The 57,671-nt window shown below is 49.5% G+C and carries 39 protein-coding genes, 3 tRNA genes and 1 other annotated feature (1 of these 43 running past the window's edge); of the genes, 36 read left to right on the top strand and 6 right to left on the bottom strand.

Annotated elements, in window-relative coordinates; all coding sequences use genetic code 11:
* From IEV46_RS13570 to rplT, 14 genes are all read left to right on the top strand, one after another.
* Positions 1-169 carry the 3' end of a glyceraldehyde-3-phosphate dehydrogenase gene (locus tag IEV46_RS13570; RefSeq protein WP_188433089.1) on the top strand. The gene continues 887 nt to the left of window position 1, outside the view, so 169 of the gene's 1,056 nt are visible here — the last part of the coding sequence; the start codon falls outside the window, past its left edge; its stop codon occupies positions 167-169.
* Positions 170-322: 153 nt separating this feature from the next.
* Positions 323-820 carry a transcriptional regulator NrdR gene (gene nrdR, locus IEV46_RS13565; protein WP_188433088.1) on the top strand — a complete coding sequence of 166 codons (498 nt, stop codon included), beginning with the start codon at positions 323-325 and terminating at the stop codon, positions 818-820.
* A 93-nt stretch (positions 821-913) separates the two neighbouring features.
* Positions 914-2,416 (top strand): replication initiation and membrane attachment family protein, encoded by a 1,503-nt coding sequence (locus tag IEV46_RS13560; RefSeq protein WP_188433087.1) that lies wholly within the window; start codon positions 914-916, stop codon positions 2,414-2,416.
* The gene (gene dnaI / locus IEV46_RS13555; protein WP_188433086.1) at positions 2,416-3,357 is read left to right on the top strand and encodes a primosomal protein DnaI; all 942 of its coding nucleotides are present in this window, start codon (positions 2,416-2,418) and stop codon (positions 3,355-3,357) included. Before IEV46_RS13560 ends, dnaI begins: the two co-directional genes overlap by 1 nt.
* Before the next feature lie 64 nt (positions 3,358-3,421).
* Positions 3,422-3,497 (top strand) — tRNA-Phe (locus IEV46_RS13550).
* Between the two features lie 7 nt (positions 3,498-3,504).
* Positions 3,505-3,579 (top strand) — tRNA-Gly (locus IEV46_RS13545).
* Between the two features lie 11 nt (positions 3,580-3,590).
* Positions 3,591-3,679, top strand: a tRNA-Leu gene (locus IEV46_RS13540).
* A gap of 240 nt (positions 3,680-3,919) precedes the next feature.
* Positions 3,920-4,588, top strand: a complete 669-nt coding sequence (locus IEV46_RS13535) for a metal-dependent hydrolase (protein WP_188433085.1) — start codon at positions 3,920-3,922, stop codon at positions 4,586-4,588.
* Positions 4,589-4,607: 19 nt separating this feature from the next.
* Entirely contained in the window at positions 4,608-5,327 is a 720-nt protein-coding gene (locus tag IEV46_RS13530; RefSeq protein ID WP_188433084.1) for a thermonuclease family protein, read from the top strand.
* Between the two features lie 84 nt (positions 5,328-5,411).
* Positions 5,412-6,317, top strand: a complete 906-nt coding sequence (gene ytxC, locus IEV46_RS13525) for a putative sporulation protein YtxC (protein WP_188433083.1) — start codon at positions 5,412-5,414, stop codon at positions 6,315-6,317.
* A gap of 347 nt (positions 6,318-6,664) precedes the next feature.
* Positions 6,665-8,596 (top strand): threonine--tRNA ligase, encoded by a 1,932-nt coding sequence (thrS, locus tag IEV46_RS13520; RefSeq protein WP_188433082.1) that lies wholly within the window; start codon positions 6,665-6,667, stop codon positions 8,594-8,596.
* Between the two features lie 66 nt (positions 8,597-8,662).
* Positions 8,663-8,779, top strand: a sequence feature (ribosomal protein L20 leader region).
* A 56-nt stretch (positions 8,780-8,835) separates the two neighbouring features.
* A complete protein-coding gene (gene infC / locus IEV46_RS13515) occupies positions 8,836-9,336 on the top strand; it encodes a translation initiation factor IF-3 (RefSeq protein WP_229736121.1) in 501 nt (166 codons plus the stop codon).
* Positions 9,337-9,357: 21 nt separating this feature from the next.
* The gene (gene rpmI, locus IEV46_RS13510; protein WP_009712049.1) at positions 9,358-9,555 is read left to right on the top strand and encodes a 50S ribosomal protein L35; all 198 of its coding nucleotides are present in this window, start codon (positions 9,358-9,360) and stop codon (positions 9,553-9,555) included.
* A 49-nt stretch (positions 9,556-9,604) separates the two neighbouring features.
* Positions 9,605-9,964 carry a 50S ribosomal protein L20 gene (gene rplT, locus IEV46_RS13505; RefSeq protein WP_188433081.1) on the top strand — a complete coding sequence of 120 codons (360 nt, stop codon included), beginning with the start codon at positions 9,605-9,607 and terminating at the stop codon, positions 9,962-9,964.
* A 154-nt stretch (positions 9,965-10,118) separates the two neighbouring features.
* Here the strand turns inward: rplT and IEV46_RS13500 are convergent, their stop codons facing one another.
* Positions 10,119-10,733 carry a GbsR/MarR family transcriptional regulator gene (locus IEV46_RS13500; RefSeq protein WP_373284620.1) on the bottom strand — a complete coding sequence of 205 codons (615 nt, stop codon included), beginning with the start codon at positions 10,731-10,733 and terminating at the stop codon, positions 10,119-10,121.
* A 446-nt stretch (positions 10,734-11,179) separates the two neighbouring features.
* Between IEV46_RS13500 and IEV46_RS13495 the strand changes: the two genes are divergently transcribed.
* The 4 genes from IEV46_RS13495 to IEV46_RS13480 all read left to right on the top strand — a co-directional run bounded on the left by IEV46_RS13495 (position 11,180) and on the right by IEV46_RS13480 (position 14,630).
* Entirely contained in the window at positions 11,180-12,325 is a 1,146-nt protein-coding gene (locus IEV46_RS13495) for a betaine/proline/choline family ABC transporter ATP-binding protein (protein ID WP_188433080.1), read from the top strand.
* A gap of 17 nt (positions 12,326-12,342) precedes the next feature.
* Positions 12,343-12,999, top strand: a complete 657-nt coding sequence (locus IEV46_RS13490; RefSeq protein ID WP_188433079.1) for an ABC transporter permease — start codon at positions 12,343-12,345, stop codon at positions 12,997-12,999.
* 63 nt (positions 13,000-13,062) lie between these two features.
* Complete coding sequence (locus IEV46_RS13485; RefSeq protein WP_188433102.1) at positions 13,063-13,950, top strand: osmoprotectant ABC transporter substrate-binding protein; 888 nt, start codon at positions 13,063-13,065, stop codon at positions 13,948-13,950.
* Between the two features lie 5 nt (positions 13,951-13,955).
* Positions 13,956-14,630: an ABC transporter permease gene (locus IEV46_RS13480; protein WP_188433078.1), complete on the top strand. Its 675-nt coding sequence runs from the start codon at positions 13,956-13,958 to the stop codon at positions 14,628-14,630.
* Positions 14,631-15,426: 796 nt separating this feature from the next.
* Here IEV46_RS13480 and IEV46_RS13470 read toward each other — a convergent pair.
* A complete protein-coding gene (locus tag IEV46_RS13470; RefSeq protein WP_188433077.1) occupies positions 15,427-15,999 on the bottom strand; it encodes a hypothetical protein in 573 nt (190 codons plus the stop codon).
* A 433-nt stretch (positions 16,000-16,432) separates the two neighbouring features.
* On the opposite strand from IEV46_RS13470, the gene IEV46_RS13465 reads away from it, so the two are divergent.
* Both IEV46_RS13465 and IEV46_RS13460 read left to right on the top strand, forming a co-directional pair.
* Positions 16,433-17,281, top strand: coding sequence for a M55 family metallopeptidase (locus tag IEV46_RS13465; protein ID WP_188433076.1), 849 nt, complete (start codon positions 16,433-16,435; stop codon positions 17,279-17,281).
* A gap of 966 nt (positions 17,282-18,247) precedes the next feature.
* On the top strand, positions 18,248-18,700 hold the full coding sequence (locus IEV46_RS13460) for an Hsp20/alpha crystallin family protein (protein WP_076524680.1): 453 nt from the start codon (positions 18,248-18,250) through the stop codon (positions 18,698-18,700).
* A 271-nt stretch (positions 18,701-18,971) separates the two neighbouring features.
* Here the strand turns inward: IEV46_RS13460 and trhO are convergent, their stop codons facing one another.
* The 4 genes from trhO to IEV46_RS13440 form a co-directional block, all read right to left on the bottom strand.
* A complete protein-coding gene (gene trhO, locus IEV46_RS13455) occupies positions 18,972-19,877 on the bottom strand; it encodes an oxygen-dependent tRNA uridine(34) hydroxylase TrhO (protein ID WP_188433075.1) in 906 nt (301 codons plus the stop codon).
* A 153-nt stretch (positions 19,878-20,030) separates the two neighbouring features.
* Positions 20,031-21,644 carry an MDR family MFS transporter gene (locus IEV46_RS13450; RefSeq protein ID WP_188433074.1) on the bottom strand — a complete coding sequence of 538 codons (1,614 nt, stop codon included), beginning with the start codon at positions 21,642-21,644 and terminating at the stop codon, positions 20,031-20,033.
* Between the two features lie 41 nt (positions 21,645-21,685).
* On the bottom strand, positions 21,686-22,105 hold the full coding sequence (locus tag IEV46_RS13445; protein ID WP_188433073.1) for a MarR family winged helix-turn-helix transcriptional regulator: 420 nt from the start codon (positions 22,103-22,105) through the stop codon (positions 21,686-21,688).
* Between the two features lie 554 nt (positions 22,106-22,659).
* Positions 22,660-23,622 carry a bile acid:sodium symporter family protein gene (locus tag IEV46_RS13440; RefSeq protein WP_229736120.1) on the bottom strand — a complete coding sequence of 321 codons (963 nt, stop codon included), beginning with the start codon at positions 23,620-23,622 and terminating at the stop codon, positions 22,660-22,662.
* Between the two features lie 123 nt (positions 23,623-23,745).
* Between IEV46_RS13440 and ilvD the strand changes: the two genes are divergently transcribed.
* The 16 genes from ilvD to IEV46_RS13360 form a co-directional block, all read left to right on the top strand.
* A complete protein-coding gene (gene ilvD, locus IEV46_RS13435; protein WP_188433071.1) occupies positions 23,746-25,443 on the top strand; it encodes a dihydroxy-acid dehydratase in 1,698 nt (565 codons plus the stop codon).
* A 683-nt stretch (positions 25,444-26,126) separates the two neighbouring features.
* Positions 26,127-27,848 carry a biosynthetic-type acetolactate synthase large subunit gene (ilvB, locus tag IEV46_RS13430; RefSeq protein ID WP_373284619.1) on the top strand — a complete coding sequence of 574 codons (1,722 nt, stop codon included), beginning with the start codon at positions 26,127-26,129 and terminating at the stop codon, positions 27,846-27,848.
* Complete coding sequence (gene ilvN, locus IEV46_RS13425) at positions 27,845-28,354, top strand: acetolactate synthase small subunit (protein ID WP_188433069.1); 510 nt, start codon at positions 27,845-27,847, stop codon at positions 28,352-28,354. Before ilvB ends, ilvN begins: the two co-directional genes overlap by 4 nt.
* Positions 28,355-28,487: 133 nt before the next feature.
* A complete protein-coding gene (gene ilvC, locus IEV46_RS13420) occupies positions 28,488-29,495 on the top strand; it encodes a ketol-acid reductoisomerase (RefSeq protein ID WP_188433068.1) in 1,008 nt (335 codons plus the stop codon).
* Between the two features lie 31 nt (positions 29,496-29,526).
* Entirely contained in the window at positions 29,527-31,080 is a 1,554-nt protein-coding gene (locus IEV46_RS13415) for a 2-isopropylmalate synthase (protein WP_188433067.1), read from the top strand.
* Between the two features lie 32 nt (positions 31,081-31,112).
* A complete protein-coding gene (gene leuB, locus IEV46_RS13410) occupies positions 31,113-32,231 on the top strand; it encodes a 3-isopropylmalate dehydrogenase (RefSeq protein WP_188433066.1) in 1,119 nt (372 codons plus the stop codon).
* Positions 32,232-32,725: 494 nt separating this feature from the next.
* Positions 32,726-33,094: a hypothetical protein gene (locus tag IEV46_RS13405; protein ID WP_188433065.1), complete on the top strand. Its 369-nt coding sequence runs from the start codon at positions 32,726-32,728 to the stop codon at positions 33,092-33,094.
* A 1,296-nt stretch (positions 33,095-34,390) separates the two neighbouring features.
* On the top strand, positions 34,391-35,215 hold the full coding sequence (locus IEV46_RS13400) for a helix-turn-helix domain-containing protein (RefSeq protein ID WP_188433064.1): 825 nt from the start codon (positions 34,391-34,393) through the stop codon (positions 35,213-35,215).
* A 739-nt stretch (positions 35,216-35,954) separates the two neighbouring features.
* Positions 35,955-37,463 (top strand): argininosuccinate lyase, encoded by a 1,509-nt coding sequence (locus IEV46_RS13395; protein WP_188433063.1) that lies wholly within the window; start codon positions 35,955-35,957, stop codon positions 37,461-37,463.
* 6 nt (positions 37,464-37,469) lie between these two features.
* Positions 37,470-38,522, top strand: a complete 1,053-nt coding sequence (locus IEV46_RS13390; RefSeq protein ID WP_188433062.1) for a PLP-dependent cysteine synthase family protein — start codon at positions 37,470-37,472, stop codon at positions 38,520-38,522.
* Positions 38,497-39,723: an ATP-grasp domain-containing protein gene (locus tag IEV46_RS13385; protein WP_188433061.1), complete on the top strand. Its 1,227-nt coding sequence runs from the start codon at positions 38,497-38,499 to the stop codon at positions 39,721-39,723. The genes IEV46_RS13390 and IEV46_RS13385 overlap by 26 nt, the downstream gene beginning before the upstream one ends.
* A 159-nt stretch (positions 39,724-39,882) precedes the next feature.
* Positions 39,883-40,938, top strand: a complete 1,056-nt coding sequence (locus IEV46_RS13380) for a GntG family PLP-dependent aldolase (protein WP_188433060.1) — start codon at positions 39,883-39,885, stop codon at positions 40,936-40,938.
* Positions 40,939-40,976: 38 nt separating this feature from the next.
* Complete coding sequence (locus IEV46_RS13375; RefSeq protein ID WP_188433059.1) at positions 40,977-41,720, top strand: thioesterase II family protein; 744 nt, start codon at positions 40,977-40,979, stop codon at positions 41,718-41,720.
* 309 nt (positions 41,721-42,029) lie between these two features.
* Entirely contained in the window at positions 42,030-43,304 is a 1,275-nt protein-coding gene (gene fabD, locus IEV46_RS13370) for an ACP S-malonyltransferase (RefSeq protein WP_188433058.1), read from the top strand.
* A gap of 27 nt (positions 43,305-43,331) precedes the next feature.
* Complete coding sequence (locus IEV46_RS13365) at positions 43,332-52,769, top strand: aminotransferase class III-fold pyridoxal phosphate-dependent enzyme (protein ID WP_188433057.1); 9,438 nt, start codon at positions 43,332-43,334, stop codon at positions 52,767-52,769.
* A gap of 261 nt (positions 52,770-53,030) precedes the next feature.
* A partial coding sequence (locus IEV46_RS13360; protein WP_188433056.1) for a non-ribosomal peptide synthetase occupies positions 53,031-57,671 on the top strand: 4,641 nt, incomplete at its 3' end.

Here is a 57,671-nt window from a genome sequence, read left to right as displayed (position 1 = left end):
ACCCTCCACCATGGCCGTAGGCGACCGTCAGGTAAAAGTTCTTGCCTGGTATGACAACGAGTGGGGATACTCCTGCCGTGTGGTCGACCTGGTCAAGTGGGTGGGGCGTCCTTTTTTCGGGAAATATGAAGAGGATCAACTCCGGGAAGTGACAGTTGGATCCCGGTGACAGAGACAGCCGCTTTCCGGTTCCGGCCGGGAAGCAGCTGTTATTTTTATGACGGGGATCAAAGCGCCTGTGAGTACAAACCCGGCTGTTTGTGGTATAGTTAGATCGATTCGTTGATTCTTCGGGGAGGATTGAAGCGGGAGGAGTGCATCGATGCGCTGCCCATATTGTCATTCAATAGGAAGCCGGGTTCTGGACTCGCGTCCCGCCCACGAAGGGAAGTCCATCCGGCGCAGACGACAGTGCGAAAGTTGTGGCAGGCGTTTCACCACGTTTGAAATGTTGGAAAAGAAGCCTCTGATTGTCATTAAGAAAGATGGCGGCCGGGAGGAATTCAACCGGGACAAACTCCTTCGGGGGTTAATCCGCGCTTGTGAAAAACGATCAGTTCCGATGGAGAGACTGGAAGAGCTTGTCGACGATGTGGAGCGAAGCCTGCGGGAGCAGAATAATACGGAGGTGCCGACACGGGAAATCGGCGAACACATCATGGAACGGCTCGTCGACGTCGACGAAGTGGCATATGTCCGATTTGCCTCGGTATATCGGCAATTCAGGGATATCAATGTCTTTGTAAAAGAATTGGAAGAACTGTTAAATCGCTCCCACAACGCGAGGGATGGGGAAAAAGGAAAATCGACGGAAGAATAGGCCTGATATTCGATCCGGTTCCGGTTTGATAAGGAATGTTTCTATTGGTACAATAGTAATCCCTTTGCCAGAACGGATGGGAGGCGGGTGTCGATGTCGATGATCTGGAATGAATGTACCCCCCGGGATGGCTGGAGAAGTCGGAGCCGGCGCCCGATTCAGCCGGTGGACCCCTTGGTGTTGGTCCATCTTTACCAACCGCTGGTCGGGGCGGTGGCTGTCAGCCTGTATCTTACCCTCTACAGTCAACTGCCCCTGCATCGGCCGGGGATCTCTCGGTTGTATTCCCACTTGGATCTGATGAAACTGTTGCAACTTCCGCTGGGAGAAGTGCTCAAGGCGCGGTACCGGTTGGAGGGAGTTGGACTTCTGAACACATTCCGGACACAGGAGACGGGCAGATGGATGTTTTGGTATGAAGTGGTTGCCCCTCTGTCTCCGGGCTCTTTTTTTCAAAGTGATGTGCTCAGTATCTCCCTTCTGAATCGTTTGGGGAAAGACCGGTTCCGCAACCTTTATGAAGAGATGGTAGAAACCGGGGAAACCAATCTTCTCCAGGAAGACCGGGGGACTGAAGTGACACGATCCTTCCAACAAGTTTTTGGCTCATTGTCCCCTGCGGAGATCCGCTCAGTGACGGAATTGGAAAACGATCTTTCTCTGTCGGCGGTGGGAGGGGGTGACGGGCAGGAGGAGGGAAAGCCCCCGGTGTTTTCGGCGGAGGAAGGGGATGACCTGTCCATGGTCAAGGCCCGGTTGCAAAACCTGTTGGACAAGGGAGCTTGGACCCAACGGGTGGAAGAGCAGGTGCTTGAACTTCGGTTCCTTTATCAGTTGGATGACTGGGATCTGATCCGGGCCCTGCAGAATCCCTATGTCACCCAACAGGGGAAAATTGATGTGGATCGTCTCCGTTCTTTTATTCGCAGTCAATACCGGATGCGTTTTGGCAGTTCACCGGTAGTGGTGGACCGGGAGAAGATCAAACGGGGGAATACCAGAGGGGAGGAGGCTATGACCGGAGACCCTCCAACCCGAAAAAAACCAGATGAACTGTCAGAGGAAGAGCGCCATTTCCGATTGTTGGAAAAGCTCTCTCCCGTTGAACTCTTGTCCCATTTTCAAAATGGTAAGCAAATCCCCCGGGCAGATCTGGAGCTGGTGGAAGATCTGTCCCGAAATTATGGTCTCCCTCCCGGTGTGATCAATGTTCTCCTGGAGTATGTGCTGTACTCTTACGACTATAAACTTCCCCGGTCTCTAGTGGAAAAAATCGCCGGCCATTGGGCTCGAAAGCAAGTGCGTACAGTGGAAGAAGCGCGAAAGATGGCCAGCCAGGAGCTGAACTGGGAGTGGAACAAGCACAAAGGAACCGCATCCAGCAAAAGACCCCCCCGGGCCGGGAAAAGACTGGCTCGGGAGAGAGAGCAGCCACTTCCCCGGGCCGTTGCGGAGGCGATGGAACGGGAAGCCAAAGGGGAGAAAGCCTCCGGCGTGGAGGTTGATCCGGAGACAGAAGCCCGGTTGCGGGCCAGGTTGGACCGGATGCGCCAGCGACTCGGCCAACGAATGCAGGAGAAGGGGAATGAACAGTGATGGAACGGATCGATAATGTGGTGAATCCGCTTAAAGACCGGCTTTCCCGACGGTTAAGCCCAAATCCGGACCGGAAGCTGGATCGGTTTCTATCCCATCCCGCTGTCCGCTCTTTTCGGGAGAAACATCCCGAAGTTCCGAGGGAAATATACCGACGCTCCCAGACTCATTTGCGACAGATGGTGATGGAATGGGAGCAGTGTGAGCGCTGTCCCGGTCTGGACCATTGCCCCAATCTGGTGAAGGGACACCGTTCGCAACTGCATCTGTATGGGGGTTACTTGGATCTGAGGCTGGCCCCCTGCGATAAACAGAAAGCTTGGGTTGAGGAGCGGAATCGGAAACAGCTGATCCAAAGTCATCATATCCCTGCAGAAATTCTCAATGCCACTTTTGAACAGATGACCTGGGATTCAAAACGGGCGGAAGTGATTGAAGCGGCGATGGATTTTTGTGAGCAGTTTGCATCGGGCCGTCCTCGGAAAGGTCTTTACTTATACGGCCCCTTCGGGGTGGGAAAAAGTCGGATCGCCGGCGCCATGGCCCAGGATCTGGTCCGATTTGGCGTAGACTCTTTGATGGTCTATGTTCCGGACTTTATTCGGGAAGTGAAGGACTCCATCCGTGATGGAGGGGTGCAACAGAAACTGGATGCCCTAAAAAAAGCCACGGTTCTGATTCTGGATGATATCGGGGCAGAGAATATGACACCTTGGACCCGGGACGAAATTCTGGGGGCGATTTTGCAGTACCGGATGATGGAAAAATTGCCGACGGTGATGACATCCAACCTGGATTTGGACGAACTGGAAGACCATTTGGCCCACTCAGATAAAGGGGGAATCGAACGGTTGAAGGCGAAACGGATGATGGAGCGGATCCGGCACCAGGTGGATGTTTTTTATGTCGATGGTCGAAACCGCAGAAAGGCAGATTCCTAAAAATTATCCTTGCTTCCGGGAGTATATCATGTTATAATTAATTCTGTCGCAAGTTAATTTAACAGGTTCGGTAGCTCAGTCGGTAGAGCAGAGGACTGAAAATCCTCGTGTCGGCGGTTCGATTCCGTCCCGAACCACCATGTTCGAGCGGATGTGGCTCAGTGGTAGAGCACCGCCTTGCCAAGGCGGGGGTCGCGGGTTCGAATCCCGTCATCCGCTCCATTTCTGTATATGCCGGGGTGGCGGAATAGGTAGACGCACGGGACTTAAAATCCCGGGGTGGAGATCCACCGTGTCGGTTCGAGTCCGACCCTCGGTACCAGACAGACATGACGCTTTCTGATTCAAGGGACTCCCGTACGCCTGTGCGTGTCGCGGGCTTTTTTTGTTTTCAAGAAAGATTGGGGACGGGGGATCGCCAGATGCTTGATGTTCGTGTAAAATGATTTTATATACAGGTGAGAGGAAAATGCCGGAAACTCACATACCGAGGGCCGGTTTTTTTCTTAACCTGGGGACCAAACATATGTTGGTATTTATTCCGAAAGGAGGAAGGGAAGTAGTGACAGGCAATACCCATCTGGCATTAGGATTGACAGCGGGTGCGGTTGCCGTGGGGGTCACCGGTGCAGGAGGTCATCTTTTGGAAGCTACGGGAATGGTGTTGATCGCCTCCTTGGGCTCCCTCGTGCCGGATATTGATGAAGACAATAGCCTGTTGAACAACTTGTTGTTCAAATCGATCCGATATCGGTCGGTGGCCTTGGCCGCCCTCGGCGGTATCTTTGCTCTGTTTGCCCTGCTTCAAGGATTGGATTGGTGGATTTTCTTTTCGGGGATCTATGCAGTCGCGGTGGCGTTTATCCCCCACAGGAGTTTTACTCATTCATTTTTATCCATGGGTATTGTTACTTGGATCACATATTTGGCTCATCCTCCCTACGCCTTGGCTATGGCTCTGGGGTATTTTTCCCATCTGCTCGCCGATGCTGTCACGGTCGGGGGAGTGCCATTCTTCTGGCCTTGGAAAAAGCGAATCGGTCTGAGAAATTTGGGGGTCCGTATTCGATCCGGTGACAAGATTGACAAGATGACGGGGAAAATCTCCATGTACGGAGGGGGTCTGGCACTGATTTGGCTGCTTTTTCAGGAAACTTCTTTTGATACTTTCCTCAGCTCCACCATGCAGCAGTTGGATACGGTGAAAGGTCTGTTCGGGTGGGGCGGATAAACGAAGCACGGAGGAAAAGATGAGAAACAGCAAAGTGCGGATTCTGATCGGGTTGGTAATGTTGCTCCTGCTGGTCGCCGGATGTCAGAGTGGTGAATCTGCGGGAGCAGGCGAACCGGTGAAAGGTTTGAAACCCCCGGGCCAAGGGTTGGAGAAAGGACGGGTCATTCGTGTCATCGACGGAGATACCGTAGTTGTCGAGATCGGGGGAAAAGAGGAAAAAGTTCGTTTCATCGGTGTGAACACACCGGAGACAAACCATCCAAAAATCGGTGTGGAGTATTACGGGAAGGAAGCTTCCCATTATACGAAGGATCGTTTGGAAGGAAAAGAGGTCCGGCTGGAGCTGGACGAGGAAAAACGGGATCAGTACGGTCGCCTCCTGGCATATCTGTGGTTGAAGGATGAACTGTTTAACGCCACCCTGGTAAAAGAAGGATATGCCCGGATTATGACGGTTCCGCCCAATGTGAAATATCAGGAAACCTTCCTTCGCCTGGAGCGGGAGGCGCGCAAGAAGGATGCAGGACTGTGGCGGAAAGAAGACGATCAGGAGGCGAAAACCGGACAGGATGAGGGCTGCGTTGGGAAAATCAAGGGGAATATCAATCGGAAGGGAGAGAAGATCTATCATACACGGATGAGTCCCCAATATGATGAAACTAAGCCGGAACGCTGGTTTTGCACAGAGCAGGAGGCAAAAGAGGCGGGTTACCGAGCACCGGCCAACGCCCGATGAGAAGTCCTGTCCTCTGGGACGTATACCCTGCAACGGCCACCCATATACTAGCTTTAAACGATGGACAAAGCGGGGGGCGGAGGAATGGCCGCTTATCAAATCTCGGTTCCGGGACCGGTGACATCAAGGGAAGCCGGACAGATGCGCGAGCTGTTGAATCAGCAGGCGGCCCGTTTGGAACGATCCGGTTTCAGTTGCTGTTTGGAGGAATTTGACCAAGGGACCCGCACCGTTTTTTATATCCAAAACCGGGTGGCGGGGGAAAAGTCGGAGCAGGGTTTGCGCCATTCCTTGGGAAGAGCGGTGGCGGATTATTATTTGGCTGTAAATGAGCCGAATTTGATCCGCCGGATCATCACCCAGGATTTCCATTACTGGAACCCGGGGGAGTCCCGGGAGATTGAGCGTTATGCTTATCATCTGCTGGATGATTCCGAGGCGGAGGAGCCTTCCCACCGGAGAAGGAAACATTGGATGGCCCGTCAAATAGCCAAGTATTTCTGCAATCACCGGGATTTGGCCGTCGATGGATATTTTCAATTTCGCATGAAGCGGTACCGGGACATTTTGATGAAGTTGGTGGAACATGCAATTGATGAATATCTGCTCGATCAGGAGTATCGGGAGTTTATCGATCTGCTCCGGTATTTTGTCTCCATTCAGCAGCCGAAAGTACCTCTGGTGCATGTGCTTCATATCGGCATCCGGAGATTCCGTCTCCTTGATGGGGAAGGCCGACCCCTGCAGATGAAGGAGATGGATCACACGGTGGAAGAGTTGATGGATCAGGTTACCTCCCATGAAGATCTCATCGTCAGCACACTGTTGACGGTGGCACCGGAACAAGTGGTCCTTCATACACGAAACCGGGAGGAGAATGTGGTTTGCACCCTGATGCAGGTGTTTGAGGATCGGATAACGATCTGCAACGGATGTTCCGGCTGTCGGCACTTGAAAGGCCGGGAAGACGGTTTTGTTCCGAAAGGTTGACGCTGGTGAATCCCGGCGATATAATTACATAAATTCATGGTCCAAACGTTTGGACCTTGGCGATGACGAGGACACCGTTTTCCGCTTACGGTTTCAGAGAATAGGGGCCACCGGCTGCAAGCCCCTAAACCCTCTGGGCGGAAGGACGACCCCCTCTGAGCTGCGCCGGGAACACCCCCTGGGGTCAGTATCGGTTGCCGGTTTTGCACACCGTTACCGTGCCGAGAGGGTTGTTGTCTCCGGAGAGACAGCAGCTGAATCAGGGTGGAACCGCGTGTGTCTTCAAACACTCGTCCCTTGGACAGGGATCGGGTGTTTTTTATTTATCTCAAAAGGAGTGAAGCGGAATGAGCGTGGCCATCAAACTGCCGGACGGATCTGTCCGACAATTTGAGGGAGAGAAGGTGACGATTCGAAAAGTGGCTGAATCGATCAGCCGCGGACTGGCCAAAAAAGCGATTGCCGGGCAGGTGGACGGGAAGACTGTGGATCTGTCCTGGGAAGTGCCTGACGGAGCCAAGGTGCGGATTCTGACCTTGGAGGACCCGGAAGGGTTGGAGGTTTACCGCCACAGTGCGACCCATCTGATGGCCCAGGCCGTTAAGCGCCTCTTTTCCGATGTGAAGTTGGGCATCGGTCCTGTTATCGAAAACGGATTTTACTATGATATGGATCTGACTCAGCCCCTGACCGCGGATGATTTGCCCAAAATCGAGGAAGAGATGCGGAAGATTGCCAAGGAGGATCACCCGATAAAGCGGCGGGTCGTCTCCAGGGAAGAAGCTCTTCGCATCTATGAGGAAGCAGGGGATGAACTGAAACTGGAGTTGATCCGGGAGCTACCGGAGGGAGAGGAGATCACCCTGTATGAACAGGGAGAGTTTTTCGACCTGTGTCGGGGTCCCCATGTTCCCTCCACGGGCAAACTGAAAAACTTCAAGCTGTTGAGCGTGGCCGGGGCCTATTGGCGGGGCGACTCGGAGAACCGGATGTTGCAGCGGGTCTACGGAACGATCTGGCCCAAACAGTCTCAGCTGAATGACTATCTTAAACAGTTGGAAGAAGCGAAGGAGCGGGATCACCGCAAGCTGGGCAAAGAATTGAAGATCTTCACCCTGTCCCAAGAGGTGGGACAGGGACTCCCCCTCTGGCTGCCCAACGGAGCCACGATCCGTCGGATTATTGAGCGTTACATTGTTGACAAGGAAGAGCGCTTGGGGTATCAGCATGTGTACACTCCTCACTTGGCCAGTGTGGAGCTGTACAAAATCTCCGGCCATTGGGATCACTATCATGAGGACATGTATCCGTCGATGAAGATGGATAATGAAGAGTTGGTCTTGCGGCCGATGAACTGTCCTCACCATATGATGATTTACAAAAACGATCTGAAGAGCTATCGCAATCTGCCTGTCCGGATCGCAGAGCTGGGGATGATGCATCGCCACGAAATGTCCGGGGCCCTGTCCGGATTGCAGCGGGTCCGAGCCATGACCTTGAACGATGCCCATATCTTTTGCCGCCCGGATCAGATCAAATCTGAATTTATCCGGGTGGTGCAACTGATCGAAGAGGTTTATCGCGACTTTGGGATTCAAGATTTCTGGTATCGTTTGTCCTACCGGGATCCTGAAGATAAGAAAAAATATGTCCAAAACGATGAGATGTGGGAAACCAGCCAGCGGATTCTTCGGGAAGCGATGGACGAAATGGGTGTCGACTATGTGGAAGCCAAGGGGGAAGCCGCTTTCTACGGGCCCAAACTGGATGTGCAAGTTCAGACTGCTCTCGGAAAAGATGAAACCCTGTCCACTGTCCAGATGGATTTCCACTTGCCCAATCAATTTGGTCTGGAATACATCGGCGAAGACGGCCAACCCCACCGCCCAGTGGTGATTCACCGGGGAATCGTTGGCACCATGGAGCGCTTTGTCGCTTTCCTGCTGGAGTACTACAAGGGAGTTCTTCCCCTCTGGCTTGCTCCGATCCAAGCCCGGGTGATGACCATCACGGACGCCTTCCACGATTATGCCGCCGGGGTGGTGGACCGTCTCCAAGGCGCCGGTATTCGGGCGGAACTGGACTCCCGCAGCGAGAAGATCGGGTACAAGATCCGGGAGGCCCAGCTGCAGAAAATCCCCTATATGTTGGTCGTCGGTCAAAAGGAAGAACAACAGGGAACCGTGGCCGTCCGCCGTCACGGCCAGGGAGATCAAGGCGCCCGGAGTGTGGATGCCTTGATCCAGGAACTGCAACAAGAGATTGAAGAGAAGGTGTAAGGCAGCGTGGAGGCTGTGATCCTCCACCTCTTGACAGGTACCGGATCCCATGATACGATTCCTATGATATTCAAGCAGAAGCGCCCGCTTCTCACCTGATCGACGCAAAGGCAGTTGACAGGTTCTCGGTTTTGTATGATGGGATGACAGGTGTGGGCGCTTTGCTCACACCTTTTTGGCGTACCCTTGTTACACTACTCCTTCGGAGGTGGCAGGTTATTAGCAAAGAACAGCATCTGGTGAACGAGGCCATCCGTGCCCGTGAGGTGCGTCTGATCGATTCCAATGGGAACCAACTGGGTATTCAGCCGCTCCGTGAAGCTCTTCGCCTGGCCCAGGAGGCGGATCTGGACCTCGTCAATGTCGCGCCCAAGGCTAAACCGCCGGTTTGTCGGATCATGGATTACGGTAAATACCGTTATGAGCAGAGCAAGCGGGAAAAAGAGGCCCGGAAGAACCAAAAAACCATTCAGATCAAAGAGATTCGCTTCAGTCCTTCCATTGAAGAGCATGACGTCAACACCAAGCTTCGCAACGTCAAAAAGTTTTTGAGCAATGGGGACAAAGTGAAGCTCACCATCCGTTTCCGGGGTCGGGAAATCACCCACCAAGATATTGGACGCAGGATTCTCAATCGCATGGCGGAGGAAGTGAAAGAGATCGGGGATGTGGAGCGCTATCCCAAGATGGAAGGACGCCATATGATCATGATCCTGTCTCCCAAGAAGGATAATGCTTGATCAGTCAGGAGGAAGCAATCGATGCCGAAAATGAAGACCCGCCGCGCAGCGGCCAAACGCTTTAACAAAACCGGTACCGGAAAGGTGAAGCGAAATCACGCTTATATGAACCACATGTTGGAGCATAAACCCAAGAGTGCGAAGCGCAAGTTGCGCAAGAGCACCACAATGAGCAAATCCGATGTGAAACGCATCAAGCAGCTGATTGCTTACAAGTGATTCACAGGATGGATCCTATCAAACGCGCTGGATTTGGAGGGAATGAGCCATGGCACGTGTCAAAGGCGGGACGGTGACCCGCCGTCGCCGCAAAAAAGTCTTGAAACTGGCCCGGGGGTACTTCGGTTCGAAACATACCCTGTTTAAAACCGCAAAACAACAAGTGATGAAGTCACTGAGTTATTCCTACCGTGACCGGCGCCAAAGAAAACGTGACTTTCGTCGGCTCTGGATTACCCGGATCAATGCCGCCGCCCGTATGAACGGCCTTTCCTACAACAAACTGATGTACGGCCTGAAACAGGCGGGCGTGAATATCAACCGCAAAATGCTGGCTGATCTGGCTGTCAATGACAAAAAAGCATTCACTGAGCTGGCCAACCTGGCCAAAGGTAAAGTGAACGCTTGATTTCAATCCCCCGCCTCCTTTTGGACGCGGGGGTTTTCACTAAGAATGAGTGGTGGCCTGTGTATCAGGGGAGATCCTTTGTATCCATAGGGCACAAGCGCGCCGGATTCACTTCGCGGTCTCCCGATGCGCCTTTGCAAGAGATTGAAGACGGTTACACCGGTCCGTCCCCCGGCAATGGAGATACACAAGCCCTTTTAAGTCTCTTCCTTAGCTGTGTGGGATCCAACTTTCTTACTTTTGGTTGAACCTTGGGGACATGTTGAAACACTTCTCCGCTTTCAAAGAACTCCGTCAAGCGGTTCAACCAATCATAATAGTCCAGCCACTCCTTGGTTTCCTTTAACAATTCATTGACCTTTTGTTCTGTTTCCTCATCCAACCCTTCGGTTTCCTGTATTTCAACCAATTCCCTGGATAATGTTAGCCCGAATTTTCTATTTCTATTTATCGCCTTCCTCCATTGGGAGGTGAATATAGAAATAAATGTTTGATAGTAATCCGGCTCCACATTGTACAAATCTTTTCTGACGCCTTTTTTAAATACTTTTTCTGCGAGATTGAGGTCGGTCAGTTCGCGGATTACTTGGCTCATGCGGGCTTTGCTCATGCCGGTTTCTGCTGACAATTCATCGAGGGTCATGGGTTTCCGTTTCATATAGATAATTCCGAGAACCCGCCCCAAAGTGGACGAAACTCCAAAGGTGTTCATATTATCAGCCATTCTCTCTACAAACTGTTCTTCCGCATGATGGATCCTGTCAAGCATTGGCCCTCCCACAAGCACCCTCCTTTAACTCCTGTTTCGAGATCAATGTAACATATTTGTATCTGAATCCCGAAGTGAGATTTTTGGAGCATCTCCATGGAAACCAGAGGATCTGTAACGTTAATCCACACAATTGATGTTAAATAAAATTTGTATAAACAAAACAGACTATATGTCCAGTATCTAAATTTCATACATCAGACTATTTACTTTATACTAAATTATGTTGGAGGTTTGCATGATCAGGTGAAGAGGCAGTCACACCCACCGGTCCATCTATCAGAATCAGCCCGACATAATTGGCAAATGGGAAAACCGATGGCAGATTGGAACGTTCAGAGGAGGGAAATAATAAAGATCTTGCCATGAGTTTATGAAGCCTTCGGTTGGTTAAGGTTTGGAATAACTGCTTCATTTATCGGCAATTTGATTGGGAGGTGGCTTTATTGCTGAAGTTTGACTATGTGACTAAAGTGTACTCCGGCGGTAAAAAAGCGGTTGAAGACTTAAAGCTGGAGGTGGAACAGGGAGAATTCGTTGTTATTATCGGCCCGAGTGGCTGTGGAAAAACCACCACCATGAAAATGATCAACCGCTTGATTGAGCCTTCGGAAGGAAGCATTTATATCAAGGGTGAAAACATCCTGCATAAAAATCAGGTGGAACTCAGGCGTTCCATCGGTTATGTCATTCAACAGATCGGTCTTTTTCCTCATATGACGATCATGGAAAACATCGCACTCGTCCCCAAATTGTTGAAATGGCCGGAAGATCGACGGAAAAATCGAGCCGAGGAGTTATTGAAGCTGGTAAATATGAATCCGGAGTATTTATACCGTTATCCTCACGAACTGAGTGGCGGTCAACAACAGCGGATCGGTGTTTTACGCGCATTGGCAGCGGATCCTCCCTTGATCTTGATGGATGAACCCTTTGGTGCTTTGGATCCGATTACCCGGGAGTCCTTGCAGGAAGAGTTTAAAAATCTGCAACAGTCCCTTGGCAAGACAATTATCTTTGTGACTCACGACATGGATGAAGCGCTGAAGTTGGCTGATCGGATCGTCATTATGCGGGAGGGAAAACTGGTCCAAGTTGGCACTCCCGATGAAATCCTGCGAAATCCCGCCAATGAATTTGTGGAGGAATTTATCGGGAAAGAACGTCTGATCCAAGCGAGGCCCAATATTCAAACAGTGGGACAGGTCATGAATCCGAATCCAGTGACAATCTCGGTGGACAAGTCTTTGTCCGCATCCATTCAGTTAATGAAGGAGCGCAGAGTGGACACGCTCTTGGTCGTGGATGAACGAAATATCCTTCAAGGGTATATCGATGTGGAGATCCTGGATCAAAACCGCAAAAAGGCGCAGCAGGTTGGGGATGTGTTGGAGACTGACATCTATGCGGTTAAAAAAGAGGATTTATTGCGAGATACCATACGAAAAATCCTGAAGAAAGGGATGAAATATGTCCCCGTTGTCGATGATGAAAACCGTCTCGACGGGATTGTGACCCGAGCCAACCTGGTGGATATCGTCTACGATTCCATCTGGGGAGAAGAAGATGCATTTGCCAACCAAGATCAATAGGAGGGAGGAAGCAGGACATGCAGGCTTTAAAACAGTTTCTTGCTGAAAACGGTGACGAATTGTTGCTTAAAACATGGGAACACCTGTACATCTCCCTCATTGCTGTTCTCCTCGGAATTCTGGTGGCGATTCCCCTTGGCATCCTGTTGTCACGGACTCCGAAGGCGGCCGGACTGGTGATGGGGGTTGTGGGTGTGGTGCAGACGTTCCCCAGTCTTGCCATACTGGCTTTTTTCATTCCCATTCTCGGAGTCGGGACGGGTCCTGCGATTGTGGCATTATTTCTTTATTCAGTTTTGCCTATTTTGCGGAACACCTATACCGGGATCCGAGGGGTGAATCAAGGATTGCTGGAGGCGGGCCGGGGAATGGGTATGAATGGCTGGCAACGGATCCGCTATGTTGAGGTTCCGCTGGCGATGCCGATTATTATGGCCGGGATCCGATTGTCAACGGTCTATCTGATCGGCTGGGCCACCTTGGCTTCTTTTATCGGGGCGGGGGGACTGGGGGATTTTATCTTTAACGGGCTGAATCTGTTCCGAACCGACTACATTGTTGCCGGAGCGGTACCGGTAACTCTGTTGGCCCTCATCACCGATTTTTTCCTCGGCCTTCTGGAAAAATGGGTCACGCCCAAAGGGATCAGAGATTCAAAAGAAGCCGTCGTTTAGAGAGGAGGGAGCATAAAGGTGTGGAAACGGATTGGGAGATTACTGATTGTATCGGTGCTGCTGATGTCACTCGTAAGCGGCTGTTCGTTGCCGGGATTGAGCGGACCGTCCCACAACACTGTCAAGATCGGTACAGTGAATACGACGGAATCAGCTATTGTGAGCCATATTGTCCGCCTGATGATTGAAAAAGAGACTCACCTGAATGTGGAAATGGTTGAGAATCTGGGATCTTCCACGGTTCAGCATCAGGCGATGACAAACGGAGATGTGGATATTACCCCCACACGCTATACCGGGACGGATTTGACCGGAGCATTGGCGATGGAGCCGGAAAAAGATCCGGAAAAAGCACTTCAACGGGTTCAGAAAGAATTTTACAAACGCTTTGACCAAACTTGGTTTGATTCCTATGGCTTTGCTAACTCTTATGCTTTTACGGTCACCCGGAAAACGGCGGAAAAAGAACAACTGAAAACCGTGTCGGATTTAAAACGGGTGGCTTCCAAGCTGAGTCTGGGTGTGGACAGCAGTTGGTTGAAACGGAAAGGGGACGGCTACGAGGGTTTTGTCAATACTTACGGATTTAAATTTAATCGTACCTTTCCCATGCAAATCGGGTTGGTGTATCAGGCGGTGGGAAGCGGAAAAATGGACGTGGTTCTCGCTTATACCACCGACGGACGGTTGAAAGCATTTGATTTGGTCGCCTTGGAGGATGACAAACAGTTTTTTCCGCCCTATGACGCTTCACCGGTGGCTCGGAATGATGTGTTGAAAAAGCATCCCGAAATCCGGGATATCCTGGAGAGGTTGGCTGGTAAAATCGATACCGACACCATGCTGGAGATGAACTATGAAGCGGATGTCAATATGAAAGAACCGGCAACGGTAGCCAAAGAGTTCCTTGAGAAACACGATTACTTCAAGCACGAAATATCCGGGAGGTGAGGCTGTTGGAAACGATACAAGGAGTGTGGACCTATTACACCCAAAACGCGGGATACGTGTGGGAGCAATTTTACCGGCATTTTCTGATGTCTGCATACGGAGTTTTATTTGCGGCGATTGTGGCCATTCCCCTGGGAATCTTGATTGCCCGTTATCATCGATTGAGCGGTTGGGTGCTGTCCCTGGCCAATATTATTCAAACCGTTCCGGCGTTGGCGATGTTGGCCATTCTGATGCTGGTGATGGGCTTGGGAGCCAATACCGTGGTGGTTGCACTCTTTTTGTACTCGCTGTTGCCGATCATTAAAAACACCTACACAGGGATCCGCAATGTGGACCATGCCCTGCTGGAATCCGGAGAAGCCATGGGCATGACCAAGTTCCAAATCCTGCGGATGGTGGAATTGCCCCTGTCCCTCTCCGTCATCATGGCCGGTCTCCGGACTGCCCTCGTGATTGCCATCGGGATTGCCACAGTGGGAACGTTTATCGGAGGCGGGGGTCTGGGTTCAATTATCGTCCGGGGGACAAATGTGACTGACGGTACGGTCATCATCCTGGCGGGAGCCATCCCCACCGCTTTGATGGCGGTGGTGGCGGATGTCGTCATGGGGCGGCTGGAGCGTTGGCTGTCGCCGGTGGATGCAAAAGCTATGAGAAGAATAAGAACCTCCGCTTGATGGTAATAAAGTTATGTGCATATCCATACTACAAGCCCAAACAGGGGTTGTTTTTGCCGGAAAAGTCATTTGGCAATGAGACAGATCGCCAGAAGCGCTGTGATTGAGTGCTGGCCGGAACGGTTGGGATTGGGCTAAACATTCCGCTTCAGGTGTTCTGATGAGCCAAAGACGCTCCATACCAAACCACCCTTAGATTCCGCGCTGGTCACCGAGCTCATGCTGAGGGGTTGGCGTAGGCGCCGGGGCTGAAGAAAAAGACGACAGCAGAACCCAAACCACCCACCTGGACGAAACAGCAACAGGAACAGAATGTCCGACTGAATCCCGCGCCGAAGCCTGAAGACGACATTCATCGGGTCAAGGTGGACGGCAAACAGGGGAGCGTACCGGGAAGATCCAAAATGTCGTGAATGCAGTCAAAAAGGGGTTGAAAAATTGAAAAGGTGAAATGAGAACAGCCGGGTGGGAGTGATCCCTACCCGGTTTTCCTCATAGATATGTTAGAAAGGGAGACTTGATGAGGGAGTGGCTTCGCTCAAGATAAGCATCCGGGATGCATGAAGCAAGTTCTTGTTTGAGCGGACGCGGCGTCGTCCGATGATTTTGCCAATTATTATGGAAGTATAATCAGATCTAAACCGTACAGAAAGCCGCGGCCTTTGAGATATCAGAGGTGCGGCTTTTTCATTCCCCTTTTTGGAATCTTGCCAAAGTAATGTTGATTGGGATATCGAAGTGTTGAGCAATCCAAGGCTATTGGTATGTCAGGATGTTTCTCTTTGCTGTGATATGTTTATTCCCATATTTCCAGTTTTACTTGAATCGCATCATATTGCTTCCCATTTTCGTCCAGTTTATACAGGACAGCATAAGCGAGCCCTTCTTTCGGCGGACGGGAGGGAAGGGAAATGGAAAATGTAATATGTTCAGGCCGGTATGAAGCTTCTGGCGGTAAAGAGACTTCGCGCTTTTTGATCACTTCATGTTTGCCGTTCGAATCCACCACAATGAGATCATAGTAAAATCTATATTCAGGCGGACAGGTAATAGTCAGATCGATAGTATATTTCCCATTGGAGCCTTTTGTGTGATGGTCGACAAAGGTTAAATTTTTTTCATGTTCCTGAACGGAATGACGCCACCAGGGATAATTCTCCTTTTTATTCGGGTCGGAGGAGGGGTTCGTTGCGGTCTGATCTTCATGCTCCTCGGTTGCTGTCTGATCTTCACTCTCCTGATCATTTGAAGATTCCGCATTGGTTGGTTGCTCTTGTTTCGGTTTGTGCGAATCACCATCCCCGTTTGAGTTCATGCAACCGGCCAACAATAAGGTTATCAGTAATGATAAACAAATTTTTTGCAACATGTACACCAACCTTTTTTGTCTTATTTGCCATATCCAGTTTCAATTCCTAATAGGACGTTTAAAACCTATAAAATTTCCAAGACGAAGCCAACATTATCACAATGGTTTTTGCAAATCAAGTGTCATTGGCTTTGGCACAAAAGCATCTAAACAGAGGATATTCCAATATGCCCTGTATAACCTTTTGGAATTTCCGTTTTTAAATTTGTTGTCGGTCTCCGGTTTTTTTACGCTACTGGAGGTCGAACGAAGACAGTTTGCTCACACGTCCTTACAACGACAGGGCATGTCTCCATTTTCTGAACCTCTTCAACCATCGATTCTCTACATCTTTTCTTCAGTTCGTGAAGGTACTGAAGAAATTTGATAAGGGATTATAGATCATCTGTGGAGAATTATACATTGAATATTAAATAACCGAGGTGAGGCAGTCTTGAAAATTTACATTTCCGCCGATATGGAGGGAATCTCCGGTGTGGCGGCTAACATGCAGCTGAAGAAGGAGAGCGAGTACCAGCGGTTTCGGCGGCTGATGACCGCTGATGTCAATGCAGCGATCAAAGGGGCTTTTGCCGGAGGAGCGACAGAGGTAGTCGTCTGTGACGGTCATGGCAATATGTCCAATATCCTGATTGAGGAACTGGACCCCCGGGCACAGCTGATCTCAGGGAACAATCGGGTGATGTGTCAGATGGAGGGGATAGATGACTCCTTCGCCGGGGTATTCTTCGTCGGATACCACGGCCGGGAGGGGGGATCGGAACGGGGGGTGATCAATCACACCTTATCCGGGGGCAGTGTTGCCGAGATTCGCATCAATGGGCAGCCTGTCGGTGAGGCGGAGATGAACGCTGGTGTGGCCGGTTTCCACAGGGTGCCCGTTCTGCTCGTCACCGGGGATGATGTGGTTGTCGAGGAGGTGCGGCGGTTTGCTCCCGGGGTCCACACAGCTGTGGTCAAGGTGGGGGTGGATCGTCTGGCGGCCCGGCTTCTTCCTCTGAAGGAGGCCCGTCAGATGATTCGTCGGCAGGCGGAGGCAGCGGTGAGAGGAAGGAAGTGGATCCAGCCTTGGGTCGTGGAGGGGCCGGTCACTTACGAGATCGATTTTCACGGGACCAACCAAGCGTTGATGACGACCACGATCCCGGGAGTGGATCTGATCGGTCCCAAGACGATCCGTTTCACTGCCGGAGATTGCATTACCGCCTACAAGCAGATGTGGGCCTGCGTGATCATCGGGATGGCGGCCACGCGGGGTGTTCTCGGAGAGGTGAACGCTTGAGAGGCTAGTATGCCGTCCATTTTCAAAGAGATACCCAATCGGTGGATGTCTTTTTTGCACATTCTAGGACGGAAGCCCCCATCCTTACTTCCCTTATAAAAAGGCTCTCTTTTGATGAAAAGAATTTCCGGTGTTTTTTTATCAAAACAAAGAAAGGGATCCACATCCGTTGAGGATGTGGATCTGATGCGCGCCCGGCATGGGCACGTTCTATAGCGTGAAAGTCCCGAGCGGTGAAGGCAGCAGTAGCCGTTAGCTGAAGGTAAGGGTGTCCACGGCGACGTGGAATCTGAAGGAAGCCGGCGGCAAACCTCTGACAGGAACCTCATCAGGCGGTCCCTGCTTGGATGAGTCTGCATCACAAGACAAAGTCCTTGCTGCCAACTTCTCCAATACCTGATTGCGGATTTGATCTTCCTTCGGCGGGATCTTCACATACTTTCAATTGCTTGCCCTCGATAGATACCCATAATCAAACCCTTCCTCTTTTTTTTATCGCTCGGTTGTCCCGGCCCTCCAATGATCCCGTAACCCTTGTCTCGTTTACCTGAGGTTTGCCAGCCAATAAGGGAGTTATTCGGTTCAGTAGACCGATTTTTTCCTGTCCTTTTGTTAAAACCGAAATGGGTTTTATCCATACTTATTCCGCTCCACTAAGGTGCTTTCATAATACTGGAAAGAAGTTTAACTGTCTTTCTATCATATGAAAAGTCGGAAAAGGCCTTGGCTACTTGGACAACGCTATATAAACAGGGTTAAAAGTTCCATAAAGGAGATCATCGAGATGGAGTGGTACAAAAATAAAACACCGGCAGACCCGCAAATGATTGGCATGAATCATTTCAGAGTCCGCTCCGAGAATGAATCAAGTGGCCCGGAGTTTTCCCTGTCCTCACTTTTCCTTATAAATAGCTCTCTTTTGATGCACCATATCACGTAAACACTGTGAAAGGGATGTGTGTAGATATGGGCTTTTTGGAGCGCTATGAAGGTCATCACGATCCAGTGACCCGGTTTCGACATGAGTTGGACCGTTCATTTCAGCGTTTTTTCAATGAACCGCTGTTTCCCGGAGAAGAGTTTGGGAGGCAGAGGTTCCTGCCGGCTTTGAATGTGGAAGAGAAGGCGGATCACTATGTCATCCAAGCTGAGATGCCGGGAATGGAGCCGGATGACATAGAAATTGAGGTCCAGGGGAACACTCTGGTGATCCGGGGGGAACGGAGGGAGGAACGAAAAGAAGACAGCCGTTACCACTTGGTGGAAAGCCGTTACGGCACCTTTCAGCGATCCTTCCCTTTGCCGGACAATGTAGATGTGGAAGGAATCACCGCCGATGCGAAGAACGGGGTTCTTTTTATCCGTGTGCCGAAAGATCAGTCACGGGAGCCGCGGAGGATTCAGATTAACAGACACTGAAAGCCAGAAAGTGGATGGTTGAGGGAGTCATCGCGAGACCCGGAGCGAAGCGAACCAGGCGTGGCTTGTGCCTGTGAGTGAAATCGGAGCGTGGGTGAACACGATCTCCCCATCCAAAATGTGGTTCATCAATAACCCTGATCGCAATCCAATCTGGATTGCGATCTTTATTGTGAATTCAAGGTGTGGGCATGAGGTTCGGGAAAGATCCACAATCCTGTCACGGAGAAAAAAACAAAAAAACCCGTCGCAGACGGGTGAAATGGCATGTTCAGGCAGGTGAGTTGATCCTGCAGGAGGGGGAACAAAAACCCCGGTGTTCCTCTTCGCAATCCGGGCAACACAGATGGAGGCGGTGGCAGCGGTCGTTGGCGCAGTTGATGTACTGCTCTGTTGGACCGCCACAGTGAAAACATTTGCCGACGATCGTCTCCTTCACTCGGTTGATCGGTACGGACAGGCGTTCATCAAAGACGAAACACTTACCTTCGAAACCCTCCCCCCTTACCTCCGGGTCCTTTCCATAGGTGACGATTCCACCTTCCAGCTGAGAGACGTCGCGAAACCCCTCCTCCAGCATGAAGGCGGTCAACTTCTCACAGCGGATCCCCCCGGTGCAGTAGGTGAGGATTTTATTATCTTTGTATGAGGACAGATTTTTCCGAATCCAATCGGGGAACTCCCGGAAGGAACGGACATCGGGGCGTATGGCGTTTCGGAAATGACCGAGATCATACTCATAACCGGTTCGACCGTCCAGAATCAGGACATCATCTTCCTGCATCGCTTCCCGGAATTGTTTGGGTGTCAGGCGTTTTCCCGAATTTTTATTGGGGTCCAGCTCCTTTTTGACACGGAATGTAACCAGTTCCGGTTTATGACGGACATGTATCTTCTTAAAAGCGTGTCCGTCATGAGAGTCCACTTTGAAAACCATCTTGCGGAACCGGGGATCTGCGTGCATCGTCTCCATATAAGTTTTCGTGGCAGGAACGGTTCCGGAAAGGGTACCGTTGATCCCCTCTTCCGCCACCAGGATGCGCCCCTTCAGGCCCAGTTCCCGGCAGAAAGCGAGATGTTCCTGGGCAAAGTTTTGTGGATCTTTGATAGGGACGTATTGGTAATATAATAAAACCTGATAAGCTTCTTCGGAAGCTCTTCGGTTGGGATTCGACACGTGATTCACTCCCTTTCACCAATCCCCCTAGGTGTTTCCCGGGTGGGATCACAGGCTTTTCTCATCTATTTTACACCATGATCCCCTCTGGAGGGGAAACTATAAAAGGTCTCTTTCAAGCAATTTTCCTGCTGTCAAAAAGGGGGTGAAGCTTCATTTTTGCGGTTGAAGGTCGGCGCTGGAGGAAGGGTTCTGCTCCGGACTCTCTCCTTCAGAGTTGCTGGTCCGAAGCGGGATCTCCGGTAGGAAGAGGGTGAGAAAGACGGCCAGGAACATCACTCCCATTCCGCTGAGAAAGACTCCGGAGAGGGCAAAGTTCATGGCTTCCCTCAGAAAATGGATCATCTGATCAAATATTCCGCTCATCTCCGGCGGAATCTGAGAGCGCAAGTGTTCCAACTGTTCCGGGGAGAGAAGAATTTGGGGGTCCAATCCCTTCAATTTATCTGTCAACCCGGAAAAAGTGTTGGCGGGAGGGGTAGTCTCTCCTACTGCCAGTTTGGTTTCCATCCGGTAAGACATGATGCTCCCCATCACGGAGACGCCGACGGTTCCTCCCATTTGACGGAACAACTGAATAGAGGCGGTGGCCACCCCCAGGTTGCTGTGAGAGACAGCGTTTTGGACGGTCAAGTTGAAGATGGGAAAAGCCATTCCCAGACCAAGTCCGACGATGATAAGGTTGACTGCGGCCATCCGGTTGGAGGTGTCTGTATCCATGGCACTGAGGAGGTACATTCCGATGCCCATGATCAGTCCCCCGGCCAGGGCCAGCTTTTTATATTTGCCGGTACGGGTGACCACTTGTCCCGTGATCGTGCTGGAAAAGACCATGCTGAGAGTCATAAACATCATGACAAAACCCGATTTGGAAGCGGAGGTTCCCATCACTCCCTGTATAAAAAAGGGCATATACATAATTGCGCTAAACATGCCGATTCCGATCAAAAAACCGATAACATTGGACAAGGTGAAGATCTTGTTTTTAAACAGATCGAGGGGCAGCACCGGGTTTTCCGTCCGTTTTTCAATCAGGATAAAGACAGTCAGGGCGGCGATGGAGATTGCAAACAGACCCAAAATCTCAAAGGAGGTCCAGGCGTAATCCTCCCCTGCCCAGGAAAAAGCGAGCAACATCGGGATCATGGTGAAGGTCAGAAACAGCGATCCGAAGTAATCGATCCGTTTTTTTTCGCCGGTCTCCGCACTGGGGAATAAGCGGAGGATCAGGAAGAAAGCGACTAAACCGACAGGCAGAAAAATCCAAAACACCCAATGCCAGTCGAAGTGATCCACGATGTATCCCCCCAAAGTGGGTCCCAGTACGCTGGACAAACCGAAGACGGAACTCATCAGACCCTGCCAGCGTCCCCGTTCCCGGGGCGAAAACAGGTCCCCGACAGCGGTGAAGGCGGTGGACATGATCATCCCCCCGCCGAAGCCCTGGATTCCCCGGTAAATGATCAACTGAATCATGTTGCCGGCGGTTCCACACAAGAAAGATCCCACCATAAAGATTCCCAATCCGGTCAAGATAAAGATCTTGCGACCGTAGATATCCGACAGTTTACCCACCAGAATGGCGGTAACACTGGATGCCAACATAAAGATGGTGAACACCCAGTTAAAGTACTCCATCCCCCCCAGAACCGTTACGATGCGGGGCAGTGAGGTCCCCACAATCGTTTGATTCAGACTGGCGAACAGCATGGATGCCATAATAGCGAGCATAATAGTCACTTTTTTTCGCATATCCAGGTGCTCCATGCATCTAACTCCCTTCAGGAGCCCATGAGGCCCATATAAATTTAGTTACTGAGCTTCTGAAACAGCCGTAGGAGAGTCTCCATCTCTTGCGTGGTGAAGGAGCTGAATTTTTGATGGAAATACTCCATTCGTTTAACTTCCATCCGGCTGTATACTTCAGAACCTTCCGAAGTGATTTCCAGTTCGATCACTCGTTTGTCCACCGGGGAACGACATCGACGGACCCATCCTTTTTTGACCAGGCTGTCTGTCACCTGTGTGACATGGCTGGCGGAAACATCGAGCACAGCGGACAGATCCGATGGGGATTGCGGGTCATGGGTGGCCAGATACTTGAGAAAAACAAATTCGCTGCCGTTCATCTCTTCTCTCAAAATCTGGTGTACCTCCCGCTTCATCCCGCGGAAAATCTGTCGAAACTCCCGTTCCAGTTGGTTGCTCAATTCCCTGCGGTTGCACAAAAAAATCACCCCTGACTGGGTTGATGTGAAATTACTTCATATAGTGAAATATTAATGAATCGAATTTTACACCCAATGAATCAATCTGTCAATGAAATATCCAATAAATGGAATAGAGAGGATTCTGCCGACCAGACTGTCCATCCGGGAGAGACTTTGTGAATCGGAGTGGAGGGCGAGGAATGGGAGAGATCGCTTGCGGAGCAGCGGGATCAGCTTCATCTTCAGCATACTAAATGGGTTGCCGCAAAACAATGGAGAAAAGGAAGATCAGGTATCATCTCACAAGAAGCGTTGTGATTTAAATCATTCTTGGACGGTGGGATGAGATTTCACATTCCGGCGCCAAAGTTTTGGCGATCCCTAGCTAGTACTACCTTGAGCCTTACTTAAAGAGTGTCAATCGATGTCGAACATAGTCTGTATTGTGGGTGTGGAGCGAGCTCCAAATGCAGAATCACCGTCTGTTTTCAATTGACTTGGGACAATATTCGACATTTTCTTGAATAAAATTCATCAACACTCAAAGTAGTACTAGCCGTCTTTGGGAAAAGTCAGCCGGTGGGCGCCGCTTTGGTTCGCGCCGCTTTCCTGCGACTTTTCCGGGACCAATATGTGGCCAGGAAAGGGCCGGAGATATTGTGCCAGATACTGAAGATGGCTCCGGGAAGGGCTGCGATCGGATTCAAGTGGGCCAGGGCCAGGGTGACAGCGAGCCCGGAGTTCTGCATGCCGACTTCGATGGAGATGGCCCGGCTGCGGGGCTCATCCAGTTTCAGGATCCGGGCGCCCCAATACCCCAGGAGCAGGCCGAGGGCGTTGTGCAGAATGACTGCCAGAATCACAGGAAGTGCTGTTTTTCCCAGGCTGTCGGCATTGAGTGCCACCACTCCGGCTACGATGATGACAATGGTGGTGACAGAGATCAGCGGAAGGGCCTTTGTAGCCCGCTGGACGACCACGGGAAAGAATCTGCGGATCAACAATCCCAGAAAGATAGGGAGAATCACCACCTGCAGGATGGACAGGACCATCGATCCAAAGTCCACCGGCAACCAGGAACCGGCCAAGGACCAGAGGAGGAAAGGGGTGATCAGGGGGGCCAGCAGGGTGGAGATACTGGTCAGGGTGACAGACAGGGGAACATCCCCCTTGGACAGATAGACGATCACATTGGAGGCGGTCCCGCCGGGGCAAGCTCCCACCAGGATCACTCCGGCGGCCAATTCCGGGGGCAGTCCCAAGGAAGTGGCGACGATCCAGGCAGTGGCGGGCATGATGATGAATTGGAGGCAAACTCCTGCCAGCACCGGTCCGGGTCGCTGGAAGACCAGCCGGAAATCCTCTCCTTTCAGGGTGAGTCCCATTCCGAACATGATGATTCCCAAGAGCGGAGTGACGGCGGGGCCGATCCATCGAAAGATTTCCGGAAACATCCAGGCGGTGCCGGCGAAAACCAGAACCCAGAGGGCGAAGGACTGCTGTGCGAAGCGACTGGCTTGGTTCCAACCCTGCAAGAGGCTCCCTCCCTTTCCTCGACGGAATAAATGGAAAATACGAAATAGGTCGTGACAGTGTTTAAAAAATACTATACACTGTTTCACAATCATCTTGTCAAGGGGAAACAGGAGGGATTTTGAATGACGACGAAAAGGGAGACCGGGAAGGATTTGCGGATCCGGAGCCGGGTGATCAGTGAAGGGACCAGCCGCGTACCCAACCGAGCCATGCTCCGGGCTGTCGGTTTCACCGACGAGGATTTTCAGAAGCCGATGATCGGTGTCGCCAGTACCTGGAGTGAAGTCACCCCTTGCAACCTCCATATCGGAACCTTGGCCCAACGGGCCCGGGACGGTATCCGGGAAAGTGGGGGTGCGCCCCTCATATTCAATACAATCACCGTCTCCGACGGGATCTCCATGGGGCATGAGGGAATGCGTTATTCCCTTCCCAGCCGCGAGGTGATCGCCGATTCCATTGAGACGGTGGTAGGGGCGGAACGTTTGGATGCTTATGTGGCCATCGGAGGCTGTGATAAGAATATTCCAGGTTGTATGATCGCCATCGGCCGTACTGGGATTCCGGCGGTTTTTGTCTATGGTGGGACGATCCGTCCCGGCAAGCTGGATGGCAAGGATATCGATCTGGTATCCGCTTTTGAGGGGGTGGGTCAGCATAACCAAGGGGCCATCAGTGACGAAGAGTTGCACCGGATTGAATGTCATGCCTGTCCCGGAGCGGGCTCCTGCGGCGGGATGTATACAGCGAACACGATGGCTTCCGCCATTGAAGCGTTGGGCATGAGTCTTCCCGGCAGCTCCTCCAATCCGGCTGAAACCGATGAGAAGCGGGAGGATTGCCGGCGGGCGGGACAAGCGGTGGTGGAACTGTTGAAAAAGGGGATCTACCCTCGTGATATCATGACCAAAGAAGCTTTTGAAAATGCGATTACCGTAGTGATGGCACTGGGCGGATCCACCAATGCGATCCTCCATCTGTTGGCGATTGCCCATGCCGTTGATGTGAACCTGACCATTCACGATTTTGAACGTATCCGCCAGCGGGTTCCTCATATCGCTGACCTGAAACCCAGCGGCTGCTATGTGATGCAGGACTTGCATGAGGTGGGGGGCGTTCCCGCGGTGATGAAGGAACTGTTGGCGGCAGGACTGCTCCATGGGGACTGCCTGACGGTGACAGGGCAGACACTGGCGGAAAATCTGGCGAAGGCAACGCCTCTGAAGGAAGGACAAAAGGTGATCCGTTCCTTGGACAATCCCTTCCGGGAGACGGGCCCCCTGGTGGTGCTGGAGGGAAATCTGGCTCCCGAAGGGGCCGTAGCCAAGGTATCCGGGCTGAAGGTGAGCCGTCTGACTGGACCCGCCAGAGTGTTTGATACCGAGGAAGATGCGGCGGAGGCGATCTTGAATGACCGGATTCAGGAAGGGGATGTGGTCGTTATACGCTATGAGGGTCCCAAAGGGGGGCCCGGCATGCCCGAGATGCTCTCCATCACGGGAATTCTGGTCGGAAAAGGGCTGGGGGAAAAGGTGGCTTTGATCACTGACGGTCGTTTCTCCGGTGGTTCCCACGGCTTTGTCATCGGTCATGTCGCACCGGAAGCCCAAGTGGGCGGCCCCATCGCTCTCATTCGGGAGGGAGATCAGATCACCATTGACAGTGTCAAAAGAGAACTCTCCGTCGCATTGTCCGAGGAGGAGCTGAACCGCCGCCGCCAAGAATGGCAAGCTCCTCCGCTGCCGGCCACCCGTGGCGTTTTGAAAAAATATACCCGCCTGGTTTCCTCGGCTTCCACGGGGGCAGTCACCGATTTATAAATTGTGAACAAAAATGTGGTTGACAACGAAATCGAGACCTGATTATAATAGCAGCTAAATAATTGAAACACCTCATCCAAGTGGATGATCGTGTCTCACACCAGTGTAGGAGGGTGCCTAGGGTTCCGCCCGTCGACGACGGGGTCTTGCGACCGAGCGGCATCAACACCGGTTCACCGGTGTACACCGTGAGGATAAAAGCCTCTGCGGCAGGTCCTGCCCGATTCGAAATGGAAACGGGTACGACCTGCCCGGAGGTTTTGTTTATATCCATCTAGTCATTTGAGTGATTTGTTTCAGAAAAGGGAATATCTTGAGACAAAGGCTGTGAAGAGGCATTCGCCCCCATTCCCCGTGTCACAGAGAGTTCCGGAAAGCTGAGACCGGAATCGCGGCAGGGTCGGTGATCTCACCTTGGAGCCGTGCGTCGAAAGGGGTGATCCCCGAGTAGAACGCATCCGGTAGTCGCCGTTATCCGATGGAGTGAACCCGGTTTGGTGCCGGGGCACTCACAGAGGCCGTCCGCCGCGAGGCGGAGGCAACCATTGGGTGGTACCGCGAAACCTTTCGCCCCAATCAACCAGGATCGTAGTCACAGGATTTGTGTCTGCATGGGTTGATGGCGAAAGGTTTTATTTTTCAATGAAGGAGGTTAAGGAATTAAGATGGCCCAACGGTTGGCGATGCCAGCAGAGAGAAGTGGTGATTTGACACAGCTACAGCGGGAGTACTCTGGTTCTGAGATTTTACTCCGATGTCTGATCGAAGAGGGAGTGGAGGTGATTTTCGGATATCCGGGCGGGGCAGTGCTGCCCATTTACGATTCTCTTTATCACGGGGCCGTGAAACATCTGTTGGCCCGTCACGAGCAGGGAGCGATTCATGCCGCTGAGGGATATGCGAGGGCGACGGGAAATCCGGGAGTGGTGATCGCCACCTCGGGGCCTGGAGCGACCAACCTGGTGACCGGAATTGCCAATGCCCAGATGGATTCAATTCCGTTGGTTTGTATTACAGGCAATGTAAACCAAAACTTGATCGGTACCGATGCTTTCCAGGAAGCGGATATCACCGGGATCACCATGCCGATTACCAAACACAGCTACCTGGTCACTGACGTCCGGGATCTACCCCGGGTAGTGAAGGAGGCTTTCTACATCGCATCCACCGGACGACCCGGTCCGGTCCTGATCGATATCCCTAAGGATGTATCCAATGCAAAAACAGATTATCACTACCCTGAGCAAGTGCATATCCGGGGATACCAACCCAAAACCGATCCGCATCCCTTGCAGATCACCCGGTTGCACCAGGCACTGGCAGAGGCGAAAAAGCCCTTGATCCTGGCGGGAGGAGGGGTGGTCAGCTCCGGTGCGGAGAAGGAGTTGATCACCTTCGCCGAGAAAGCCCAGGTTCCTGTGACGACCACCCTGATGGGTTTGGCGGGATTTCCCGGTAAACATCCTCTGTGGCTGGGAATGCCGGGGATGCATGGCACCTATGCCGCCAATCATGCCCTCCTTGAGTGTGATCTGTTGATTGGAATCGGAGCCCGCTTTGACGATCGGGTGACCATGGGACGCCTCGACAAATTTGCCACCGGCGCCAAGATTGTCCATATAGATATCGATCCGGCGGAGATCGGAAAAAACGTGGATACGTATATCCCGATTGTGGGGGATGTGAAAAAATCATTATCTGCCTCGCTGGATGGGCTTCCCCGCTCCCGGTCGCAGGCATGGGTGAAGCAGGTTCAGTCTTGGTGTCGGGAAAAACCCAACACATACCGGGACTCTGATCAAGTGTTGAAACCCCAGTGGGTGATCCGTCACCTCTATGAAAGCACGGGAGGGGACGCCATCGTCACCACCGATGTGGGTCAACACCAGATGTGGGTGGCCCAGTATTTTCCCTTCGCCAAGCCTCGTTCCTTTATCACCTCAGGAGGGCTTGGGGCGATGGGATTCGGTTTCCCCGCCGCCATCGGTGCCCAACTGGCCCACCCGGGGACCACAGTGATCAGTGTTACCGGAGACGGAGGATTTCAGATGACCTCCCAGGAGCTAGCGGTGATCGCCCTCAGCAACATCCCTGTCAAAGTGGCGGTGCTCAATAACCGATGTTTGGGAATGGTTCGACAGTGGCAAGAGATTTTCTACAAAAAACGGTACAGTGAGGTGGATCTGGCCGACAGCCCCGATTTTGTCAGACTGGCTGAAGCCTACCATGTGAAAGCTTGGCGGGCGGAGAACAAGGAGGAAGCTGTCCGGGTCTGGAAAGAGGCGCTGTCTCATCCGGGACCCGCCGTCGTTGATTTTCGCATCGATTCTGAGGAGAATGTGTATCCGATGGTGGCCCCCGGAAAAGGTCTGGACGAAATGATTATGGGGGAGGAGGAGTCATGAGACTGATCCTGTCTGTGCTGGTCAACGATCAACCCCGGGTATTGGCTCGGGTGGCGGGTCTTCTCGGACGTCGTAATTTCAACATTGAGAGCATCAGTGTCGGCGAGTCGGAGGAACCGGGTCTGTCACGTATGGTGATTGCCACCAGAGGAGATGAACAGACCATGGAACAAGTTCAAAAACAACTTCACAAGCTGGTTGATGTGATCAAGGTTCAGGATCTTCGTGACCATTCCGCAGTGGAGCGGGAATTGCTCCTGGTCAAGGTGGGGGCCGGCCCGGGGACGCGGATGGAGATCAGTGGAATCATCGAACCCTTCCGCGCCTCGATCGTCGATGTGGGGCCCCAAAGCCTGATCGTGCAGGCGACCGGGGAACGACCCAAATTGGAAGCTCTGATGGAGCTTTTGCAACCCTACGGGATCAAAGAGGTGGCCCGAACCGGGGTGACTGCACTCTCCCGGGGGATGAACAAGGCAGGAATGGCTCTCACCGCCAATGGTTGATTCCCCCCCTGGGGTGGCGGAAGGGAGGGGACATGTACACCCCTTCACTTTAACACAACAACGCTAAAATTGATAAAAGCATCGTGGCGGCTTCGGCCGTTATCCAACCCCTATTTTTTAAGGAGGATGAATCATGGCAAACGTGTTTTACTGTGGCGATGCGGATCTCGGACACCTGAAGGGAAAGACGGTTTCAGTGGTGGGTTATGGCAGTCAGGGTCACGCCCAGGCCCAAAACCTGCGGGACAGCGGGGTCCATGTGGTGATCGGTCTTCGCAAAGGCCGCTCTTGGGAACAGGCGGAACAAGATGGCTTTGAGGTTTTGCCTGTGGATGAGGCGGTGAAACAGGCGGATGTGGTTCAACTCCTGATGCCCGACGAGGTGCAGGCTCAAGTTTATAAGAATCAGGTGGCCCCCCATCTGAAACCGGGTTCAGCCTTGTTCTTTTCCCACGGTTTCAATATCCACTTCGGTCAGATCGATCCTCCGGAAGATGTCGACGTGGTCCTGATTGCTCCCAAAGGGCCGGGTCACCTCGTTCGTCGGGTATATATAGAAGGCTTCGGAGTGCCCGCCCTGATCGCAGTTCACCAAGATGCTTCAGGGAAGGCCTCGAAATTGGGGCTCGCTTATGCCAAAGGGATCGGAGCCACCCGGGCCGGCGTAATTGAGACCACGTTCAAAGAGGAGACAGAGACGGATCTCTTCGGGGAGCAAGCCGTTCTCTGCGGCGGAGTCAGCCAGCTGGTGAAAAGTGGATTTGAAACCCTGACAGAGGCGGGATATCAGCCGGAGATCGCCTACTTTGAGTGTCTCCATGAACTGAAACTGATCGTTGATCTGATGTATGAAGGAGGTCTCTCCGGAATGCGTTATTCCATCAGTGACACTGCGGAATACGGGGATTATATGAGTGGTGAGCGGGTGGTCGGTAAGCCCTCCCGGGAAGCGATGAAAGAAGTGTTGAAGGAAATTCAGGACGGCACCTTCGCTAAAAAATGGATCCGGGAGAATGAAGAGGGAAGGCCGGAGTTCAACCGAATCGCCGAAGCGGAGAAGACTCACTTGATCGAACAGGTGGGCGGAAAACTGCGGAAGACTTTTTCCTGGCTGGATCAAAAGGAAACGGTGAAGCCGTAAGGAACCATCGGAGAAAAGGGAGGTTGCGGCAGTGCGAAGGGTCCAGTTTTTTGACACGACGTTGCGGGATGGGGAGCAGTCCCCCGGTGTAAACCTGAATGCAAAGGAGAAGGTGGCGATCGCCCTTCAACTGGAGCGATTGGGGATCCACGTGATGGAAGCCGGTTTTGCCGCGGCCTCTCCGGGAGATCTGGAAGCGGTCCGTCAGGTGGGGGAAGCTGTCAAAGAAGCGACGGTGGTCTCCCTCGCCCGGGCGGTGCCGGGGGATATTGAGAAGGCCCGGGAAGCATTGCGGGGAGCGGAAAACCCAGGGATCCACGTCTTCCTCGCAACTTCACCCATCCATCGCAAATACAAGTTGAACATGACCCGGGATGAGGTGCTGGAAAAGGCGGAGATTGCGGTCCGGTTGGCCAAGAAATATTTCCCCCATGTGGAGTTTTCCATGGAAGACGGGGGTCGGACCGAGAAGGAATTCCTCTGCCAAGTGGCGGAGAGGGTCATCCCCGCCGGCGCGGATGTGCTCAATATTCCGGACACAGTCGGCTATCTCACTCCTGGAGAATACGGGGAGATCTTTCAGTATCTGAAGGCGAATGTGCGGGGGATCGAAAAGGTGAAGCTGTCGGCTCATTGTCATGATGATCTGGGGATGGCGGTAGCCAACACCCTGGCGGCGATAGAAGCTGGGGTGGAACAGGTGGAGGGAACGATCAACGGGATTGGCGAACGGGCGGGTAACACCGCTTTGGAAGAGGTGGCCATGGCCCTGGCCACCCGGGAGGATCACTTTCAGGTGGTGACGGGGCTCAACCTGAGGGAAATCGCAAAAACCAGTCGCCTGGTCAGCAAACTGACCGGAATGCCAGTTCCGGGAAACAAAGCAGTGGTGGGTGCCAACGCCTTTGCTCATGAATCGGGAATTCATCAGGACGGCATGCTGAAAAACAGCTCCACCTATGAAATTATGCGGCCGGAGACCGTGGGGTTGGAAGCCACCCGACTGGTTTTGGGCAAGCATTCCGGGCGTCACGCTTTCCGGGATAAATTGTGGGAGATGGGATATCGTCTTCCGGAGGAAAGAATCAACTCACTGTTCATCCGCTTCAAGGAACTGGCCGATCGCAAGAAGAACGTGGAAGAGGAGGATCTTGTCTCCCTGGTGGAAGAGAAATGGGGTGGGGAAGAAGAGATTTTCACCCTGGAAACAATTCAGCTCTCCTATGGAAATCGGTCCGTTCCCACTGCATCGGTCCGGATCTTTGACCTTCGTCGTCGGCAGGCGTTGGAGGAGGCGGCTTGTGGCAATGGTTCTGTCGATGCCATTTTTAAGGCGATCGATCGGGTTACGGGAGAGGTGATGCATTTGGAGGAATATAAGATTGCTTCTGTGACCCATGGAAAGGATGCCCTCGGCGAGGTTTTTGTCAAACTCCGGCAAGGAGATTGCACTGTTCAGGGCCGCGGGGTCAGTACCGATGTACTGGAAGCCAGCGCCCGGGCTTATATCCACGCTGTCAACCGGTTGGCGGTCCGCGTGGTTGAACGGAAAAGGGAGACGGTCCCGGCATCCTCCGGGTCCTGACCCGGGACAGAAGAGCGAGGAGGTTGGAGAGGATGGAGAAGGAACGGAAGATTGCGGTGTTGCCTGGGGATGGAGTCGGACCGGAGGTTGTGGAAGAGGGGGTCAAGGTGTTAAAACAGGCTGGGGAGCAGTTTGGATATCGGTTCCATCTCAACTTCGGTTGGATCGGGGGTTGTGCCATCGACCGTCTGAAACAACCCCTTCCCCAAGAGACACTCCGCATGTGCTTGGATGCCGATGCGATCTTGTTGGGGGCCGTGGGCGGGCCCCGCTGGGACCGGAATCCACCGGAACTCCGTCCGGAGAAGGCTCTCCTATCCTTGCGCAAGAAGTTGGAGCTCTTCGCCAATCTACGCCCTGCCAAGCGGTTTCCGGGATTGGAGAACACCTCCTCCCTTCGGGCGGAAGTTCTGGAGGGGGTGGACCTGTTGGTGGTGCGGGAGTTGACCGGAGGGATTTATTTCGGAAAAAAATTCACCGAGGAGACACCGGAAGGAATGGAAGCCACTGATACCCTGGTCTACCGGGAGGATGAAGTGGAGCGGATCTTGCGGAGGGCTTTTGAGCTGGCCCGGGGGCGCCGCAATCAAGTGACTTCCGTAGACAAAGCCAATGTGCTGGAGAGCTCCCGACTGTGGCGAAGGGTGGCGGAGCGGGTGGCCGGGGAGTATCCCGATGTGGAACTGGAGCATATGTTGGTGGATAATTGTGCCATGCAGATGATCCGCCGCCCCGCTTCCTTTGATGTGATTGTGACTGAAAACATGTTCGGAGATATTCTAAGCGATGAAGCAGCCATCTTGACCGGGTCCATCGGGATGCTTCCTTCGGCCAGTTTGGGACAAGGAAATCGCGGACTGTATGAACCGGTTCATGGTTCCGCCCCCGACATTGCCGGGGAAGGGGTGGCCAATCCCACGGCTGTCATTCTATCCGTGGCCATGATGTTTCGCCATTCCTTCTGTGATGAAGAAGCGGCCCGGGCGATCGAGTTCTCCGTCATCCAAGTCCTGAACAGTGGCGCCCGGACCATGGATGTGACTGCTGTGGGAGATCTGGCTCTTTCCACTGATCAGTTTGGGGATCGGGTGGTGGAAGAATTGAAAAAACATTCACGGGAGCCCAAGGTGCCGCTGGAAGCGATGATGTGACAGTGGGCGCAGTAAAGGAGGTATCGATTTATCGACAGCTTTCTGCCATGAAGATCCCTCACTGATTGGGGGAGGCTTCCGTTAAACCCGGAAAAGTCCGAGCCGCCCATGGGTGTCCTGAAAACCATCGCATAGATACAGCTGAAAAACATTCCTGTGCCATGCATGGGAGAGCGTTCTCCATGTGGATGGTTGGATCCGTCGCATGAACACCTTCATTTATTGAAGGTGTTTTTTATCTGAAGGGAGAGAAGATCTTTTTCCGTATAGTCATCGATTAAAAAAGGGTCTTATGGGCTCTAAGGCTTTGTCGAGTCCGGACTCCAGGAACGGCGGGAATCAGGCTACCCTGATTATCGACAAGTATTGCTCTGAAAATATTTTATATCTCAAAACGAGATTAATTATCAGTTTATCAATATAATAATGAGAATATTTGTATCAATATAAATCACATTTCGATATTATATCTGTACAAAAGGAGGGTGATTGGAGTGCCGAACAACCATGGACGTCTTGCCCACTTCCACGGATTGAATGCTCTGGAGGCCCTTTACCACGAATATTGGGACATGGACTTGGTGAAGAAGGTGGAAGTTGAACTGGAACGCGCCGTCCATTTGTTCACCCTCCACCTGGAGAGAGTCGCTTGTCCTTGCGGTGACAATCGGGAGGATCTTCGTTTCTATCAATCCTTACTGGAGATGACCCGCTATGCCCGGGAAGGGAACACTCTCTCCCCGATGCCCCTGGTACAGGAAGGATTGGAACAATACTTCAAGGAAAAACCGACTTCCCACCTTTGCATCGCCCATTTGAAAGTGAATCCCCACGACTGGATCGAGGGGATGGAAACAGGCTGATCGATATATATAAGGAAAGGATTCACCTTCCCCGCCGATGATACGATGGGCGGTTTTTTTTATGACTGACCCCTTCCGGTCAATTATCCATTCCCAAGTGTTGCTTATAAGGCAAAGGATCGTGGGATTTTCCAAGCGGCTTTCCCCACAAGGCGAAACGGGTTCGGCTACGCCTTTTTAGGCAGCCGAGTCGAGGGTAGTACACACCCTCGACTCCCTATAGAACACAAGTGGAAAAGAGCGGAGCGCAAGGAGTTGGGATTTAATCCATCGATTTTGACAGGATCCTTCGGATCCCCTTTCCATTCTGCAAAAAACGCCTGTTCCCATGAGGGAGAGGCGTTGAGGAGAGAGTTATCCACTGATATAGCTGTAGATCAATCCCACGATCAAAGCCACATACAAAAAGAGACTCCAACGCATGGGATTCAACAGGGTTCCCTCCATCCATTCCGATGTGGTTGCATCTCCATTATATCATCGAGGGCGGACTCTGTTGAGGGGGGAAGAATAAATCACCGGATCTGTTTATTTAAAGGAGTTTTTATATTTAAGTTGAATAGATGATTATACCTCTAAAAACGTTGTGAAAAATATGTTACAGGAGGGGTGGGTTTCACATGGAGCGTCATTGGCTCGTCAAAACTATTGCTCGGAATGAGAAACCCCATTCCGACCGCCTTGGAAAACACTATATCACAACGCTTCTGGATGAGTGAAACGGTTAATAGAAAAATCAAAACGAGGGAGTTCCATTGACACGATGTTCGCACTTACATCGTTTCGAACAACTATTTATTAACATTAATAACAAATACAGTTTATATGAATGAACCGGATCACAGGTGTGGGAAGGGAGGCATGTGTTTCCCAAGAGACCTTTGTACCATAGGCATACCCATTCGAATGGGCTGATACCCTGGGATGAAGGTTACCATCTCACTCAGTGAGAAGTCTTACGGAGGGCTTAAAAACAACATTCTTCTTTGTGATGCCTCCATAAGGCTTTTCCCTACCGACGGTCAGATCCGGAGTGGTCGGTTATTACATCCTTGTGGAGGTGGCATCGTACAATCAATCAGAGAGCGAAGCGACTCCAGGTGTGAGATTTGTACCCTTATGGGGCGCAACGGTACGATTCCACATCAAAAAAGCGGATAATCAACAGACCCCATTTATGCATAATTCGTAATATTCTGTAAAAAGAACTAAAGAACGAGGCACAAATGGCAAGAACGGACAATGGAATATTGAATCCTATTTGAGTACAAACAACCAGGGAGGTCATTAATTGAAATGCTCAACTCTCAAAATGTTGCGGTATATAATCAGCATACTTCCAACAAGCATAATGAAGCTATACGAAGGGTCATCGAAGTAATGCACAAAGAATATAACCGCAGACTTACGGTTCAAGAATTGGCGGATTGTGCCCAATACAGTCTCTATCACTTCGAGAGAATTTTTCAAAAAGAAACCGGGATTTCACCTGGTCAATTTTTAGCTTCGATACGGATTGAGAAGGCGAAGCATTTACTACTTAAAACAACTTTGAATATATCAGATATCAGTTCCCAGATTGGATACGTCAGCCTAGCTACTTTTTCCAGGAGATTTAAAGCATATGTAGGACTAAATCCCTCCCAATTCCGAAAATCCCTAAATCAGGTTCTCCCAGATTTAGATAAATTGCGGATCATTTCGGACAACCCATTAAACGATCGGAAAAGGGAAGTTGGTATTCAAGGTGAAATTTTTGGACCTCCGGATTTCAAGGGAATCATTCTGATCGGACTTTTTCCGTCCCTCGAGTCAAAGGGAGAACCGTTAGCCTGTACAATTCTTAGAAAGCCGGGCTTTTATGCTATTCGTGAACTGGATGTTCCGGATGGAGAATATTATTTAATATCAGCAGCTTTTCATTGGAGCAGAAATCCGTTATATTATTTACTTTCTAATCATGTGCTCAGATCTACGAATGAAGGAAAAATCAGTATTAAGGGCGGAAAAGCCTTTGGAAATACTTCTTTAATCTTAAGAGAGGCACTCCAGACAGATCCACCGATATCGATCTCGGTTCCTTATCTCATACATAGAACGTTGAACCGGTATCACTCTTGAAAAGCGGAATCATGCGGCCTGTCGCAGAACCATGCTGGTGCTCCTTCCTGGGGTGAGGGAAGGGTGGTGATTCTTCGGCTGGGAGCGAAAGCGACCCCAGGCGAGGAATTGTACTCTTTTGAGAGAACATCCTCACTTTACTGTGATTTCCATACCATGTCGTTAATGGTCACAGGGATGGAGGCGCATTCCGTCAAAAGTTCTGACGAGCCAAAGATACTCCATGCGCCCCCATCCCGACCGACTCAGAAATCGCTAAATCACAACACTTTCCGATGATACATTGAGCCTCGAAGGACTGGACCTTGGATTTGTTGAAGGATGAAGTATCATCATCCGGTAGAGGATCTTCCACCAGTATCGAAATTTACAGGAACAAAAGAAAATCGAGGTAGCCTGTTGATACTGCTATAATGTGTGATTCTTCAAACCTCCTATATATACGGAATAATTTCCCCTATTATTTTTGTTGCGATAAGTCATAAAAGAAAGCAATTTAGGATAAAATGCATTTCTATTCTTGATATAAAATAGAGATGGAAGACAAACATAAATATCATAGAAACATAAAAAATAGGTAGGATAAGAAAGGCTTAGATGATGTAAAAGGAATAGTTCATGCTAATGGCCATTGGAATCCACATAAATCACACATCACACCATCTATTTCCTTTCTATTAACTTCCCATCACTAAAGATAAACCATATTAATTTAGTTGAAAGAAGGGTTTATTTTCGGATGAGAGAGATGTTAACGGGACGTATTTTGGAGACACCTGCTCATTTTCTGGATGAAGAAGTTTTAAAGCCACAATTTACATATGAAGTTGAGTACTTGCTGCCGATGTATATTCAGATTGAACAAGCGATGCTCTTGGAATATGTAAGAATGGGTTGGATCAACGAACAAGAAGCACAGGAAATTTCCCGTTCACTGGAGTCGATTAACCCCGACAGGATGATAGCGGATCCAGAACAAAACATGTCGGATATTGCTTTTGCGATTGAACGTCTGGTGGAGTCTTCCCTTTCTTCCCCGGTACCGGGTTGGCATATGGATCGAAGCCGTAATGATTTTCAAGCCTGTGCCCAGGTGATGTCTGCTCGTAAGCAATGGATGTCGTTAATGGAATATTTGCGGGAGTTGATAAAATCAATACATATGCTGGCCGAAAGATATCGGGAGATACCCATGCCAGGATACACACATTACCAAACAGCACAAATTATTACGCCGGGCTATTATCTAACCGCCATTAATGAAGAGCTTTTACAAACATTGTCGCGCTGGATACAGGTATATGACGAATTAAACCAATGTCCTTTGGGGTCAGGAGCGATGTCTGGTGTTGAACTGGACTGGAATCGCGATCTGCTTGCCCGATTGTTGGGGTTTCGACAACCTCGTGCAAATGCCCTTACAGCTGTTGCGTCCCGCGAATGGATGCTTCGGATCTCCTCTGAGTTATCCGTCTTTTCAGTTTTGATCTCCAGATTTGTGACTGACTTAATCCAATGGGGCAGCAGTGAAATGAATTTTATTGATTTACCGGATCGATTGTCGGGTATTTCTTCCGCAATGCCTCAGAAGAAAAATTTCCCTATTTTAGAGCGCATTCGGGGGAAGAGTGCCCATTTGTCTGCATTTCATATGGATATGGTGCTGGGACAACGCAACACATCCTTCACCAACTTGGTTGAAGTATCGAAAGAGGCGGGTACCCATTTGTCAGTGCTGTTTCAAAACGCCAAGTCACTTCTCCGCCTGTTGACTCTGGTAACAGACCATTTAAGTTTCAAAGAAGAGGAAATGCTTGCAATTTGCGAGCGTGATTTCTTTGGCGGATTCACCCTTGCCAACAGGCTGACTATGGAAGCGAACATTCCCTACCGAAAATCTCAGATCATTGTGGGCCGGTACATTATGCATGCGACTCAACTCGGATTGACCCCGATGGAAGTCAATCCACAGTTACTCAAGGAAAAATGTATGGAGGAAGGTTTTGATGTCTCAGGCTTAGCTGATATGCTTACGGATGCATTCGATGTTCAGGGAAGTTTGTACACGAAGAGATCGGATGGCTCCACTCATCCGGAAAAGGTATCGGAATTGCTCTTGGCACAAAAGGAACGAGCACAAAATCTCGAAGAGGAACGAGGAGAACGTCAGGCTCAATTACGGGCAGCAGATTTAAGGCGGGAACAACTTTTGCATGAATTGGCCCCTACAGAGAACGGAAAGGGATAGATATAGGTGTTGTACCAGAATATGATAGATGCAATAGGCAACACGCCGTTGGTCAAGCTGCGCTTGAACACTTCTTCGGCTGCTTCGGTATATGCCAAACTCGAATTGATGAATCCCTTCGGAATGAAAGATCGGGTGGCCAAGCAAACCATTCTTGCAGCAAAATCCTCCGGGGAATTAAAGGATGATATGCCGATTATCGAAAGCTCTTCCGGTACAATGGCTTGTGGAGTGGCACTTGTCGGAAGGCAACTTGGACACCCGGTACACATTGTAACTGATCCGCGGATCGACTCCATTACTTATGCGAAGCTGACATCACTCGGATGTAAAGTACATGTTGTGAAAGAAATGGGAAAACACGGATGGCAAAGTGCGCGTCTGGAGCTTCTGAATAAACTGATGGAGGAGTATCCAGGTGCTTTTTGGCCCCGTCAGTATGAGAATCCGGAAAATCCGCGCGCATACCGAGAGTTGGCGATGGAGTTGATGAACGATCTGGAACGAATTGATATTCTGGTTGGTTCAGTCGGAAGTGGAGGTTCTTTGTCCGGATCTGCACGTGCATTGAAACAGGTCCATTCAGATTTGAAAGTTGTGGCGGTCGATGCCACAGGGAGTGTTATTTTTGGGCAACCCGATCGGCCGAGCCGTTTACAGGGGGGGTTGGGCAATAGTTTGATTGCCCCCAATGTTGACTTCAGCGTCATAGATGAAGTTCATTGGTTAAATGATGAAGAAGCTTTTGCTGCAACCTTGCAACTCGCCCATAATGAACAAATTTTTGCAGGTAACAGCTCTGGATCAGTGTATGCAGTTGCCAGGTGGCTTGCGGGTCAGGTTTCCGAAGACTGTAACATTGTGGCGATTTTTCCGGATCGTGGTGATCGTTACACTGATACGATCTACAGTGATCAGTATCGCAAGGATCACGGACTTTCGGCGCTCCGTTTTTCCGAAGGACCGCAGCGTGTCGAATTGGATTGTGAGGTCTCCTCTTGGTCATATACAACACTAATGGGAGTACATCCGCATGAAGAAAAAACTATTATTCGTTGAAGGAAATACAACAGGTACAGGCATGTTGGCTATTGATAAGGCGAGAAAACTTGGTTTTGAACCGGTGTTTCTGACACAGAAGGCGGGTCGTTATGATGGACTGTTGGAGTCAGAATGCCGCGTGATTGTGACTGACACGGATTCGATCAATGAATTGAAGCTCTGTGTAGCACAAGAAAAGGTGGAAGAGATTGCCGGGATTTTAACGACAAGTGATTATTATTTGGAAATTACCGCCAATCTGATACGGGCATTTGGGTTAACAGGCAACTCACCTCAGGCGATCCATTTGTGTCGGAACAAAGCACTGTATCGTGAAAAGCTCCAATCACAAGGTATACGACAGCCCCATTTCAAGGTGGTTCGTTCGATGGGGGATCTGAAGAAAACACGCCAGTCCGTCCATCTCCCTTGTTTGGTCAAGCCAGCTGATGACAGTGGTTCGAATAACGTTCGCCTGTGTTTCAGTTGGGAGGAAGTGGAACAGCAGACGGCTAAAATTTTACAAAACGAACGTAATGTACGCGGGCAGAAGACATCTCAAACAGTATTGCTGGAAGAGTATATTGAGGGGCCGGAATACAGTGTGGAGATGTTTTCATGGCAAGGGGAATCGATTTGTATTGGGATTACTGAAAAACGGCTGACCGGGTTCCCGTATTTTGTCGAATCGGGGCATGTTTTTCCGGCGGTGCTTCCCTCTGATGTGAAGCAGGAAATTGAGGAGACAGTGAAACAAACATTGGAGGCAGTCAATTTTCAGTTTGGGGCATCACATTCAGAAGTGAAGTGGACACCGAAGGGATGTGTCATGATCGAAACCAACGCCCGACTCGCTGGGGGAATGATACCGGAATTGGTATGTCATTCAACCGGAATGGATCTGATTGAGCAGCAGGTTCTCTGTGCTGCAGGTGTGGCTCCCAAGTGGGAGCAGCTTGAGCCTACAGGCTATTCCGGCATTCATTTTATCGTTGCTAAAGAGGGAGGCCGCCTATCCTCCGTGGACAACCTGGAAGCGGTGCGAAAAATTCAGGGTGTGGAAGAATTCGTGGTAAAAGCGCAGATCGGACAAGCTGTACAGCCACCAAAAAGCTTTTCGGATCGTCTCGGGTATGTGATCGTCAGCGGCCAGTCTTACGAACAGGTGGTTGAACGCTTACATAAGGTGTCGAACATGATTTCTTTAAAGGTATTGTAGCTAAAGGCGTTGTAAATGAGTGTTAGCCAGGTCGGTCGGGATTGGGTTTTCACATGACCTTTTCGTTGTTCTTACGATCCAAAATCACTCCATGTGAAACCCAACCCTCCCTGTGAACGGCTTTCACAATGCTTCTAAGGAATCAGGAGTGTGAGTTTCATGATCGAATTGAGAAGCGATACGTTTACGTTGCCAACACGTAAAATGATGGATGCGATTCAAGAGGCAGTGCTCGGTGACGACGTTTATGGGGAGGATCCAACGGCCAGCAAATTGGAAGAGGAGGTTGCCCGAATATTGGGCAAAGAGGCCGCGATCTTAATGCCGAGTGGAACCATGGCCAATCTTGCATCGATCATGGCACATTGTCCGCGGGGTTCAAAGGTGCTGGTGGGCGATGAGTCCGACATCTACATTTATGAAGCTGCCGGGGCATCAGTATGCGGAGGAATCATGTATGAGCCGATTCCCACCCAGCCGGATGGACGTTTGGCAATATCCGATTTGGAACGGGCCTTTCCGTTGGAGCCTGAGGATCCGCAGTTTGCTTTGCCGTCATTGATATGTCTTGAAAATACACACAATCGGATGGGTGGACGTGTGTTACCCCTTTCGTATCTGGAAGAGGTACGGATGTTTGCCGATGGAAAAGGTGTGCCAGTTCATATGGACGGAGCTCGCTTATTCAACGCTGCTGTAGCACTGGGGGTTGAAGCGTCGGAAATCGCGGGGTATGCCGATTCAGTGCAGTTTTGCTTGTCTAAGGGGCTGTCGGCGCCCATCGGATCCATCGTTGCCGGAACGAATGAATTTATCGAAAAGGTTTATCGTTTGCGCAAAATGCTTGGTGGCGGTATGCGCCAAGTGGGGATTATTGCTGCCCCGGGTTTGATTGCGCTTCAGCAAATGGTTGATCGTCTGGCTGTTGATCACTCCAATGCCTTGCGGTTGGCGGAAGGGCTTGCTGAGATTCCCGGAATTGTTACCCATGTGGAAGACGTGGAGACTAATATTGTTTATTTCCGAATCGAGCATCCAAAACTAACTTGGCAGACTTTTATACAGGAGGCCCGTAAGCACGGGCTTTGTATAGCGGAATTGGGACATGGGCGAATTCGGGCGGTTACACATTCCGGTATACAAGCCTCCGATATCGATCGAGCTCTGGAGATTGTTCGAAAACTGATGGCAGATCACGATGAGCAATCTGTTTAAGCTTACATGTGTAACAAAGAAGCAGTGAGGAATGATCAATGAGAAAGATTAAGTTGTTTTGCCTTCCTTATGCCGGAGGATCTGCCACTGTAATTTACCGGAAATGGAAAAAAAGCCTGCATCCTCAGATCGAATGTTACCCAATCGAGTTGGCGGGGAGGGGACGCCGGTTTACGGAGCCATTGTACGCCTCTTGGGACGATGCGATGGAAGATACATTTGATCTGGTGAAGCCATATCTGGATGGTTCCCCTGTTGCTTTTTTCGGATACAGCATGGGTAGCCTATTGGTTTTTGAACTGGCGCATAAGATGAAGGATTGGACAGGCCAAGATCCTTTACATGTCTTTTTGGCAGCTAGACCAGCCCCGAATAGACCAAGAAACAGACGAAATATTCATCACTTGCCCGACACGGAGTTTTTGGACGAAGTGATGAAAATGGGGGGGACACCGGAGGAAATACTAAAGCATCAGGATTTATTACATTTGTTACTTCCCGTTCTGAGAGCGGATTTTAAAATTACTGAGACATATGAATACTGTGCAAAGGGGACGGAACTCCATTGCGATCTTTCTGTTCTTGGTGGGGTGAAGGATAGCATAGGAGAAGAGGATTTAGTTGCTTGGAGTTCCTATACAAGTGGTAAAACATCCATCCATCTCTTTAACGGAGATCATTTCTTTATTCATGATCATACGGATGGAATTGTTCATTTAATTCATCAAAAATTGCTTCGTTACTCACTGATTAGAAAAGAACCTAAAAATAAATTCGTGTAGGTGTGTTTATCAGCTATATGTTGGGTGAAACCAGGGTCGGGATGATGATCCATGGAGACCCTTTGCACTCAGGAGTGGACCGGTCTTGCTTGGGGTCGCTTTCGCTCCTGGATCTTGCTATGCGCTTTTTGCAAGAGATTGTAGCTATCCACGTTTACACAAGCAATATTTACGAGTGAGGCAAATAGGGAAACGAAAAGGTCAGTTGGCATTCAGTGCCGATTTTCTGATGAATCAACGGCCTAAAAATTTGCGGTTTTTCAGCTCTTGGTCTTGTACAGTATGTTTTTAGGAAATAGGAGGGCTTTGATGGACATCGCTTTGTTGTTTCCGGGACAAGGCAGCCAATATTCAGGAATGGGGAAAAGTCTTTGTCAGGATTTTGCTGTGGCCAATCAAGTTTTTGAAGAAGCAAGCGATGTACTAAAGCAGGATATGAAAAAATTATGTTTTAACGATGGTTATCAATTATCCAAAACTGTAAACGCCCAACCTGCAATTCTAACTGTGAGTTTGGCTGCTTTTCGAGTCTATATGCAGGAGATCGGTATTCCTCCACGGATCGGAGCGGGACATAGTTTAGGGGAATACTCTGCCTTAGTATGTAGCGGAGCGTTACCATTTCCCACTGCTTTGAGGCTTGTCAGGAGACGCGGGGAGTTGATGCAAACGGTATCGGAAAGAGTAACGGGTGAGATGATCTCAATATTTCATTCAAACCTCAGACAATTGGAACAGATCTGCGATGAGGTGTTTACTGATGGATATTTGGTTACCGCTGCGTGTTACAACGCCCACGGACAACTGGTGATCTCCGGTCAGCGTCAAGGGATTACGGTCCTTACACGGAGGCTGGACAGTATGGGGATTAAATACAGTCATCTAAACGTTTCTGCTGCTTTTCACAGTCCTCTGATGCAAGAAGCAGCCAATCAACTGGCACTGGAAATCAAACGAGACCATTTTTGTCACTGGTCCTGGCCTGTTGTTTCAAATGTGGATGGATTACCTTATACAGGTAAGGATGAGATTAAAAACGCACTGATCTTACAGATGACGCGTCCGGTCCGCTGGTTAGAAACGATGGAGTATATGAATCAAATCGGAATCGATGTTGTAGTTGAATTGGGACCCAAAACTGTACTGCGTAATTTAATGAGAGGGTTTCGGAGTCAAATAGACGCTTTTGCCTTGGGAACAAGCGCTGGACTGACAGGGCTGAAATCCTTTGTGCAAAAAAATGAACAGCAATCATACATGAATTCGGATTTTACTCAACAAATCAAGCTGTTTCTTTCCAATGGTTTGGCAGCGGCCGTGGGTGTACCCAACCGGAATGAGAATGAGGAAGAATACCAACGGGATGGTGTGAAGTCATACAAAAAGCTTAAAGATCTGCAGAAAGAGTTGGAACACAATCGAGCGACTGCTGAACATTTGCAACAAGCGGTTCAGCTGTTACATGCAGTATGGAAAGCAAAGAAAGTTGATGTCAGGGATCAGCGGGAACAATTGAAAATTTTGCTTCAGAAGGCAAGGTTAGAAGACTTTTATGAAAATCAGATGAAGTTAATCAAAAGTTGAAGTATTGAGAGGATGGAGGCTATGAAGTTGTCTGGAACATTGATTGATGTGATCACCACATTGAGCAAAGAGAAGAAACGTGGCATTACCTTGATCTTCGGAGATAAAGACGAACGATTTGTCTCTTATCAACAATTGTATACCGGCGCTCTTCAAGTATTGGATCATTTGCAAAAAAAAGGTTTAAAACCTGGAGATGAACTGGTTTTTCAAATCAAAGACAATGATCTGTACTCCTTTGTAACGACCTTTTGGGGTTGCATTTTGGGTGGAATTATTGCAGTTCCAGTGACTGTGGGGAGCAACGATGAACAACGAAAAAAGCTTTTCAAGATCTGGGATACATTGAATAATCCCTATATGATTACAGACCGTCCAACAACGAATCGGTTGCTCCAATACACAAAAGACTCCAATCATATCCAGCTTGTACAACAAATGATCAAACGCTCTATATTACTGGAGAATATAAGCCATTCCGGGCAAAGTGGAATGGTTCAGGAAGTATCTGCTCAAGAGATCGCTTTTATTCAGTTTTCCTCAGGATCGACGGGAGATCCCAAGGGAGTCATGCTCACTCATGAAAATCTGATAGCCAATACAAGTGCTATCAATAGCAGTCTTCATACCGAACATAACGATGCATTCCTCTCATGGATGCCCTTAACCCATGATATGGGTTTGATCGCATATCACCTTACGCCGGTACTCGCAGGTGTGAATCATTATCTGATGCCAACTTCACTGTTTATTCGCCGCCCCACCCTTTGGATCAAAAAGACAAATGATCATCGTGCCACTATCATTTCCTCCCCAAACTTTGGTTATAAATACTTTCTTTCTAAGTTTAAACCAAAAGTCGCCGATGGATGGGATTTGTCTCACGTTAAGGTGATTTTGAACGGAGCCGAGCCGATTTCTATCAAACTCTGCCATCAATTTTTAAGCCAGTTGGGGAAATATGGTTTGAAGCCGGATACCATGTATATGGGATATGGATTGGCCGAAGCATCAGTGGCCGTGTCGATTGGCAAATATGAGTATAATCCGATCCATCTTGATCGTCATCATTTGAATGTCGGTGAACCGATAAAGGAAGTGGAAGAAAACAGCAAAGATTGTTTGTCCTTTGTTGATGAAGGAGTGGCAGTAAACGATTGTTTTTTCAGGGTTTGTGATGATGAGGGTTTAGAGGTGGCAGATCGTGTTGTTGGTCATATTCAAATTAAGGGAAAAAATGTTACACAGGGATACTACAACAATCCAATAGCTACCGAGGAAGTAATGACCCCGGATGGTTGGGTACAAACCGGCGATTTGGGATTCACCCAAAACGGGCGATTGATCATTACCGGGAGAGAGAAAGATATTATCTTTGTCAATGGACAAAATGTATATCCTCATGATATCGAAAGAGTAGCAGAAGAGGTAAAAGAGGTGGAACTGGGGAAAGTCGCTGCTTGTGGGGTGTATAACTCTGCCTCTCAAGAAGAGGAAATCGTTGTCTTCGTCTTATTCAAAAAACCAACTGAGAAATTTGTCCATCTGGCAATGGAATTACAAAGGCATATCAGTGAACGTACGGGCTGGAAAGTCAGCGATGTCATCCCAATCAGACAAATTCCCAAAACTACCAGTGGAAAAGTGCAACGGTTTAAATTGGCTGAGGATTATCAAAAAGGAAGATACGATTCGATCTCGACAGAGTTAAAGAAAAGGATGTCTCAAAGCCAGTCCCGGGAAGCATCTGTGTTGTCCGAGTTATCAAAAAATCAAGTGGAGGATTGTTTGCTGCGAATATTCAGGGAGGTATTGCAATCAGAGAAAATCGGTGTGCACGATCGATATTTTGAGAAGGGCGCCACCTCTTTGCAATTTGTGGAAATTGCGGAGCGTGTAGAGGCAGATCTGGGAGTTCAGTTCCAAGTCGCTGATTTCTTTGCTAACCCAACGATTTCTAAATTGGTTGAGTCAATCGAAAAATACCGGCAAAGTCCAGCCAGTCCTCCAGTAAACAAAAGTATCCAAGGTCAGGATCAAGATATTGCAATCATCGGTATCTCTTTAAGGCTTCCTAAGGCGAATGACTTGGACAGTTTTTGGAGAAATATTGTCACAGGAAGAGATTGTATAGGTCCCCTGAATGAAACAAGAAGGCAGGACGCCATGAAGTATATGGAATATATAGGAGGAAAGATCTCGAGTGATACATTTGCGGAAGGGGGTTATTTGGATGAGATTGATACATTTGATTATCGTTTCTTTAATATGACACCTAAAGAAGCAAAATTGATGGATCCAAATCAACGGCTGTTTTTAGAGACCGCTTGGAATACGGTTGAAAATGCCGGGTATGGTGGAAACAAACTGTCCGGAGAAAAAGTTGGAGTTTATGTTGGCTTTTCCAGAACCGGTTATGACTATGAGCGGTTACTGTCCGAAGTCGCTCCAGAACAATTACCCCAGTATGCGGTCGGCAATCTTCCATCGATCATTTCCAGCCGGATTGCATACTTGCTGGATCTGAAAGGGCCGGCTGTAACCGTTGATACAGCTTGTTCTTCTTCTCTTGTTGCCGTTCATATGGCTTGTAAAAGCATCTTGAACGGGGATTGCAATATGGCACTTGCGGGTGGGGTCAAGACGATTTTGCTGCCTGTACGGGCGGGGATCGGAATGGAATCATCAGATTACAGGGCTCGTGCCTTCGATGACAACTCGGATGGAACCGGCTGGGGTGAAGGGGTTGCAGCCGTTTTGCTAAAACCGCTTAGCCAAGCTGTTCAAGATGGAGATTATATTCATGCGGTTATTAAGGGCAGCGCAATCAATCAGGATGGCACCACGGTGGGGATCACAGCTCCAAACCCGGAAGCGCAGAGTGAACTGATAATTCGAGCATGGGAAGATGCTTCTGTCCATCCGGAAAACATCACCTATATCGAAACTCATGGGACAGGCACTCCATTGGGTGATCCTGTGGAAGTGGATGGCATCCAGCGAGCATTTCGTAAGTATACGTCCAAAAAGCAATTTTGCGGGATCGGTTCCGTAAAAACGAATATCGGACATTTGTATGAGGCGGCTGGGATCGCCGGATTAATTAAAACAATCCTCTGTTTACAAAACAAAAAAATACCCCAAATGGTGCATTTTGAGAAGCCGAACCGTAATATTCGCTTTGAGGAGTCTCCGGTTTATGTCCCACCTCAACTGATGGAATGGGAAACGAATGGGTCCCCCAGAAGAAGCGGAGTGAGTTCATTTGGATTTAGTGGAACCAATTGCCATATCGTGTTGGAAGAATACACTGACCCTGCGGACTCGGACCCATCGATTTCACCTTCTGATGGTTTAAACGTATTTACTTTGTCTGCAAAGACAAACAGCGCTTTAAGGAAAATGGTACAGCGGTATGCAGAATTTATAGCGATTAAACCCGATTTGTCTTTGAAAGACTTATGTTATACAGCAAACACGGGAAGAGCCCACCATCATCACAGAATAGCGATTATTGTGAAGAACATGGATGAACTAAAAAACAAGTTGGCAACATTGATTGGAAATTTCGATTTGCCTGACGACAAAGTATTCAGCGGTTCGTTTACAACAGTGGAAAAGACCAGGGAGTTTACAGAAGCTGCCCGGAAAATCATGATGCAATGTACGCAAGGTATCACCGAGGATGACTTATCCTCCCTTTGTCGCTTGTATGTAAAGGGAGCCAGCATAGACTGGGAACAACTTTATCTTGACGGGACAACACGGAAAAAAGTACCGTTGCCTGCGTACCCATTTGAAAAATTACGCTGCTGGGTGGAGGAGCCGAAAAGCGTTACAAAACAACAAGCTGACCATATCCAAAAGCCAGCAGCCTTGAAAGGGGAAAAGGCTCCAATGTCACACCTCAACATCATCTCACCATTAAAGGAAATCATTCAAAAAGTTACTGGGCTGGGGTTGAATGAAATCGAGGAATCTGTCCATTTTCTTGAAATGGGATTGGATTCAATCATGTTGAATCAAGTCAGACAAGAAATTTCAAACCGATTTCATGTAGATATCCCCGTTCAACAATTTTTTGAATCAGTCACGAATTTGAATAAATTGGCTGTTCATGTCGCTGAAAAAACACCCGTCCAAGAATCAGGGATTGCGACATCTTCTGGTGTAATCCGTGAACACTCAAGAAGAGAACTGGTCGTTGGTGCGCAAGAGGAGTTGGAAAAGGAAACGGAAGTAAACTCTGCCGGTGAACTGAAGCAAATATCATCCATCGAGCAAATCCTGGAGCAACAGCTTCAATTGATGAGTCAGCAATTGGAGGTACTTGAAAGGGTCAGGACAGAAAGGGAAGTGGCAGCTTCTGTTCAAGAACTGTCCGGACCGATTCAATCGTTATCAGTGGATAGGAAGGATGATCCGGATCCTGGACAATCTGTTTCCCATTCAACCGCAACTGACTCCGATCACGGGCCAAAACCATTCATTCCATATCAGCCGATTATTACCGGTGAGGACGGAGATTTTACGGAAAAGCAACGGGCTTTTTTGAGTCAGTTTGTGCAGAAGTATGTGGAGCGGACCAAGGGTTCCAAGTCATTCACACAGGACAATCGGTTTATTCATGCAAATAACAGAAATGTAGCCGGATTTCGTTCCTACTGGAAAGAACTCGTGTACCCGATTGTCACCAAACAAGGTTCGGGTCCTTATATGTGGGATGTGGATGGGAATCGTTATATTGATTTAACTATGGGATTCGGTGTTAATCTGTTTGGCCATAATCCAGACTTTATTACAAATGAATTACGGAAACAGATTCATGCCGATACCCCGCCACTTGGACCCATGTCCAACACCGCCGGCAGGGTGGCTGAACTGATCAGCGAACTAACAGGGGTTGAACGTGTTGCCTTTTACAATTCTGGTACGGAAGCGGTAATGGTGGCTTTGCGTTTGGCCAGAGCAATTACAGGCCGTTCTAAAATCGCTCTGTTTGCCGGTTCTTACCATGGAACTTATGATGGGGTACTTGCTGTTTCGGAACCGAACTCTGAAAATGGACAGGCTTTACCTATGGCTCCGGGAATCCCCTCCAGCATGATGGAAGACGTCATGATTCTCAACTATAACCATCCACATTCTTTGGAATTGATCAAGAAGCATGCCGATGAACTGGCGGCGGTTCTGGTTGAACCCGTCCAAAGCCGGAGGCCGGATTTGCAGCCGAGAAGTTTTTTAAAGCAAGTGAGAGAAATTACCCGAAACTCTGGTACAGCACTTATTTTTGATGAAGTGATCACAGGGTTTCGCCTTCAGCTTGGAGGGGCCCAGGAATGGTACGGCATCGAGGCGGATCTTGTTATTTATGGTAAAGTGCTGGGCGGAGGCATGCCGATCGGGGTTGTAGCCGGAAAAGCCCAGTTTATGGATGCTGTTGATGGTGGGATATGGCAGTTTGGAGATGCATCCGAGCCGTCAAATGCAAGCAAAAAAACCTTTGTTGGCGGCACATTCTGTACCCACCCGCTGGCGATGGCAGCATCTGTGCAGGTACTCGAATACTTGAAGTCAAAAGGGACAGCTCTGCAAAAAGAATTAAACAGTAGAACGGCCCGGTTGGTTTCTACCCTTAATGAGTTTTTTAAACAAAACAGAGTGCCCATGCATATGGTTCATTGCGGCTCACTGTTTCGGTTTGTTTCCTTTGGAGATATTGACCTATTTTACTACTTGTTAATCAGTAAAGGAATTTATATTTGGGAAGGGCGTAATTGTTTCTTGTCAACCGCTCATTCCGATGAGGATCTTGAACATATTATTCAGGCGGTAAAAGAAAGTGTATTTGAATTGAGAGAAGGTGGATTTTTACCGGAGCCACCGGATGGAGACGGACCCGGTGAGGGTGCGCCGATGGACCCTGTTTCCATTCCTTTGACCAATGAACAGAAGCAAATTTGGTTTGCATCCAAGGCAAGAAACGATCATTCTGCTGCTTTTAATGAGACGGTGGCGTTCCAGTTGAAAGGAGGATTGCGACTAGACGCTTTGAACGATGCAATTGAAACCGTCGTAAAGCGACATGAATCACTGCGTACCGTGATGGACCCCAGTGGGGAAAAGCAGCACGTTTTACCTGATGTTCAAGTTACGATTCCAGTGATTGATTTTTCCGACTACCAAGAATCGGAACGGGAAAAAAGGATTGAAGAATGGTTTGAAAATCAAGGGAGAATTCCCTTTGACTTATCGTCAAAAGAGCCGTTGTTTCGTGTTCACCTTTTGAAATCAACAGCATCTTCCCATATCTTGGTGATCAGTTTCCACCATATTATTATGGATGGATGGTCCATCGACTTGTTTGTCCGCGAGTTGATGTCCCTCTATACATCTTTTTGTCAAGGAAATTTGAGCGTGAATTTGCCTGATCCAGTTCAGTTTAGAGATTTTCAATCCTGGCAGCTGAGTGAAGTGACAGAGAAGGAAAAGAAAGAGGCTGTTGCGTATTGGAATCAAGTATTAGACTCTCCACTCCCTGCAATGGATCTTCCATCGGAGCACGGAGGAATGGTGAAACAATCTTTCCGGGGTGAAAGGGTTAGTCTCCAGATTGGCCCTTCACTGACACAGAAACTGAAAACGTTGAGCATCAAATCAGGAAACAGCCTCTTTGTTACACTTCTCGCTGCTTATAAAGTGTTTTTGCATCGTTTGACAGGAAACAAAAAGATCGTGGTGGGTGTACCAACAGCCGGACAAGCCCAGATGGAACAGCCGATTCTAATGGGAAATTGTACTCATTTGTTACCGGTTTGCAGCAGTATCGGGGAGAAAGAATCATTTACAGAATATCTTGCACAAGTGAAGCAATTAATGATAGACATTGAAACCTATCAACGGTTTCCCTTATCTTCCTTGCAGGAGTGCATGAATGATAAGGAGATTCCGAAGATGAATGTTCTGTTCAACATGGATAGACCGATCAAAGAACTTCATTTTGAAGGCCTTGAGGCTCATTTAATCTCAACACCGATTCAGTATTCAAAATATGACATTTTCCTGAATGCGATGAATGTCAATGACGAGATATGGCTCGATTTTGATATTAACACGGATTTAGTGGATGCGAAGACATTCCGACAGTGGACGAACTATTTCCAACACCTTTTGGAGACTGTAACCAGTAGCGATGAGCTCCAACTCTCGGAACTTTCCTTGCTTCCAGATCAAAAGTTGAAACAGGCAATAGTAGATTGGAACGGTCACGATGAAACAGGGGTTTCTGAGCAAGGTACAGTTTATTTGCTGGACACCTATTTACAACCGGCGCCTATAGGCGTGATCGGTGAATTATATGTTCAGAGTGGCGACACCTCTTCTTCTGATGGAGACGCTCTGTCTCGGACCGGAATTTTGGCCTTTCGAAATGCCGATGGCGTTTTGAAAGAGCTTGGACCGATTCAACGTCGGAAGCGGGTTCAAGGTCACACTGTATATCTGAATTTGCTAGAAGAATACATCTGTAAGATGCCTTACATCCAGTCTTGCTTTTGTACGTCGCAAAATGATGAAGACAACAACATGTTGATCGCTTATGTATCAGGAAGTAAAAAAAATGTGGATACGAAACAGCTGCGAAAACAATTGTTAAATGCAATTCCTGACTACTGGGTGCCCAAAGAGATCATCTTCGTAGAAGATCTGCCGCTGTCAGCAGAAGGAAAAGTGGATTTGAAACAGCTGCGGAGAACGGAACAGTCAGCTAGTGAGAGAGATTTATCGGAAATGGGTAGTGAGACGGAGGAAAAGATCAGAGTCATTTGGCAGAAGGTGTTGGGGCTCCCGTACGTTCGTCTGGATGACAACTTTTTTGATCTGGGCGGCAATTCCCTGCAAGCCACAAGTATGTTTTCCTGTCTGAAAAAAGAATTTGAAAAGCAAATTCCTTTGAGTGAGCTGTTTCGATTTCCAACGATTTCTGAACTGGCTAAGCTGGTGGATAGGCTGGATGGAAAAGACTACTTGCCCATCTCGTCACTTATGACAAAAGAATTCATAGAGGCAGAGAAAAATAGGTACGAACTATCCAATGGGCAGAAACGCATATGGTTCCGTGCGCAGTTTACGGATCATACGTTTGGGGATCTTTACGCTTACGAGATGAACGGAGAAGTCGATTCGCATGCGATGCACCGGGCGATGAAGACTTTGATCGATCGGCATGGGATCATGCGGACAACCATTGTTGAGCATGAGGGAGAACCTTTCCAACAGGTGCACAGAGAGTTGGAAGTACCATGCCTTTTCGAGGATCTGTCGGGAAAATCGGAAGCGGATCGTACTAAACGACTGACTCAAGCGGCGAGGATGGAGAAAAAGAAGCCATTTGATTTGACTCGAGAGTCGTTTTACCGCATGACCTTGTACCGTTTGGATTCAAACAAGCATTTACTTTTGTTGTGTGTACATCACATCGGTCATGACGGCTGGTCACATCAAGTGTTTATAGAAGATCTCTTTACAGTATACAAAACAATCATTCGCGGGGGGGATCCGTCACAACTGCCTCCACCGTTACAATATGTGGATTTTGTTCATTGGCAAAATGAAAGGCTGAAGGACGGTTCACTGGAAGCACAGAGGACTTACTGGTTGGAACAACTCGGACAATCTGTGGAAGCACCGCGTGTACCACATGATACGGATATTTCGGTGGAAGAGCAAGATCCTTCGGATATTCGGGTGCATTCGCTGAAACCGGAGCTTGTTCAATCCTTGAACGAATTAACGTCCAGAGCGGGTGGAACGACGTATATGACGGTTCTTGCAGCGTTGAAGATCTGGTTGGGGTTACGTTCCGATCAAAGGACGATTACCATCGGTTCCACACTGTCCGGGCGCACACATCCCGATTTGGAAGGCATTCTCGGACCTTGTATCAACCCGGTCGCGATGCGCACCGATTTGTCGGGAAATCCGACGCTTATGCAAGTGCTGGAGCGAGTTCGGGAAACGGCGGTTGCAGCATATGACAATCAAGATTATCCCTTTGACCTGATCGTGCAGGATCAACGGGAGAAACATGGTGGCGATCCCACCTTTTACACGATCAGCTTCATCGGTCAGAATGCTCATACGAGCGAGCCGGAATATGATGGGGTGTCCATCCGCCTCTTTTCGCCGGAGAGTCTCTTAGAGGAAAAGGATGTTGTTTCCAGAAGAGATGACGGGTTTACTGGTGATGAGAAAGTTACTTTCGATCTGATGATTTTTCTGTTTGAAGATACAGACAGCCTGTTGCTGGAAACACACTATAATCCGCAAAAATTCCGGTCGGACACGGTGGACAGTTTTTTGGAGCAGCTGGAGTATGTACTTTCCCAGATGGTAGAGAACCCGGAACTCCGCTTGTCACAATTGAGTTTACTTGAAGAAGATTGGGATGAACTATTTGAAGAGTAAATTACTACCTTCTCAACGAGCATTCTATAAAAAATCACAGTAGGGCAAAGATGGTGGATGTTTTATCTCACAGTGTGTTTTTTGCATGAGGTCGGAGCCGCCACATCATCCATTCCCCCTACTGAAAAACAAGATCACTAACAATGGAAGAGGAGCCACAGGTCGGGACGATTGGAAGGGTTGTGATTTAGTGCTTTCCGAGTTGAATGGTACTTGAAGAGGGAAACGGTAAGGATCAAATGAACGAAGGGGTGTACTCCTTTGAATTACTTATCCAAAGAGAACGTGCAAGGTGTCTTGGAACTTTCTCTCGTGCAAAAAGCGATGCTGTCAGGTGACAAACTTACACAAGTTGCTTACGTGTTAGAAGGAGACCTGAATTCAAAACGTTTGGAGCAAGTATGGGAAGAGACAGTGGCGGAGCATCCGTCGCTTCGATCCGTGTTCCGGAGTCTAAAGAATCGAACGGTACAAGTTCAACTTAAAGAACGGCCGATCCCGATTGAATGGCAGGACTTGCGTGAGATGGAGGCGGAGGAGCAACAGGCCGCATACCAATCCATTGTAAAATCTCACCGTGAGCCGATAAAAATCGATGAGGGACCCCTTATCCGATTGGCACTCTGCCGCTTTGATGAAGATCGGACTATACTTTTGTGGACGCACCATCCATTATGCATGGATGACAGCAGTCGCGACATGATTGTCAATGAGTGGTTGGATCGTGTGAAGGGAAGGGAGCAAGTCTTCCCACAGCGCAGGACATTTCAGGACTACCTGAAATGGGAGGCAGGCCAGGATTGGATGCCTGCTAAAAAGTATTGGACAGAACAACTGGCAGATTTTGAACCGGTGCCGATGTTACAGACGTTGCGTGGATGGTCGGAGGGGCCAGACAGCAGCTGTTGCTGCCACACCATTCTGTCTGAAGAATTATCTCGACAATTGGAACAGGTTGCAAAGCGGTACCGAGTGTCTGTGGAAGCACTTTCGCTAACAGTATGGTTGCTCTTGCTCAATATGTACAGCGGTGAAGAGAGGGTCTCCTGTGGCGCAACCTTGCCGGGTCGTCCAGATGCGTGTGAGGGAGCGGAGTCGATAATCGGTCCCTTTGCCCATGCGTTGCCAATGGTGGCATCGCTTACCGCTGATCAACAGGTAAATCAATTATTATCTTTAGTTCAGCAACAATGGGAACATCTAAACATCTTTGCCAATATTCCGGACGAGATGGTACGTACCTATGTTGGAATTTCCGAGGAAGCCCATTTGTTTGACAGTCTTGTGACGGTACGGTACAAAGCTGAATGCAACTCTAGTAACCCACAACTCCTCTATCGTGCCGGCCGGGAACAGATTGAAGTCATTATTACGGTTGGAAAGCAATGGGAGGTCAAACTCCTCCGAGCCAGTGGAGTCTCTTTACAGGCCCTGGAACGTTTGCAGCGACATTTCATCACATTGTTAGGAAGTATAGCTAAACAGCCGGAAGCCCAACTGCGCGAACTGAATCTGCTTTCGGATAAAGAGGAGCAACTGATTCTGGAGAAGGTGAACAACACCAAACTGGCGGCACCACCGATCAACCGTTTGGCCCATCAGATAATTGAGGAGCAAGTAGCTAAGCGACCGGATACAATCGCGGCAAGGTGTGGGGAAGAGTCGATCACCTATGGCGAGCTGAATGAGCGCGCCAATCGACTTGCGTACTGGCTACGGGATCAGGGGCTGGGACGTGATGATCTCGTGGCCCTGCTGGCCGAACGGAGTATTGAGATGTTGGTCGGGATTCTTGCGGTGCTGAAGGCTGGCGGTGCATATGTTCCACTCGATTCTGCACATCCTGATCACCGTTTGCTCGCCATTTTGAAGAACAGTGGTGCCAAGGTGATTTTGACTGAATCCGGTTTGCAATCCCGCAGTTTGGAACTGAGTGCAACACTTCCGCAAGCTCCTGTTGTGTTTTCTCTCGATAGGGGAGAGGGTGGATGTGCTGACGTTGATGTACTCGCTTTGTACCCTGGGGAAAATCCGGCTTTCATCAATGAGCCGGAAGATTTAGCAAACGTGTTCTATACCTCCGGTTCTACGGGGCAACCAAAAGGGGCAATGATTGAGCATATCGGAATGCTCAACCATCTTTATGCGAAAATCAACCTGTTGGGATTAAATGAAAAGAGCGTAGTTGCACAGAATGCTTCCCATTGTTTTGACATCTCGGTTTGGCAGTTTTTAGCTCCCTTGATGGTCGGTGGGCGTGTTGTCATTTACAACAACGAGACGTCCATTGACCCACAGAATTTGTTTCGTTCGGTTCAGAGAGACCAGGTGACGGTGTTGGAGATGGTTCCTCCGATGATCGAGATGTTCCTGCAGGAGTCCGCCGAATATAAATCGGATCAACGCCTGTTGCCTGAGCTTCAATATATGATCTCAACCGGAGAGGGATTGCCAGTCTCTTTGTGTCGCAAGTGGCTGGAGACATTTTCACACGTGAAGGTTGTCAATACCTATGGGGCGACGGAGTGTTCCGATGATACATCCCATGAGGTGATCTGTGGAACTTACCAGTATGATGATCATCCGCAGGTGGCACTTGGAACATCGATTCCAAATATCCATCACTACGTGCTGGATGCTTGGCGGCGTCCGGTTCCGGTGGGTTGCATCGGAGAAGTCTATATAACAGGGGTCGGTGTCGGACGCGGTTATCTCAACGACCCAAAGCGGACGTCCAAGGCCTATTTGCGCAATCCCTTTGCAGATGGAATGGGTGATCGAATGTACAGGACGGGCGACTTGGCACGCTTGATGCCGGATGGGCGGCTCGTGTTTGTTTCACGCGTCGATTTTCAAGTTAAAATTCGAGGATATCGCATTGAGCTCGGCGAGATCGAAGCCGTTCTGTTAAGTCACCCTCTCGTCAGCCAGTGCCTGGCACTCGCCCGACCGGATGGGAACGGCAATAACCGCATCCTGGCTTATGTAGTGTTGCACGAGGCGATTGACGATGTACTAGAACTGCGCCAATATTTACAGGCACAACTACCTGATTATATGGTGCCAGAACATCTGATCGTTCTGGAGACGATGCCACTCAACCGCAATGGCAAAATCGATCGTAAAGCTTTGCCGGAACCTGAGGGATTCGGACAGATTTCCACCGATTACACCGCTCCACGCAATCATTGGGAATCGGTGCTGGTGAAGATCTGGGAAGAAGTGCTGGAGGTCGACAGGATTGGCATTGACGACAATTTTTTCAATCTCGGGGGTCATTCACTGAAAACTATTCAAATCCGTTCCCGACTCAAGCAACAGATCGGTGTGGAAGTGGCCCTTAAAGACTTTTTTGAGCATCAGACGGTTCGTGAACTGGCTCCGCTGCTGGAAGCGGCACAAGCTGGAGTGGAAGAAAAAACAGAGCGGATTGTTCCGGCAAAGAAAGCGGAGTTTTACCCAATGTCCCATGCGCAACAACGTTTATTCCTGCTCCATCGTCTCGAGCCGAGCAATCGGTCCTACAATATGCCGGTCGCTGTGGAACTGATGGGAACCTTGGATCCGGAAGTGTTTCAACGGACAATTCAATCGCTGCAGGAACGGCATGAGGGACTGCGTACAACCTTCACTGTTCACGCTGGAAGACCTGTACAGCGGGTGGCGGAATCGCTTCCTTTGGATTGCCCCTATATTGATCTCTCTGACTGCGACGAAACGGCACAGCAACAGTATATGAAAGAAATGGAGCGGGAGGAAGCGGAGACTTATTTTGATCTGACAGAGGGTCCTCTCTTTCGCATACGGCTTTGCAAGTTGGCGAAGGATCACCATGTGTTGTGGATGAACATGCACCATATCATTAGTGATTACTGGTCATGGCAGGTGCTGATCCGGGATTTCGCTACACTGTATAACGCATTTTATCAAGGGAAAACACCGTCGTTGCCGCCGTTGGCCGTTCAATACAAAGACTATGCGAGTTGGCAAAATGATCGTCTGGAGAGCGGAGAGCTGGCGGAAGCAGAGTCTTATTGGCTGGGGCAGTTCAGCGGTGACATTCCAATTCTTGATCTTCCAGCAGACCATCCGCGACCACCGATACAGACTTTCACTGCTTCGAAAGCAACTGTCGCGCTAGGTCCCGAGCGTCTGGAGCGAATGAGGGCACTGGCACAGGAGCAAGAGGCCACTTTATTCATGACGCTTCTGTCAGCAGTTGGGGTATTCTTGTCGAGAATGAGTGGGCAACAGGATCTCGTGATTGGTACACCGGAAGCGGGGCGTAACCAAGCTGAGCTGGAAGACTTGATTGGATTTTTTGTTAATACATTGCCGTTACGTCTAGATGTCCGTGCTGATCAAACATTTATTGAATTGCTGCAACATTGCAAGCGGATTGCACTGGACGCATATACCCACCACGAGTATCCCTTCGATAAGTTGGTGGAAAAAGTAAAACCGGAGCGCGATCTGAGCCGTTCACCGATTTTCTCGGTTATGTTTCAGTTGGTGCAACCGACAGTCAAGATCCCCCCAAGTGTCCTGAATCTCCGTCAGTTACCGACTGGAATCCATATGACTAATTTTGATCTGACGATCGTTGGCGTTGAGAAAAAATCCGGGCTGGATATCCAATTTCAATACCGTAGCGACCTGTATGAAGAAGAAACGGTGAATCGTTGGTTGGAGCAATTTGTTGTGATGCTGGATAGTATTTTAAAGGATCCGACCCTAAATATTTCTGAGCACCCTTTATTAACCAGCCGGCAACGTCAATTGTTGGTTGAGTGGAACGACACAGAAGAGGAATTTCCGCAAGAGCTCCTGCATGATCGGTTCGCTGCCATCGCTCAACAAATGCCGGAACAAATAGCAGTGGAAGCGGATGGCGTGACATTG

Origin of the sequence: Kroppenstedtia guangzhouensis, assembly GCF_014637345.1 — a bacterium.
GTDB lineage: Bacteria > Bacillota > Bacilli > Thermoactinomycetales > DSM-45169 > Kroppenstedtia > Kroppenstedtia guangzhouensis.
Note: the sequence above shows the minus strand (reverse complement) of the source record. Positions and strands in the feature narration are given on the sequence as shown.

Bases quoted from the DNA above. Each gene is read 5' to 3' on its own strand.
- nrdR (WP_188433088.1), top strand. From the start codon at position 323: ATGCGCTGCCCATATTGTCATTCAATAGGAAGCCGGGTTCTGGACTCG.
- IEV46_RS13560 (WP_188433087.1), top strand. From the start codon at position 914: ATGTCGATGATCTGGAATGAATGTACCCCCCGGGATGGCTGGAGAAGT.
- dnaI (WP_188433086.1), top strand. From the start codon at position 2,416: ATGGAACGGATCGATAATGTGGTGAATCCGCTTAAAGACCGGCTTTCC.
- IEV46_RS13530 (WP_188433084.1), top strand. From the start codon at position 4,608: ATGAGAAACAGCAAAGTGCGGATTCTGATCGGGTTGGTAATGTTGCTC.
- ytxC (WP_188433083.1), top strand. From the start codon at position 5,412: ATGGCCGCTTATCAAATCTCGGTTCCGGGACCGGTGACATCAAGGGAA.
- thrS (WP_188433082.1), top strand. From the start codon at position 6,665: ATGAGCGTGGCCATCAAACTGCCGGACGGATCTGTCCGACAATTTGAG.
- rpmI (WP_009712049.1), top strand. From the start codon at position 9,358: ATGCCGAAAATGAAGACCCGCCGCGCAGCGGCCAAACGCTTTAACAAA.
- rplT (WP_188433081.1), top strand. From the start codon at position 9,605: ATGGCACGTGTCAAAGGCGGGACGGTGACCCGCCGTCGCCGCAAAAAA.
- IEV46_RS13500 (WP_373284620.1), bottom strand. From the start codon at position 10,733: ATGCTTGACAGGATCCATCATGCGGAAGAACAGTTTGTAGAGAGAATG.
- IEV46_RS13490 (WP_188433079.1), top strand. From the start codon at position 12,343: ATGCAGGCTTTAAAACAGTTTCTTGCTGAAAACGGTGACGAATTGTTG.
- IEV46_RS13485 (WP_188433102.1), top strand. From the start codon at position 13,063: ATGTCACTCGTAAGCGGCTGTTCGTTGCCGGGATTGAGCGGACCGTCC.
- IEV46_RS13470 (WP_188433077.1), bottom strand. From the start codon at position 15,999: ATGTTGCAAAAAATTTGTTTATCATTACTGATAACCTTATTGTTGGCC.
- IEV46_RS13460 (WP_076524680.1), top strand. From the start codon at position 18,248: ATGGGCTTTTTGGAGCGCTATGAAGGTCATCACGATCCAGTGACCCGG.
- IEV46_RS13450 (WP_188433074.1), bottom strand. From the start codon at position 21,644: ATGGAGCACCTGGATATGCGAAAAAAAGTGACTATTATGCTCGCTATT.
- ilvD (WP_188433071.1), top strand. From the start codon at position 23,746: ATGACGACGAAAAGGGAGACCGGGAAGGATTTGCGGATCCGGAGCCGG.
- ilvB (WP_373284619.1), top strand. From the start codon at position 26,127: ATGCCAGCAGAGAGAAGTGGTGATTTGACACAGCTACAGCGGGAGTAC.
- ilvN (WP_188433069.1), top strand. From the start codon at position 27,845: ATGAGACTGATCCTGTCTGTGCTGGTCAACGATCAACCCCGGGTATTG.
- ilvC (WP_188433068.1), top strand. From the start codon at position 28,488: ATGGCAAACGTGTTTTACTGTGGCGATGCGGATCTCGGACACCTGAAG.
- leuB (WP_188433066.1), top strand. From the start codon at position 31,113: ATGGAGAAGGAACGGAAGATTGCGGTGTTGCCTGGGGATGGAGTCGGA.
- IEV46_RS13400 (WP_188433064.1), top strand. From the start codon at position 34,391: ATGCTCAACTCTCAAAATGTTGCGGTATATAATCAGCATACTTCCAAC.
- IEV46_RS13395 (WP_188433063.1), top strand. From the start codon at position 35,955: ATGAGAGAGATGTTAACGGGACGTATTTTGGAGACACCTGCTCATTTT.
- IEV46_RS13385 (WP_188433061.1), top strand. From the start codon at position 38,497: ATGAAGAAAAAACTATTATTCGTTGAAGGAAATACAACAGGTACAGGC.
- IEV46_RS13380 (WP_188433060.1), top strand. From the start codon at position 39,883: ATGATCGAATTGAGAAGCGATACGTTTACGTTGCCAACACGTAAAATG.
- IEV46_RS13375 (WP_188433059.1), top strand. From the start codon at position 40,977: ATGAGAAAGATTAAGTTGTTTTGCCTTCCTTATGCCGGAGGATCTGCC.
- fabD (WP_188433058.1), top strand. From the start codon at position 42,030: ATGGACATCGCTTTGTTGTTTCCGGGACAAGGCAGCCAATATTCAGGA.